General features: G+C 69.6%; 42 protein-coding genes, 3 pseudogenes and 2 riboswitches (1 of these 47 running past the window's edge). Of the genes and pseudogenes, 20 read left to right on the top strand and 25 right to left on the bottom strand.

The window, feature by feature from the left end; translation table 11 throughout:
* The 8 genes from IEY95_RS27565 to IEY95_RS27530 all read right to left on the bottom strand — a co-directional run.
* On the bottom strand, positions 1–1,083 hold the 5' portion of the coding sequence (locus IEY95_RS27565) for an ABC transporter ATP-binding protein (RefSeq protein WP_189189097.1). It extends 357 nt beyond the left edge of the window; only the first 1,083 of its 1,440 coding nucleotides appear in the window; it begins with the start codon at positions 1,081–1,083; its stop codon lies off the left edge, out of view.
* A 50-nt stretch (positions 1,084–1,133) separates the two neighbouring features.
* Complete coding sequence (locus tag IEY95_RS27560) at positions 1,134–2,231, bottom strand: ABC transporter ATP-binding protein (protein WP_189188859.1); 1,098 nt, start codon at positions 2,229–2,231, stop codon at positions 1,134–1,136.
* Complete coding sequence (locus IEY95_RS27555; protein ID WP_189188858.1) at positions 2,228–3,235, bottom strand: ABC transporter permease; 1,008 nt, start codon at positions 3,233–3,235, stop codon at positions 2,228–2,230. Before IEY95_RS27555 ends, IEY95_RS27560 begins: the two co-directional genes overlap by 4 nt.
* Positions 3,236–3,307: 72 nt before the next feature.
* Positions 3,308–5,062 carry an ABC transporter substrate-binding protein gene (locus IEY95_RS27550; protein WP_229703425.1) on the bottom strand — a complete coding sequence of 585 codons (1,755 nt, stop codon included), beginning with the start codon at positions 5,060–5,062 and terminating at the stop codon, positions 3,308–3,310.
* A 59-nt stretch (positions 5,063–5,121) separates the two neighbouring features.
* Positions 5,122–6,120 (bottom strand): ABC transporter permease, encoded by a 999-nt coding sequence (locus IEY95_RS27545; protein ID WP_189188856.1) that lies wholly within the window; start codon positions 6,118–6,120, stop codon positions 5,122–5,124.
* A gap of 466 nt (positions 6,121–6,586) precedes the next feature.
* Entirely contained in the window at positions 6,587–7,387 is an 801-nt protein-coding gene (locus tag IEY95_RS27540) for an enhanced serine sensitivity protein SseB C-terminal domain-containing protein (RefSeq protein WP_189188855.1), read from the bottom strand.
* A 160-nt stretch (positions 7,388–7,547) separates the two neighbouring features.
* A complete protein-coding gene (locus IEY95_RS27535; protein WP_189188854.1) occupies positions 7,548–8,324 on the bottom strand; it encodes an enhanced serine sensitivity protein SseB in 777 nt (258 codons plus the stop codon).
* Positions 8,325–8,453: 129 nt separating this feature from the next.
* Positions 8,454–9,122 (bottom strand): AAA family ATPase, encoded by a 669-nt coding sequence (locus IEY95_RS27530; protein ID WP_189188853.1) that lies wholly within the window; start codon positions 9,120–9,122, stop codon positions 8,454–8,456.
* Between the two features lie 174 nt (positions 9,123–9,296).
* Positions 9,297–9,389, top strand: a riboswitch (glycine riboswitch).
* Positions 9,390–9,502: riboswitch (glycine riboswitch) on the top strand.
* A gap of 34 nt (positions 9,503–9,536) precedes the next feature.
* On the opposite strand from IEY95_RS27530, the gene gcvT reads away from it, so the two are divergent.
* The 5 genes from gcvT to IEY95_RS27505 all read left to right on the top strand — a co-directional run bounded on the left by gcvT (position 9,537) and on the right by IEY95_RS27505 (position 14,687).
* A complete protein-coding gene (gene gcvT / locus IEY95_RS27525; protein ID WP_189188852.1) occupies positions 9,537–10,655 on the top strand; it encodes a glycine cleavage system aminomethyltransferase GcvT in 1,119 nt (372 codons plus the stop codon).
* A gap of 119 nt (positions 10,656–10,774) precedes the next feature.
* Positions 10,775–11,152: a glycine cleavage system protein GcvH gene (gene gcvH, locus IEY95_RS27520; protein ID WP_189188851.1), complete on the top strand. Its 378-nt coding sequence runs from the start codon at positions 10,775–10,777 to the stop codon at positions 11,150–11,152.
* A gap of 13 nt (positions 11,153–11,165) precedes the next feature.
* The gene (glyA, locus tag IEY95_RS27515) at positions 11,166–12,428 is read left to right on the top strand and encodes a serine hydroxymethyltransferase (RefSeq protein ID WP_189188850.1); all 1,263 of its coding nucleotides are present in this window, start codon (positions 11,166–11,168) and stop codon (positions 12,426–12,428) included.
* Positions 12,429–12,589: 161 nt separating this feature from the next.
* On the top strand, positions 12,590–13,957 hold the full coding sequence (locus IEY95_RS27510) for an L-serine ammonia-lyase (protein ID WP_189188849.1): 1,368 nt from the start codon (positions 12,590–12,592) through the stop codon (positions 13,955–13,957).
* A gap of 172 nt (positions 13,958–14,129) precedes the next feature.
* Positions 14,130–14,687: a glycoside hydrolase family 25 protein gene (locus tag IEY95_RS27505; protein WP_189188848.1), complete on the top strand. Its 558-nt coding sequence runs from the start codon at positions 14,130–14,132 to the stop codon at positions 14,685–14,687.
* Here the strand turns inward: IEY95_RS27505 and IEY95_RS27500 are convergent.
* From IEY95_RS27500 to IEY95_RS27490, 3 genes and pseudogenes are all read right to left on the bottom strand, one after another.
* A complete protein-coding gene (locus tag IEY95_RS27500) occupies positions 14,661–15,335 on the bottom strand; it encodes an HAD-IA family hydrolase (RefSeq protein ID WP_229703424.1) in 675 nt (224 codons plus the stop codon). The genes IEY95_RS27505 and IEY95_RS27500 overlap by 27 nt on opposite strands.
* 44 nt (positions 15,336–15,379) lie before the next feature.
* A pseudogene (locus IEY95_RS27495) lies at positions 15,380–16,063 on the bottom strand (NADPH-dependent F420 reductase); the annotation flags it as partial.
* Positions 16,064–16,141: 78 nt separating this feature from the next.
* Entirely contained in the window at positions 16,142–17,137 is a 996-nt protein-coding gene (locus tag IEY95_RS27490) for a zinc-dependent alcohol dehydrogenase family protein (protein WP_189188845.1), read from the bottom strand.
* 101 nt (positions 17,138–17,238) lie between these two features.
* Here IEY95_RS27490 and IEY95_RS27485 point away from each other — a divergent pair, with 101 nt between their 5' ends.
* The gene (locus IEY95_RS27485) at positions 17,239–18,159 is read left to right on the top strand and encodes an AraC family transcriptional regulator (protein ID WP_189188844.1); all 921 of its coding nucleotides are present in this window, start codon (positions 17,239–17,241) and stop codon (positions 18,157–18,159) included.
* A 65-nt stretch (positions 18,160–18,224) separates the two neighbouring features.
* Here IEY95_RS27485 and IEY95_RS27480 read toward each other — a convergent pair whose 3' ends face one another.
* Both IEY95_RS27480 and IEY95_RS27475 read right to left on the bottom strand, forming a co-directional pair.
* On the bottom strand, positions 18,225–18,437 hold the full coding sequence (locus IEY95_RS27480; RefSeq protein ID WP_189188843.1) for an EF-hand domain-containing protein: 213 nt from the start codon (positions 18,435–18,437) through the stop codon (positions 18,225–18,227).
* Between the two features lie 48 nt (positions 18,438–18,485).
* Entirely contained in the window at positions 18,486–19,400 is a 915-nt protein-coding gene (locus IEY95_RS27475; RefSeq protein WP_189188842.1) for a helix-turn-helix domain-containing protein, read from the bottom strand.
* Between the two features lie 82 nt (positions 19,401–19,482).
* Between IEY95_RS27475 and IEY95_RS27470 the strand changes: the two genes are divergently transcribed.
* Complete coding sequence (locus tag IEY95_RS27470; RefSeq protein WP_189188841.1) at positions 19,483–20,160, top strand: GNAT family N-acetyltransferase; 678 nt, start codon at positions 19,483–19,485, stop codon at positions 20,158–20,160.
* A gap of 22 nt (positions 20,161–20,182) precedes the next feature.
* Here IEY95_RS27470 and IEY95_RS27465 read toward each other — a convergent pair whose 3' ends face one another.
* From IEY95_RS27465 to IEY95_RS27435, 7 genes are all read right to left on the bottom strand, one after another.
* Positions 20,183–20,791 (bottom strand): ADP-ribosyltransferase, encoded by a 609-nt coding sequence (locus tag IEY95_RS27465; RefSeq protein WP_189188840.1) that lies wholly within the window; start codon positions 20,789–20,791, stop codon positions 20,183–20,185.
* A gap of 90 nt (positions 20,792–20,881) precedes the next feature.
* Positions 20,882–22,063, bottom strand: a complete 1,182-nt coding sequence (locus IEY95_RS27460; protein WP_189189096.1) for a YncE family protein — start codon at positions 22,061–22,063, stop codon at positions 20,882–20,884.
* Between the two features lie 5 nt (positions 22,064–22,068).
* Positions 22,069–22,974: a polysaccharide deacetylase family protein gene (locus tag IEY95_RS27455; RefSeq protein WP_189188839.1), complete on the bottom strand. Its 906-nt coding sequence runs from the start codon at positions 22,972–22,974 to the stop codon at positions 22,069–22,071.
* A 706-nt stretch (positions 22,975–23,680) separates the two neighbouring features.
* Entirely contained in the window at positions 23,681–24,184 is a 504-nt protein-coding gene (locus tag IEY95_RS27450; RefSeq protein ID WP_189188838.1) for an ATP-binding protein, read from the bottom strand.
* 332 nt (positions 24,185–24,516) lie between these two features.
* The gene (locus IEY95_RS27445) at positions 24,517–25,284 is read right to left on the bottom strand and encodes an enoyl-CoA hydratase/isomerase family protein (RefSeq protein ID WP_189188837.1); all 768 of its coding nucleotides are present in this window, start codon (positions 25,282–25,284) and stop codon (positions 24,517–24,519) included.
* An 80-nt stretch (positions 25,285–25,364) separates the two neighbouring features.
* Positions 25,365–26,612: a L,D-transpeptidase gene (locus IEY95_RS27440; RefSeq protein WP_189188836.1), complete on the bottom strand. Its 1,248-nt coding sequence runs from the start codon at positions 26,610–26,612 to the stop codon at positions 25,365–25,367.
* A 179-nt stretch (positions 26,613–26,791) separates the two neighbouring features.
* Positions 26,792–28,009, bottom strand: coding sequence for a L,D-transpeptidase (locus IEY95_RS27435; protein ID WP_189188835.1), 1,218 nt, complete (start codon positions 28,007–28,009; stop codon positions 26,792–26,794).
* A gap of 151 nt (positions 28,010–28,160) precedes the next feature.
* Between IEY95_RS27435 and glgX the strand changes: the two genes are divergently transcribed.
* Positions 28,161–30,428, top strand: a complete 2,268-nt coding sequence (gene glgX / locus IEY95_RS27430) for a glycogen debranching protein GlgX (RefSeq protein WP_189188834.1) — start codon at positions 28,161–28,163, stop codon at positions 30,426–30,428.
* Here glgX and IEY95_RS27425 read toward each other — a convergent pair.
* The 4 genes and pseudogenes from IEY95_RS27425 to IEY95_RS49255 all read right to left on the bottom strand — a co-directional run.
* Positions 30,382–32,877: a caspase family protein gene (locus IEY95_RS27425; RefSeq protein ID WP_189188833.1), complete on the bottom strand. Its 2,496-nt coding sequence runs from the start codon at positions 32,875–32,877 to the stop codon at positions 30,382–30,384. The two genes, glgX and IEY95_RS27425, sit on opposite strands and share 47 nt — an antisense overlap.
* Complete coding sequence (locus tag IEY95_RS27420; protein WP_189188832.1) at positions 32,874–33,224, bottom strand: effector-associated constant component EACC1; 351 nt, start codon at positions 33,222–33,224, stop codon at positions 32,874–32,876. Before IEY95_RS27420 ends, IEY95_RS27425 begins: the two co-directional genes overlap by 4 nt.
* 72 nt (positions 33,225–33,296) lie before the next feature.
* A pseudogene (locus tag IEY95_RS27415) lies at positions 33,297–33,527 on the bottom strand (response regulator transcription factor); the annotation flags it as partial.
* Between the two features lie 192 nt (positions 33,528–33,719).
* A pseudogene (locus tag IEY95_RS49255) lies at positions 33,720–33,830 on the bottom strand (ABC transporter ATP-binding protein); the annotation flags it as partial.
* A gap of 183 nt (positions 33,831–34,013) precedes the next feature.
* Between IEY95_RS49255 and IEY95_RS27410 the strand changes: the two are divergent.
* The 7 genes from IEY95_RS27410 (at position 34,014) to IEY95_RS27380 (ending at position 47,050) form a co-directional block, all read left to right on the top strand.
* Entirely contained in the window at positions 34,014–35,936 is a 1,923-nt protein-coding gene (locus IEY95_RS27410; RefSeq protein WP_189188831.1) for an ABC transporter ATP-binding protein, read from the top strand.
* A complete protein-coding gene (locus IEY95_RS27405; RefSeq protein WP_189188830.1) occupies positions 35,933–37,798 on the top strand; it encodes an ABC transporter ATP-binding protein in 1,866 nt (621 codons plus the stop codon). The genes IEY95_RS27410 and IEY95_RS27405 overlap by 4 nt, the downstream gene beginning before the upstream one ends.
* Positions 37,799–37,961: 163 nt before the next feature.
* Positions 37,962–39,713 carry an ABC transporter ATP-binding protein gene (locus IEY95_RS27400; protein ID WP_189188829.1) on the top strand — a complete coding sequence of 584 codons (1,752 nt, stop codon included), beginning with the start codon at positions 37,962–37,964 and terminating at the stop codon, positions 39,711–39,713.
* The gene (locus IEY95_RS27395; RefSeq protein ID WP_189188828.1) at positions 39,710–41,467 is read left to right on the top strand and encodes an ABC transporter ATP-binding protein; all 1,758 of its coding nucleotides are present in this window, start codon (positions 39,710–39,712) and stop codon (positions 41,465–41,467) included. Before IEY95_RS27400 ends, IEY95_RS27395 begins: the two co-directional genes overlap by 4 nt.
* 982 nt (positions 41,468–42,449) lie before the next feature.
* Positions 42,450–44,492 (top strand): M4 family metallopeptidase, encoded by a 2,043-nt coding sequence (locus IEY95_RS27390; RefSeq protein WP_189188827.1) that lies wholly within the window; start codon positions 42,450–42,452, stop codon positions 44,490–44,492.
* A gap of 300 nt (positions 44,493–44,792) precedes the next feature.
* Complete coding sequence (locus IEY95_RS27385; RefSeq protein WP_189188826.1) at positions 44,793–46,451, top strand: M4 family metallopeptidase; 1,659 nt, start codon at positions 44,793–44,795, stop codon at positions 46,449–46,451.
* A 98-nt stretch (positions 46,452–46,549) separates the two neighbouring features.
* Positions 46,550–47,050, top strand: a complete 501-nt coding sequence (locus tag IEY95_RS27380; RefSeq protein ID WP_189188825.1) for a DUF1990 domain-containing protein — start codon at positions 46,550–46,552, stop codon at positions 47,048–47,050.
* Positions 47,051–47,060: 10 nt separating this feature from the next.
* Here IEY95_RS27380 and IEY95_RS27375 read toward each other — a convergent pair whose 3' ends face one another.
* Positions 47,061–49,679: a glycosyltransferase family 1 protein gene (locus IEY95_RS27375; protein ID WP_189188824.1), complete on the bottom strand. Its 2,619-nt coding sequence runs from the start codon at positions 49,677–49,679 to the stop codon at positions 47,061–47,063.
* A 393-nt stretch (positions 49,680–50,072) separates the two neighbouring features.
* Between IEY95_RS27375 and IEY95_RS27370 the strand changes: the two genes are divergently transcribed.
* The 5 genes from IEY95_RS27370 to IEY95_RS27350 form a co-directional block, all read left to right on the top strand.
* Positions 50,073–51,275, top strand: coding sequence for a S8 family peptidase (locus tag IEY95_RS27370; protein ID WP_189188823.1), 1,203 nt, complete (start codon positions 50,073–50,075; stop codon positions 51,273–51,275).
* Between the two features lie 196 nt (positions 51,276–51,471).
* Positions 51,472–53,637 (top strand): alpha-1,4-glucan--maltose-1-phosphate maltosyltransferase, encoded by a 2,166-nt coding sequence (locus IEY95_RS27365; protein WP_189188822.1) that lies wholly within the window; start codon positions 51,472–51,474, stop codon positions 53,635–53,637.
* Entirely contained in the window at positions 53,634–55,355 is a 1,722-nt protein-coding gene (treS, locus tag IEY95_RS27360; protein ID WP_189188821.1) for a maltose alpha-D-glucosyltransferase, read from the top strand. Before IEY95_RS27365 ends, treS begins: the two co-directional genes overlap by 4 nt.
* Positions 55,356–55,411: 56 nt before the next feature.
* A complete protein-coding gene (locus IEY95_RS27355) occupies positions 55,412–56,788 on the top strand; it encodes a maltokinase N-terminal cap-like domain-containing protein (protein ID WP_189188820.1) in 1,377 nt (458 codons plus the stop codon).
* A gap of 59 nt (positions 56,789–56,847) precedes the next feature.
* A partial coding sequence (locus tag IEY95_RS27350) for a GlgB N-terminal domain-containing protein (RefSeq protein ID WP_444544768.1) occupies positions 56,848–57,671 on the top strand: 824 nt, incomplete at its 3' end.

Here is a 57,671-nt window from a genome sequence, read left to right as displayed (position 1 = left end):
CAGCTCCACCGCTTCCCTCGCCGCCGACAGCAGCACCGTGTCCTGCGGCGCCTGGTCCGCGGCGTTCTCCGGGTGGTGGCAGGCGACCTGCTGACCGGGCTTCAGCTCAAGCAGCGGAGGCTCGGTCGTCTTGCAGATCTCCGTGGCCTTCCAGCACCGCGTGTGGAAGCGGCAGCCGCTCGGCGGCGCGATCGGCGAGGGCACGTCGCCCTTGAGCAGGATCCGCTCGCTCTTGGCGCCCCGGCGCTTGGGGTCCGGCACCGGCACGGCCGACATCAGGGCCTTGGTGTACGGGTGCATCGGCGCCTCGTACAGCGAGGTGCGGTCGGCGAGTTCGACGATCTTGCCGAGGTACATCACCGCGATGCGGTCCGAGACATGGCGTACGACGGAGAGGTCGTGCGCGATGATCACGTACGTCAGACCGAGCTCGGACTGCAGGTCGTCCATCAGGTTCACGACCTGCGCCTGGATCGACACGTCCAGCGCGGAGACCGGCTCGTCCGCCACGACCAGCTTCGGCTTCAGGGCGAGCGCGCGGGCGATGCCGATGCGCTGGCGCTGACCGCCGGAGAACTCGTGCGGGTAGCGGTTGTAGTGCTCGGGGCTCAGGCCCACCAGCTCGAGCAGCCGCTGGACCTCCTTCTTCACGCCGCCCTCGGGCGCCACGCCCTGCAGCCGGAAGGGCGCCGAGACGATCGAGCCGATCGTGTGCCGGGGGTTCAGCGACCCGTACGGGTCCTGGAAGATCATCTGGATGTCCCGGCGCAGCGGGCGCATCTTCCCCACGCTGAGCGAGGTGATGTCCTGACCCTCGAACTCGATGGTGCCGCCGGTCGGGTCCTGGAGGCGGGTGATGACCCGGCCCATGGTCGACTTGCCGCAGCCGGACTCGCCGACGACGCCGAGGGTTTCGCCCTTGCGGACCTCGAAGTCGATGCCGTCGACGGCCTTGACCGCGGCGACCTGGCGCTGGAGGACGCCCTTCCGGATGGGGAAGTGCTTCTTCAGCCCCTGGACCCGCAGCAGTACCTCGCGGTCGCCCGAGCCCTTCGCGGAGTCCGCGCGGTCCTCGGGGGCCACTGCCTGCTGCGGGACCACCGCGTCGGCGGCGTCCGTTTTCTTCGTCTCACTCACAGCTTCGGCGCAATCTCTTCGGTCCAGATCCGCGTACGGTCCTCCTGCGAGAGGTGGCAGGCGGTGTAGTGCCCGCTGCCGACCAGCTGCAGTTCGGGGCGCACGGTACGGGTGACATCGCCCTTGGGCAGGTCCGCGTACGGGCAGCGCGGGTGGAAGGCGCAGCCCGAGGGGACGTTGATGAGGCTCGGCGGCTGGCCCTTGACCGGGATGAGCCGGTCGGAGGTCTCCCGGTCGATGCGGGGCATCGAGCCGAGCAGGCCCCAGGTGTACGGGTGCTGCGGCTTCTCGAAGATCTCGTCGACCGCGCCGCGCTCCACGCACCGGCCGCCGTACATCACCAGGACCTCGTCGGCGATCTCGGCGACCACACCCAGGTCATGGGTGATGAGGATGACCGCGGAGCCGAACTCCTTCTGCAGATCCCGGATGAGGTCGAGGATCTGCGCCTGGACGGTGACGTCCAGGGCGGTCGTCGGCTCGTCCGCGATGAGCAGCTCGGGGTTGTTGACCAGCGCCATCGCGATCATCGCGCGCTGACGCATACCGCCGGAGAACTCGTGCGGGTAGCTGTCGGCTCGCTTGGCGGGCTCGGGGATGCCGACTCGGTCGAGCATCTCGATGGCCCGCTTGCGCGCGGTCTTCTTGTCGACCTTGTGGTGGACGCGGTACGCCTCCACGATCTGGCTGCCGATCGTGTAGTACGGGTGCATCGCCGACAGCGGGTCCTGGAAGATCATCGCCATCTCGCGGCCGCGGAGCTTGCGCACCTCGTCCGGGTCGGCGTTCACCAGTTCCTGGCCGTCCAGCCAGATCTCGCCCGACATCTGGACGTTCTTGCCGCGCGCGCCGAGCCGGTGCAGGCCCATGATCGCCAGCGAGGTGACGGACTTGCCGGAGCCCGACTCACCCACGATGGAGAGGGTCTTGCCCTTCTCCACCGAGAAGCTGAGCCCGTCGACGGACTTGACCAGGCCGTCGTCGGTCGGGAAGTGCACCTTGAGGTCGCGCACTTCGAGGAAGGTGCTCGGCGCGTCCGACGGGGCGGAGACGGGCTCGCCGACCGCGGCGCCGGTCTTGGACAGTTCGGTCACGAGAGCCTCACCCGCGGGTCGGCGGCGGCGTACAGCAGGTCCACCAGGAGATTTGCGATGACGACGAAGAAGGCGGCGAGCAGGGTGACGCCGAGGATCGGGGGCAGGTCGTTGTCGTCGATGGCCTGCACCGCGTACTGGCCGACACCGTGCAGCGAGAACACGGTCTCGGTGATCAGGGCACCGCCGAGCAGCAGACCGAGGTCCATGCCGAAGACGGTGATGATCGGGGTGAGAGCAGCGCGCAGTCCGTGCCGGACCACCACGTTGCGCTCGCGCAGACCCTTGGCGCGGGCCGTGCGGATGAAGTCCTCGTTCATCGTCTCCAGCATGCCCGAGCGGGTGAGCCGCGCGTAGATGGCGGAGTACAGGAGTGCGAGTGAACACCACGCGGGGAAGAGCGTGTTGGCCCACTGGGCGGGGTTCTCGGTGAACGGGACGTACGTGCGGCCGAAGATCGGCCACTGGTAGGTGAAGAGCAGGATCGCCAGGTTGCCCGTGAAGAACATGGGCAGCGAGACACCGGCCAGCGCGACGCCCATGAAGGCGCGGTCGAAGAACGAGCGCGGCTTGAGCGCGGAGACCACACCGACGGCCACACCGGAGATCAGCCACATCACGGCGGCGCCCGCGGCGAGCGAGACGGTCACCGGGAGGCGGGAGGTCAGCTGCGGCCAGACCGCCTCGTGGGTCTTGAAGGAGTAGCCGAAGCACGGTGCGTTGCAGTGCGCCGTGGTGGGGCCCAGGTCATAGGTGGCGCCGGCCACGATCCCCTTGATGAAGTGCCAGTACTGGACATAAAGGGGCTGGTCCAGACCGAGGTTGTGCTTGACCGCGAGGATGTCGGCCTTCGACGGGCTCTTACCGATGTACTGCTGCGCCAACTGGTCGGCGGTCTGGCCGGCCATCCGTGGCAGCAGGAAGAAGATGGCGAAGGTGACCGCGGAGACGACCAGAAGCAGGATCACTGCCGCTGCCGTCCGACGGAGGATGTACGAGATCACGGGGATCGGCGCTGGTGCCCGCGGGCCGCGAAGCCCGCGGGCACCAATGCCTTCACCTGCCTTCCGGGGCTGCTACTTCTTCGTGGTGCCGATGTTGAGGTAGTCGTACTGACCGCTGAAGGCTGCCGTGGAAACCAGGTTGGTGGCGTTCTGCGGGCGGGCCAGCAGGACCTTGAAGTAGGTCAGCGGGACCAGGACGGCGTCGTCCATGGTCTTCTTGTCGATCTCGGTGTAGAGGCTGTTGCGCGCAGTCATGTCCTCGGTGCCGATCGCCTTCTCCAGGAGGGCGTTGACATCCTTGTTGTCGTACTGCGACAGGTTGGTGTTACCCGACTCGCCGATCGCGCTGCCGTTCAGGATCTGCTGCAGGAAGCCGTAGCCGGACGGCCAGTCGGCACCCCACTGCATCATGATCAGGCCGATGTTCTGCTTCTCGGTGAACTTCGGGACACCCGCGTAGTCGGTGAAGTACTTGCCCGACGGGTACTGCTTCAGGCTGGCGTTGATGCCGACCTTCTTCAGCGAGTTGATGATCGCGGTGGCCGCGTCGATCTCCTGCGGACGGTCGCTGCGCGCCGAGATGTTCGTGCTGATCGACGACTTGCCGCAGGCCTTCAGCTGCTCCTTGGCCTTGGCCGCGTCGCCCTTGTTGCCGGCGGACGCGTAGACGTCCGACTTCTCGTAGCCCGGGATGTCCGGCGGGAGAACGGTGGAGGCGACGTCACCGCGGATCGGGCCGCCCTCGGCGGTCTGCACCGAGACCTTGTCGATCGCGTACTGCACGGCCTTGCGGCACTCGACCTTGTCGAACGGCTTCACCTTGGTGTTGATCGCCATGTAGACGAGACGGCCACCGTAGGTGTTGTCCGTGCCCGCCTTCTTGTCGGCGGAGGCGAGCAGCTGCGCCTGGGTCGCGGCCTGGACACCCGTACCACCGAGGTCGATCGCGTCGCCGGCCAGGACGTCCTTGTCGATCGTCTCGGCGTTGACCTTCAGGTTGACGACGATCTTGTCCGGGTACTGCTTGCGCAGCGGGTCGGTCTTCGCGTCCCAGTTCTCGTTGCGCACGAGGACGGCCTGCTTGCCCTCGGAGTAGCTCTGGAACTTGTACGAGCCCGAGGACACGATGTTCTTGACGTAGTCGACGCCGGTGTCCTTCGCCTGGGGCACCGGAGCCGTCTGCGGCGCCGCGACCAGGTAGTCGAACTCCTGGAAGGCCGTCTTCAGCTTGAAGACGATGGTGGTGTCGTCGGGGGTCTCGATCGACGACAGGCCCTTGGCGCTCTTGTCCTTGTAGGGGCCCTTGTACTTGTCGCCGCCGGCCATGAACTGCTGGAAGTAGTTCGGGCCGAGGGAGAGCACGTCACGCGCGAAGTTCGAGCGCTCGACGGCGTACTTGACGTCCTTGGACGTGATCGGCGAGCCGTCCTGGTACTTCAGGCCCGAACGCAGCTTGTACGTCCAGGTCTTGCCGCCGTCGCTCGGGACGCCCTTGCTCGCGGCGAGGTCCGGGACGAGGGTGTTGCCCTTCTCGCCGGCGCCGGGCTGGAACGTCATCAGCGGGCGGGCGTACAGCCGGCTGAGGTTGTACATGTACGCGTAGTACGTGTTGCCCGGGTCGAAGGAGTCCGGGACGTCGGACAGCTCGTAAGTGACCGTGCCCCCCTTCTTCGTGGAGGCGTTGACAACATCCTTGGTCGCTGCGTTGGCCCCAGCTGCTTTGGTGTTGTTGTCGTCGTTCTTGTTGTCATCGGCCTTGCTGCAGCCTGCGACGAGCAGGCACGCGGAGCCGATGGCCGCAACTGCGGCCAGCGCTGACCTTCGCATGATGGGCGGGTTCCCCTCCATTGTCGGAAACTTGATGGGCTCTCGGTGTGCGGCCGGCCTCAGCGGCTGCGCGGGTCGAGAGCGTCGCGGAGACCGTCGCCGAGCAGGTTGAACGCCAGGACGGTCACAAAGATGGCGAGGCCAGGCACGATCATGTACTGCGGGTCGACCTCGTAGAAGGTGACCGCTTCCCTGAGCATGCCGCCCCAGGACGCCTGCGGGGGCTGGATACCGACCCCGAGGAAGCTCAGGGACGCCTCGAAGAGGATGTTGGTCGGGATGAGCAGCGTCGAGTAGACGATGATCGGGCCGACCAGGTTGGGGAGCAGCTCCCGGAAGAGGATGTACGGGCCCTTGGCGCCCATGCCCCGGGAGGCGTCCACGAATTCCCGCTCGCGCAGGGCCAGGGTCTGGCCTCGCACGATCCGGCCCAGGTAGGGCCAGTTGAAGAAGCCGATGACGAAGATCAGCACGCTCAGGTGGAGCGGAAGCCCTTCGAGGCCGAACGCGCCGCCCTGCAGGGTGGCGGAGATGGCGATCGCGAAGAGCAGGAGGGGGAAGGCGAGGAAGGTGTCCATCAGGCGGCTGATGATCGAGTCGACCCGGCCGCCGTAGTAGCCCGCGACGACGCCCATGATCGCGCCGATCACGTTCGACAGGATCGTGGCGCCGAAGGCGACCACCAGCGACACCCAGGAGCCCTCCAGGATGCGGGTGGCGATGTCGCGCCCGAACTTCGGGTCGACACCCAGCGGGTGGTCCGCGCTCATCCCGCCGAGGCCGCCCTTGGGCAGCGAGGTGTTGGGATCGATCAGCTCCTGGTGGAACGCGTTCGGGTCCAGCCCGAACATCGCCTGGATGGGCCGCGCGAGCACGGCCACCAGGATGAGCAGGACGACGATGACACCGCCGGCGACCGCCACCTTGTCGCGCTTGAAGCGCGTCCAGGCGATCTGTCCCAGGGAACGGCCCTCGATCTGCCCCTTGTCGACACCGGCAAGCACGGCCTCCGGCTGTGCTTCCGGTGCCGCCCCGGTGGTCTCGATCGGTGCGGTCACAGTGACCCGACCCCTCTGACCGGTGGTGACCGGCCTACGCCCGCCGCTGTCTGCGGCTTGGTTCACTTGCATGCCGGGAGGGACCGCAGATGGTGCGGAGTGGTTTCCCGGCTGATCCTTCGACTTGCACTCGCTCACAGGATCGATGACCCCATGTCTGACGGGGAGTCTTCAGTGCGCGCACGATCACGTGCCAGGTCTGGTGGAGAAAGTATGCGCAACCGTGATGCGGTTAAGGGGATTCCGTTATCCGAACAGTGGGTAACGCGGGCCGGACAGGGGACAGTTGTGCCGCAAGGGCTCACGAGACACCCTTTCGTCACATGTCGGCCTCAAAGTGGACATTCAGCCCTTACGGCCACTCCCGCGCAGGTCAGCCGCGAGACGCGGCCGACGCGACACCGCCACACGAGGTCATGATGGCAGCCGGGATCTGCCCTGAGCTCCCCGGGCCCGGTCCTCGCGGTCAGTAGCCGCCACGGGCCGGCGGATAGCCGTAGCCGCCCGCCACCGGTGCCTGCGCCGGAGCCGCGTGCGCCTCGCGGTCGTAGAACGGCCGGGCGTTGGCCCGCAGCCACATCGCCACCGGGTCGTACTCGTCGGACATCGCGACGGTCGAGACGGGCAGCCCGTCCGGGACCGCGCCGATGGACTGCTGCATCATCGCGCGCACCGAGTCGACGGCGGGCGGCGAAGTGTCGTACACGTCAAGGCCGATGGCCAGATAAGGCGCCCCGAGCGCGGGCTGCACCCAGGCGCGGCGCAGCGAGCGCACGGCCGAGGTGCGGTGCGCGTTCTGCGAGAGGAGGGCGTAGAACTGCGGGATCTCGATGCCCGGCTCGGAGAGCCGGAGCGGGCCCGCGGGCTGGCGCTCCAGGCCGGTGGCGATACGGCGCAGGTCCAGCCAGGGGATGCCGAGGCCGCCGCCCGGAGCATGCGGATTGAGCCAGAGGCCGAAGTGGTCGGGGTACAGGGTGCGGGCGACGTCGAGGCCGTCGACGACCTCGTACGAGCGGTTCCAGCCGCTGGCCGAGAGCTCCTGGGCGGAGGTGACACAGGGCGCGTAACCGAAGCCGTCCACCTCCATGTTTCCGTACTGGGCGTCCGGGGAGCCGGCCTGGCCGTGCCAGAGCAGCATCCAGATCTGGCCGGACGACGGGGTCGCGAGCGCGCGAAGGAGCGCCTCGTAGGCGTCATAGCGCCCGGGCGTCACCTGGCGCAGCATGTGCTCGACCTGCCCGGCCGCCGCCGTGCCGCTCGCGCTCACCCTTTACCGCCCTTCGAGAATCCTGGCCCCTGGATATGAAACCAGCTTAGGTGGCTCGGCCGACAACAACCGCCCAAGAGCCCGGGGCTTGTTGCCGACACGCGCGTGCGAGTCGTTCCTGGCTGGTCGCGCGGTTCCCCGTGCCCCTGAGGGGGCGCTCCTAGTGGGCCTGCTGATAGAAGGGCCGCACCTGGGCGCGCATCCATTCGCCCACCGGGTCCTGGGCCACGTCCAGGAGGACGAGGTTCACCGGCCACTTCACCGCGACCCGGCCCAGTGCGCGGCCCACCGCCTCCATGGGCAGCGCCCGCAGGTCGCCCTCCCACTGGGAGAGTTCGACGCCGATGAACATGACGGGGTCGGCGGTCTCGATGGCGGCCAGACAGCGGCGGGCGGTCAGCACGACGCCGGTCTCGGCGAACTCGGCGGAGGCGGCGGACAGGAAGTCCACCGGGTCCTCCTGCCAGTCGGGCTCGAACAGCCGCACCCGGCCGCCGCTCGCGGGCCCGTCCAGCGGGGTCCGACCGCCCCGGCACAGCTCGGCGACGGCGAGCGGCGGCAGCGGTACGCCGACCACGCCGTCCGGGTTGACCGCGATGCCGACCTGCGGGGGCAGTCCGCGGGCGAACTCGACGGCGGGCGCGATGGTGTAGGACATGTGGCCGCCGGTGACCTGGCGGAACTGCTCCTCGGAGCTGAAGACGGGGACGTACGCCTGGCCCTCGATCTCCAGCGTGGGCAGATCGAGCGGGCCGGACTGCGGACCGCCGCCGCTCGGGAGGGGCACCCAGACGAAGCTGCGGCCGAGGACCTCAAGGATGCGGGCGCCTGCCGAGGGCACGCCGAGGGAGGCCGACAGCACCTCCTCCAGTTCGTTGCCTGGCCATCCGCCGTGCGGATGGGGGTGCGCCTGTGCCGGGAAGTCGGGGAAGTCCATCTGTCTACCGCCTGCTGTGAACCGCTGTTCGGGTGCTCCGGTGTTCCGGCTGGCAAGGTTAGTGGGCTCGTACGCCCCTCTCGTACGCCTGTTTCCTATGACCTTTCCGTCGTCGGCTCGTACGGTCCTTCAGCCGCCGAAGTCGATCCGGCGCAGCACGTCCGCCGCGTCCCGGTCGATGAGGACCGCCGAGCCGCAGCCCTCCGGCAGGTCGCCCTTCTCGACGGAGCGCAGCAGCCGGGTGACCGCGCCGCGGTGGCGCGCGAACGCGTACCGCGAGACACCGCGGCCGCGGTCGCGCTGGCCCTCGAGGGCGGTTTTCGGCGTGACGTCGAGCAGCAGCAGGTGCAACGCGCCGCCCCGGCGCCGGGCCTCGCGGGCGAGCCAGCGGCGCACCCAGGCCTGCGTACCGCAGTCGTGCACGACGACACCGGCGTCGGAGCGCAGGGCGCGGCGCAGTCCCGCGTAGTGCGCGAGGCGGACGAGGGGGCGGTAGACCGCGTACGGCAGCCAGCGCGCCATCCGGTCGTCCCAGCGGTCGCGGGTGTCCTGGGAGTCGATGCGCGCGCCCGTGACGGCCCGGCGCATCAGCGTCGACTTGCCGCTGCCCGGCAGCCCGGTGACCACGACGAGGTCGTACGCCCCGAAGTGCAGCCCGTGCGGACTGTGTCCCGCGCGGTCCCTGAGGTCGCGGACGACGGCCGTCGGGAGCGGGCCGCACGACTCCCGGGCCCGGGCTCCGGGCTGCTTGGGCAGCGCGATGCCCGAGGTCGTCGCGTACGCCGTGGTCCTGTTCACCGTGATCGTCCTCCTCTTGGGTCTGGAGTCCCATCCCCGTCGAGTGTAAAGAGAAGGTAATGCGCGGCGCTTCCCGTTTCCGTACTCGGACTGCCACAGGCCGGTTACAGATGCGGGCTGACGTCATCGGACGGCGCGTGCAATGATGTGCGCGCCAACTGCATACCGGCCGCTTGAATCCGCGCGGGAGAGTCCCAGGTCACCCTGGGCGCCGAAGGAGCAAGTCCCTCCCTTGAATCTCTCAGGCACCGTTACCGCGCGGGCGAGGCACATCTGAAAAGCGGGCCGCTGACCAGTGGCTCCACCCAAGGTGCAAGTCAGGACCACCGATTCGCGGGGTCGTGATGAACCTCTCAGGTTCCGATGACAGATGGGGAGGAACGACCTCGCCGTCATGCCTTGGGAGCCCCACCGATGAGCAGCAACGCACCCCGTCACACCGCGCTCGATGCCCTGCATCGTTCGCTCGGCGCGACGATGACCGACTTCGCAGGCTGGGACATGCCCCTGCGCTACGGCTCCGAGCGCGACGAGCACCTCGCCGTCCGTACGAAGGCCGGTCTCTTCGACCTCTCGCACATGGGCGAGATCACCGTCACCGGCCCGCAGGCGGCCGAGCTCCTGAACCACGCCCTCGTCGGCAACATCGCCTCCGTTGGTGTCGGCCGCGCCCGCTACACCATGATCTGCCAGGCGGACGGCGGCATCCTCGACGACCTGATCGTGTACCGGCTGGCCGACACCGAGTACATGGTCGTCGCCAATGCCTCCAACGCGCAGGTCGTGCTCGACGCCCTGGTGGAGCGTGCCGCGGGCTTCGACGCGTCGGTGCGCGACGACCGTGACGCGTACGCGCTGATCGCCGTGCAGGGCCCCGAGTCCCCCGGCATCCTCACGTCACTCACCGACGCCGACCTGGACGGCCTCAAGTACTACGCGGGTCTGCCCGGCACGGTCGCGGGCGTCCCGGCGCTCATCGCGCGCACCGGCTACACCGGAGAGGACGGCTTCGAGCTGTTCGTGTCCCCTTCGGACGCCGAGAAGCTGTGGCAGGCGCTGACCGATGCGGGCGCCCCGGTCGGGCTCGTCCCCTGCGGCCTGTCCTGCCGCGACACGCTGCGCCTGGAGGCGGGCATGCCGCTGTACGGACACGAGCTGACCACGTCGCTCACCCCGTTCGACGCGGGACTCGGGCGGGTCGTGAAGTTCGAGAAGGAGGGCGACTTCGTGGGGCGTACCGCCCTGGAGGCCGCCGCCGAGCGCGCCGCCGAGAACCCGCCGCGGGTGCTCGTCGGCCTGATCGCCGAGGGCCGCCGCGTCCCGCGCGCCGGGTACCAGGTCGTCGCCGAGGGCAAGGTGATCGGCGAGATCACCTCCGGCGCCCCCTCCCCCACACTGGGCAAGCCGATCGCGATGGCGTACGTCGACGCCGCGCACGCCGCTCCGGGCACAGCCGGAGTCGGTGTGGACATCCGGGGCAGCCACGAGCCGTACGAGGTCGTGGCGCTGCCGTTCTACAAGCGTCAGAAGTAGAGACTGAGCGCGGTCCAGAAGTAGCCGACAGCGACACCGCGCGCCGCTTCCCTGCCCACCGGCAGGTCCAGCAGTCCCCCATTCATCAGCACTCCCCCGCGTACAGGAGAATTCAGGCCATGAGCAACCCCCAGCAGCTGCGCTACAGCAAGGAGCACGAGTGGCTGTCGGTCGCCGAGGACGGCGTCTCGACGGTCGGCATCACCGAGTTCGCGGCCAACGCGCTCGGCGATGTCGTCTACGCCCAGCTTCCGGAGGTCGGTTCCACGGTGGCCGCGGGTGAGTCCTGCGGCGAGCTGGAGTCGACGAAGTCGGTCAGCGACCTGTACTCCCCGGTCAACGGCGAGATCACCGAGATCAACGAAGACGTGGTCAACGACCCGTCGCTGGTGAACTCCGCGCCCTTCGAGGGCGGCTGGCTGTTCAAGGTGCGCGTCGCGGAGGAGCCGGCCGACCTGCTCTCCGCCGACGAGTACACCGCCTTTTCCGCCGGCTGAGAGGTCGTAGAACATGTCGCTTCTGAACACGCCCCTGCACGAGCTGGACCCCGACGTCGCCGCCGCCGTCGACGCCGAGCTGCACCGCCAGCAGTCCACCCTGGAGATGATCGCCTCGGAGAACTTCGCTCCGGTCGCGGTCATGGAGGCCCAGGGCTCGGTCCTCACCAACAAGTACGCCGAGGGCTACCCGGGCCGCCGCTACTACGGCGGCTGCGAGCACGTCGACGTGGTCGAGCAGATCGCCATCGACCGCATCAAGGCGCTCTTCGGCGCCGAGCACGCCAACGTGCAGCCGCACTCCGGTGCCCAGGCCAACGCCGCCGCGATGTTCGCGCTGCTCAAGCCGGGCGACACCATCATGGGTCTGAACCTCGCGCACGGCGGGCACCTGACCCACGGCATGAAGATCAACTTCTCCGGCAAGCTCTACAACGTGGTCGCGTACCACGTGAACGAGGAGACCGGTCAGGTCGACATGGCCGAGGTCGAGCGCCTCGCCAAGGAGTCCAGGCCGAAGCTGATCGTGGCGGGCTGGTCGGCCTACCCGCGCCAGCTGGACTTCGCGGAGTTCCGCCGCATCGCGGACGAGGTCGGCGCGTACCTCATGGTCGACATGGCGCACTTCGCCGGCCTGGTGGCGGCGGGCCTGCACCCGAACCCGGTGCCGCACGCCCACGTCGTCACGACCACCACCCACAAGACGCTGGGCGGCCCGCGCGGTGGCGTGATCCTTTCGACGGCCGAGCTGGCCAAGAAGATCAACTCCGCGGTCTTCCCGGGTCAGCAGGGCGGTCCGCTGGAGCATGTGATCGCCGCCAAGGCCGTCTCGTTCAAGGTCGCCGCCTCGGACGACTTCAAGGAGCGCCAGCAGCGCACCCTCGACGGCGCCCGGATCCTGGCGGAGCGCCTGGTCCAGGACGACGTGAAGGCCGTGGGCGTGGACGTCCTGTCGGGCGGCACGGACGTGCACCTGGTCCTGGTCGACCTGCGCAACTCCGAGCTGGACGGGCAGCAGGCCGAGGACCGCCTCCACGAGGTCGGCATCACGGTCAACCGCAACGCCATCCCGAACGACCCGCGCCCGCCGATGGTCACCTCCGGTCTGCGCATCGGCACGCCGGCCCTCGCCACCCGCGGCTTCACGACCCAGGACTTCACCGAGGTCGCGGACATCATCGCCGAGGCGCTGAAGCCGTCCTACGACGCGGCGGCCCTCAAGGCCCGGGTGTCCGCTCTGGCCGACAAGCACCCGCTCTACCCCGGCCTGAAGTAGTTCCGTACGGTTTTTGCCGTACAAGCCTTTCGTGCGAGCATCGTGTTTCGCGCGAAACGTCCGGGGCGCCGCGCACACTGGGAGGTGAGCGCGGTGCCCCGCCCCAAGCACCACCTCCTCCGGACAACGGCGTCCGGCGAAATCCAGCTAGGAGTCCCACCGTGGCCATCTCGGTCTTCGACCTGTTCTCGATCGGCATCGGCCCGTCCAGCTCCCACACGGTGGGTCCGATGCGTGCGGCACGCATGTTCGTCCGGCGACTGCGCAATGAGGATCTGCTGGCCCCGGTGACCTCCATACGCGCCGAGCTCTACGGCTCCCTGGGCGCGACCGGGCACGGGCACGGCACCCCCAAGGCGGTGCTGCTCGGCCTGGAGGGCGCGTCACCGCGGACGGTCGACGTGGAAGGGGCCGACGAGCGGGTCGAGCAGATCAAGTCCTCGGGGCGGATCAACCTGCTCGGCGAGCACGAGATCGACTTCTCCTTCGATGACGACCTGATCCTGCACCGCCGCAAGGCGCTGCCGTACCACGCGAACGGCATGACGATCTTCGCGTACGACGCCTCCGGCGAGCTCGTGCTGGAGAAGACGTACTACTCCGTGGGCGGCGGCTTCGTGGTCGACGAGGACGCGGTCGGCGAGGACCGCATCAAGCTGGACGACACGGTCCTGAAGTACCCCTTCCGCACGGGCGACGAGCTGCTGCGGTTGACCCGCGAGACGGGCCTGTCGATCTCGGCCCTGATGCTGGAGAACGAGCGGGCCTGGCGCACCGAGGAGGAGATCCGCGAGGGGCTCCTCGGCATCTGGCGCGTGATGCAGGCGTGCGTGTCGCGCGGCATGTCCCGTGAGGGCATTCTGCCCGGCGGCCTCAAGGTCCGCCGCCGCGCCGCCGTCTCGGCCCGCCAGCTCCGCGCCGAGGGCGACCCGCTGGCCCACGCGATGGAGTGGATCACGCTCTACGCCATGGCCGTGAACGAGGAGAACGCGGCGGGCGGCCGCGTGGTCACCGCCCCCACCAACGGCGCCGCGGGCATCATCCCGGCGGTCCTGCACTACTACATCAACTTCGTGCCCGGCGCCGACGAGGACGGCGTGGTCCGCTTCCTGCTCGCCGCCGGCGCCATCGGCATGCTCTTCAAGGAGAACGCGTCCATCTCCGGCGCCGAGGTCGGCTGCCAGGGCGAGGTCGGCTCCGCCTGCTCGATGGCCGCCGGCGCCCTCGCCGAGGTCCTGGGCGGCAGCCCCGAACAGGTCGAGAACGCCGCCGAGATCGGCATGGAGCACAACCTCGGCCTCACCTGCGACCCGGTCGGCGGCCTCGTCCAGATCCCCTGCATCGAACGCAACGGCATGGCGTCCGTGAAGGCCGTGACCGCCGCCAAAATGGCCATGCGCGGCGACGGCTCCCACAAGGTCTCCCTCGACAAGGTCATCAAGACCATGAAGGAAACCGGCGCCGACATGAGCGTCAAGTACAAGGAGACGGCGCGGGGCGGGTTGGCCGTCAACATCATCGAGTGCTGAACTTCGTACGAGCGTGATCACCTCGGACCGGTCGGCGAAGTCGGCCTCGGTGCCGGGATCGATGGCCACCCGAGGCTGAGGTTCCCGCCGCGGGCGGGGATCACACGTGCCAGGGCGGGGCAGGAATCAACCACAACTCCTGTTCCCCCCACCGGCACTTCAGGGAGTCGCCATGCTGCGCGGCATCGACGTGAGCGCGTACCAATCCTCTTCGTACGACACCGACGGCCTCTCCTTCGTCTTCATCAAGGCGACGGAGGGCCGCTCGTACGTCAACCCGAAGCTGACCGCCCAGGTGAAGACGGCCCGCGACGCCGACTGCGTGGTCGGCTTCTACCACTTCCTGTGGCCCGGCAACATCACGGCCCAGGCCGAGTACTTCCTCAGCAAGGCCCCGGAGAAGGCGGGCGACCTGCTCGCCGTCGACTGGGAGACGACCGGCGACGGCACCCACGCGAGCAACGCGGAGAAGGACCGCTTCATCCGCAAGGTGAAGGAACTCCGCCCCGATCACCGGGTCGTGCTCTACACCAACCGCAACTACTGGCTGAACGTCGACACGACGTCGTACGCGGGCGACGGCCTGTGGATCGCCGACTACGTGACCGCGGGCAAGCCCCGCATCCAGGCGAAGTGGCGCTTCCACCAGTACACCGACGAACCCCTGGACAAGGACGTCGCCGACTTCGCGAACAAGGCGGCGCTAGTCGACTGGGCGGACGGCGGCTGAGCGCTCTCCGACCGCGAAGGCCAGGATCTCGGGTACCGCCTCGCTCAGGCTCCCGAAGTGGCGGTGGACGCCGTCCACTTCGGGAGCGTTGACTCCCCACACCGTCATTCCGGCACGCAGCCCGGCCTCCACGCCCGACGGCGCGTCCTCCACCACGAGACAGTCCGCCGGCTCGGCGCCGAGGAGCTTCGCCGCCAGCAGGTAGGGCACCGGCGACGGCTTGCCCTCCTCGACGGCGGCGGCGTCGACGAGCACCTCCGGAACGGGCAGGCCGGTCCGGGCGAACCGGCCACGCACCCGGTGCTCGTAGTTCGACGTGACCAGCGCCCAGCGCCGGGCCGGCAGCGCGGCCAGCAGCTCCGCGGCACCCTCGAAGGCGCCGTAGACGCCGGAACGTACGTCCTCGTCCTCCAACTCGTGCAGGGCGGCCAGGCACTCCCGCGGGTCGCGATCCGGGGCGACGGTCGCGAAGGTCTCCATGGGGCGGGTGCGCAGCGCCACGCGGTGGACCTGCCGGGGGTCCACCTCGTAGCGCGTCGCCCACGCTTCCCAGACACGGCGCTGATTGTCCACCGCGTCAATCAGCGTTCCGTCGACGTCGAACAGGACGTACTTTCCGGCAGGGGGCCTTACGATTTCGCTGGTCACGGACGTGATCATGCCATTGGCCGGGCGGGGAGCGGGAGTCGGGATCAGGCGCGGAAGTCCGCCGAGCGCTCCCGGGGTGCCTCGGCGAGCGCCTTCGTCACCGAGTCGAGGCCCTCCTGCAGGCCGTAGACCGGGGTGCCGGGCTGCTGGCGCCAGGAGTCGCCGAGGCCGCCGGCGTCGACGGTGTCGAAGCCGAGGTCGTCGATCAGGGCGCGGACCACGCGCTTGGCGTCCTCGTCGTCGCCTGCGACCGGGAGGGCCATGCGGTCGGGGGCGCCGGCCGGGCGCGGGCGGTCCAGGATGTCCTGGGCGTAGGTGCCGTTGAAGGCCTTGATGACGGTGTGGCCGATCTGCTGGGCCGTCCAGCTGCTCTCGGTGAGGCCGTTGTCCTCGATCGCGGCGATCCTGCCGTCGCGCTGCTGGGGGTAGTAGTTGCCGGTGTCGATGACGGCGACACCGTCCGCCGCCTCGTCGAGCAGCCCGGACGGCAGGTCCGGGACCGCCTTCACCGGGACCGTGATCACGACGAGCTCGGCGCCGCGTGCCGCGTCCTCGACCTTGACGGGTGTCGCCCCGGTCTCCTCGGCGAGCGCTGTGAGTGTGTGGGGACCGCGGGAATTGGCGACGGAGACGTCGTGGCCGAGGGTGGTGAGCCGCCGGGTGAGGTTGCCGCCGATGTTGCCCGCGCCGATGATGCCGATCTTCATGAGTGCCAGGCCCTTCCGGGGTTGGTGGTCCTGATGAGGGTCACCAACCCCGGCGGCGGACGCGCTATTCCGGGATGTGCGGCATCCGGGTGACCGCCCTCAGGGTTTCACCACGATCTTGCCGAAGTGCGTGTTGCTCTCCATCAGACGGTGGGCGTCCGCGATGCGGTCGAGCCCCTCGAAGACCTCGGCGACCGGTGGCCGGAAGCCGCCGTCGCGCAGGCCCGCGTTCAGGAAGGCCGTGGACCGGCGGCGGCCTGCCGCCGTCGAGGTCAGGGCGAAATTGGCGTACGTGTGGACGGTGAGCGGCCAGTTCCAGGGAAGCTCGGCCGGTCGCTGATCGAGCCAGCCGTAGACGAGCATCGCACCGCCCTCCGTGAGCGCCTCGCCCAGCGTGCGGAAGCCGGGACCGCCGATCGCGTCGAAGACCACCTCGGCCCCGCGACCGCCGGTGAGCCGCCGGGCCTCCTTCGGCACGTCCTCGTCGTCGGAGACGATCACGTGCTCCGCCCCGAGATCGAGAAGCCGTCGCCTCTTCGCCTCGGACCGGGTGGTGGCCAGCGGAATCGCGCCGATGCGGCGGGCGACCTGGATCGCGGCGGTGCCGACACCGCTGGACGCGCCGGTGATCAGGACATGGTCGCCGGGCTTCAGCCCCGCGGTCTCCAGGAGCGCGCCGTAAGCCGTCGTGTAGGTCAGCCACGCCGCGGCGCCGGTGACCGCGTCCACCGTCTCCGGGCGTGGCACGACCGCGGTGTCGGGCAGCACGACGCGTTCCGCGTACACGCCCTGGGCGCTCATCTCGATGCCGGGTCCGGTCATCACGGGGTCGCCCACGGCGAAGTCGGTGACGCCCTCGCCGACCGCCTCGACGGTGCCGGACGCCTCGTAGCCGAGCCGCGAGGCGGGCAGGGTGGGCTGGTAGTAGTACGTCCCCGCGCGGAACAGGGCCTCGGCGCGGTTGAGGCCCAACGCCTCGACGCGTACGAGGACTTCGCCGGGGCCGGGGGCGGGCACCTCGACGTCCTCGATCTTCAGGACGTCCGGGCCCCCCAGTTCGTGAAAGAGCACAGTGCGTGAAGTGGTTGATGACATACCCGTCACGCTAAGAGTGCAGCGCGAGACGATCCATGCCCTCTGATCTCGCTTTCATGTCCGTTCGTCTCGCTTCCGGGCCAACGAGCTACCGTATGGGCATGGACGTACTCAGCGACGCCATCACCACGATGCGCACCGGGCGCCCGCACTCCTCGCGCCGGGACGCATACGCGCCCTGGGGGATGCGCTTCGAGTCCTCGGACGGGGCCGGGTTCCATGTGGTGCTGCAGGGTTCGGCGTGGCTGCTCCCCGCGGAGGGGGAGCCGGTGGCGCTCGGCCCCGGCGACGTGGTGTTCCTCGCACACGGCCACGGTCACGCGCTGGCCAGCGGCGTGGACGTACCGCTGGAGGACGTACGGCTGCGGCCTGACGGCACGTGGCCGGAGCCTCCGCCGCCACGACCGTCGACAGACCCGTCGACCGTTCTGCTCTGCGGGGCCTACCAGTTGGACCGGGCTCGCGCCCATCCGCTCCTGTCCGAGCTGCCCGAGGTGGTCCATCTCCCTGCCCGCGTCGGCGCCCACCGCTCGCTGCGGGCCGCGGTCGAACTCCTCGGCATCGAGCTGGAGGAGCGCCGGCCGGGCTCCGACACGATCGTCACCTCGCTCCTCGACACACTCCTGCTGTACATCCTGCGCGCCTGGTGGCAGCGCGAGCGGCACGGCTCCGGGCATCCCACCGGCTGGTCGGCCGCCCTCGCCGACCCGGCGGTCGCGGCGGCCCTGCGCGCCGTCCACGGCGCCCCGTCCCACCCCTGGACGGTCGAGGAACTCGGCGCCCTCGGCGGCCTCTCCCGCGCGGCATTCGCCCGACGGTTCACCGCGCTGGTGGGCGAGCCCCCGCTCACATACCTCACCTGGTGGCGTATGACGACCGCGGGCCGCCTGCTCCGCGCCGGCGACATCCCCCTGCGCCAGGTGGCCCAACGCACCGGCTACGCCTCGGAGTTCGCCTTCGCCAAGGCGTTCAAGCGGGAGTACGGGGTGGCGCCCGGTCAGTACCGCAGGCACGCCTCCTGAGCACCGCCCCCACGGCATGACGAAAGGGCGCCCACCGGATCACCGGGGGCGCCCCTTCGCGGGTGTCACTTGCTCAGGTGGGTCCAGAACTCGTCGAACGAGAGGACCTTGTCGCCGTTGAGGTCGCGGCTGGCGATGATGGCCTCCGCCACCGACTCGGTGACGTTCCAGTCGCCGCCCTGGGCGAGGGCGGTCTTGAACTCGGCAGCGGTGATGAAACCGTCACCGTCCGTGTCGATCCGCTCGAACTGCTTCCGTGCTTCCTCGATGTCCGCCACCGATCCGCCCCTTCGTAGTGCATTACTGCCACGTGTACGGAGGTCAGATTAACGGGCGAGCCGAGCGCGCAGTGCGGCGACCACCCAGGCGAACTCCTCGCGGTGCGCGGACAGCGGCTCCATGCCGCGGACCAGTGCGTTCAGCTCCCGGAAGCGGGCCATCTCGACATGCGCCGCGGACTCCAGGCGTTCCAGTACGGCCGCCCGGTCGGCGTTGCCGAGCAACGGGCCCAGCACCTCCTCGGCCCCGGGCGACTCGGGGTCGACGCCCTGCTCCAGCGCCTCTCCCGCGAGTTGCACCAGTCGGCTCATGAACCACAGGGATGTGCCGGCCGGCACATCCGGCCCCCGGTCCGCCGCGTTGAACTCGATCATCTTCCGCATGCGCGCGCGGAAGCCCTTGTCCTGCAACAGCTCGGCCAGCTCCACCCAGGCGTCCACCTGCTCGGGCGTGGGGTCCTCGGGCAGATCAGCGAGGCTGAACTGGATCCGGGTGCGGATGTCGGGGTCCGCGGTGTCGAGGCCCCCGAAGGTCTCCTCCATGAAGTCGTCGATGATCCGCTTCCGTTCCGCGGCCGACAGCCGCGCCAGCTTGTTCATGAGTGTCATCTCCTCCGCGGTGGAACCGCGTCGCGCCACGGTCGACAGCACCGCCCGGGTCACCTTCAAGGACCGGATCTGCGCGTCCAGCGCCACCACGTGCGCGGCCGCCACTTCCGCGATCGTCGTCTCGCCCGCCAGCACCTTGCGAACGTCGTCCAGGCCCAGGCCCAGTTCGCGCAGGGTGCGGATCAGCTCCAGGCGTGCGACGGACGCGGCGTCGTACAGGCGGTAGCCGCCCGAGGAGCGGGCCACCGGGGGCAGGGCGCCCTCGTCCGACCAGTAACGGATGGTGCGGACGGACAGGCCGGTGCTCCGGGACAGCTCTCCGATGGTGAAAAGTCCGGTGCCGTCGTCGATCATGTCTGGGAGTGTGGGCCTTCCAGTGGGTGGAGACTCAAGGCGAGCACTCAAACGTGGGGACTCGAGGTGCGGGGGCGCGGTCGTGACGGACACTCTGCGGGACATTCTGGATGCGGCGGCTCGTGGTGTCTTTCCGCCTCCTGACGGCTCCGTGACCGTCGTACGCCAGCATTCCCACCGGGACGCGGGGGTCATCGCCTTCACCGCACATAACGTCGTCTTCGCCGACGAGGATCCCCGGTGGGTGCGCGAGGCGCTGGGCTCCGTCGACTGCGACGCGCTCGCCGCGCCGATGAACGCGCGGTTCCTCGCGGCGCTGATGGAGCGCACGAGGCGGGCGAGCGACACCATCGACCTGCTCACGGTCGGCTCCCCGCTCCCGGGCGAGCCGCCGCTCGAGCTGAAGGAGATCCACGACCCCGACCATCCGCGGGTCGTCAGTTCCCGCAGGCGCCGCGACGACGTGCGGGTGTGGGCCACCGAGGGCGGCGTGCTCGTGATGGGGCGCGGGGTCGCGGGCCGACTGGAGGTCGCGGTCGAGGTCGACGAGCAGGTACGCCAGCGGGGGCTGGGGCGTGCGCTCGTCTCGGCGGCCCGACAGCTGAGCGAGGGCGAACCGGTGTGGGCCCAGATCTCGCCGGGGAACGCCCGCAGTCTGCGGGCGTTCCAGGCGGCCGGTTACCGTCCGGTGGGGTCGGAGGCGCTGCTCCTCACCCGCCAGGGCCTGTCCGCCGGATCAGGCCCCGTTTCTCCGGCGTGATCCGCCGGACAGGTCCTGGACATCAGTGCCAGGGCTCGTAGTTCGGGTTGCTCTCGCAGTCGTTCATGATCTCGGTCTTGGCCTTCTTGTCGACCGGGCAGACGCCGATGATGTATTGGCGCGCGATGCCGCCCGGGAAGGCGACCTCGACCTGGTCGGCCCACTTGTGGGTGTCGCCGATGGTCTTGTTGACGTCCACACCGCCGGGCGCGTCGATGTAGTAGTTGTAGCCGGACTTGTACCAGGTCTTGTACAGGTCGTGGTCGTACGTCGTCGACACGTACGGCGAGGGCTGGTTGACGAGCACATACTGCTCGATGTCGTACTGCCCGTTGACGACGTCCTTCGGGTAGAAGCCTTGCTCGAAGACGGTCGCCGGGCCGCGGCTGTCGCTGCGGTAGAGCGTGCCGCAGGTCTTGCGCCAGACCGGGGCGGGGGTGATGCGTTCGACGTCCACGCGGCGGTCGGCGGCCGCCTTGATCGGGTCGGCGAACTGGGGACAGGCGGGCGCGGCCGCCTTGGTGGCCGGGGCCGGGGCGGGGGCGGCGGGGGTCGCGGCGGACGTCGCGAAGACGGCCCCGAGGGAGAGGACGACGGCAGCGGCCCGCCGCCGCAGGCGAGTTGTGATCATGGGGAGCACGATCTCGGTTCCGCGGCGACGGGGTGGGGATCGTCACCCGGACGGCGGCGTGTCATCCGCCGGACGTCAACTGCGCTCCGATCAGCGGAAGATGCCCGTATGGCCGAGCGAGTAGCGGCCCGGCTGCGGGTACACCGCGAGGCCGTGCGGGCCGCTGCCGACCGGGATACGGTCGAGCAGGACGCCGGTACGGGTGTCGATGGCGTACACCTCGGAGTCGTAACGACCGGAGAGCCACAGCACCTTGCCGTCGGCGGACACGCCGCCCATGTCGGGGCTGCCACCTTGGGGGAGGCGCCACTTCTTGGTGAGCCTGTTCTTCGTGAAGTCGAAGATGGAGATGCTGCCTTCACCCCGGTTGGAGATGTACATCTCGCGCGAGTCACGGCTGACGTACAGGCCGTGGGTGCCCTTGCCGGTCGGCAGGAGGGTCGGCTTGGTGAACTTGTCGCCGTCCAGGACCCATACGCCGTTGGCCTTCATGTCGGCGATGTAGAACCTCTTGCCGTTCGGCGAGATCTTCACGTCCTGCGGCATGGAGCCGTGGAGCGGCAGTTTCTGCTGCGCGACCACCTTCATCTTCTGTGTGTCGACCTTCAGCAGTTCGCCGCTGAACTCGCACGACGCGATGAAGTAGCGGCCGTCGACGGAGAAGTCGGCGTGGTTGACGCCGTAGCAGCTCACCGGCTCGGTCTTCAGACGCTTCATGGTGTGCGGGTCACGGAAGACCAGTTCGCGGTCGAGGGAGGCCATCACGATGGCGTACTTGCCATTGGGCGTGAAGTAGAGGTTGTACGGGTCGTGCACGCTGACCGGCTTGCCGGCCTTGCCGGTCTTCGGGTCGATGGGTGTAAGGCTGTTTCCCTTGTCGTTGTTGACCCACAGGGTCTTCATGTCCCATGAGGGAACCACGTGTTGGGGCTGGGTGCCGACCGGGATCGTCCCGATGACCCGGTACGTCTTCGGGTCGATGACCGTGACGGTGTTGGACAGGGTGTTGGGGACGTAGACGCGGGCGGGGAAATCCTTGACCACCGGGGAGAGCCTGTTCGGGCGGTCGGCGGCGTAGACGTCCTTCGGGTCCAGCACGGGGGGCATGCCGAGCAGTCCTTGGGCCGCCTTCTTCGTCGGCGGGGCGGGCTGGACGGCGGGCTTGGTGCCGAGGGCCTCGTTCGCGTGTTCCTTCGGCTCACTGCCACAGCCCGCGAGCACGGCGAGGACGGCACCGGCGATCAGTACACGCTTGATGGTGGTGTGGTGCATCTGCATCAGCTCAGCAGCTCCGTGGTGGTGACCGCGTGCAGGCCGCGGCGGTGGAGTTCTTCGAGGACGGCGGGGAGTGCGGCGACCGTGTCCGCGTACCCGAAGTGCAGGCTCACGATCGATCCGGCGCGGACTGCGCCCATGACGTTGCGGGTGACGGCGGGCGCTCCCGGCGACGTGAAGTCGAGCGAGTCGACGTCGTAGGAGAGCGTGTGCGGGTAGCCCGCGGTGCGGGCGAGCCGTTCTACGAGGGGTGAGGCGCGGGGGGCGCGGGACGGTCGGAACCAGGTGCCGATCGAGCCGGTGAGCCGCGCCAGGCGCTCCGCGCAGCCGCGGATCTCCGCGTTCGCGTCCGTCTCCGACATCGCGTTGATGTCCAGGTGGCGCAGGGTGTGGTTGCCGAGGTCGTGGCCGCCGTCGAGGATGCGGCGGGCGATGTCGGGGTGCTCGTCCAGCCAGGTGCCGACGGCGAGCACGGTGACGCGGGCGCCGGCCTTCTCGACTTCGCCGAGGAGCGACTTGGCGATGGTGGGGTCGCCCTGGCCGTGGAAGGTGAGGGCTACTTGGGGGCGGGTGCGGGGGCCGTGGGTGATCTGCTCGGGCTGGTTCGGGAAGCGGCGGGGGGTGGGGGTGGGGGGCCGGGACGGGGCGGGGGTGGCCGGGGGTGCGGTGTCGGTCGCCGGAGGTGTGGCGTGGGCTGGGGGTGCGCTGTGGGTCGGGGGTGGCGCTACGGCGCCTGCTGTGGAGCAGCCGGCGGCGAGTGTTCCGGCGGCGAGTGCGACGCCCGTGCGCAGCGCCGTACGTCGGTCCGGGGTGGGGCGGGTGACGTTGTCGTCCTCGCTGGACGGGTGAGGGGGGTGCGCGGGGTGTGCGGGGTGCGCGGGGTGCGCGGGCGTGGTCACTCGCACCATTTAAGGGGGAGTTGGCCCTAAAAGCAGCGATTGGGCCGCTCGGGGAGCTGCGCGGGTCGCGGGTCGCCGGTGGGTGGTTGCGCGTTTCCGCCGGTGGGTGAGGCGCGGTCCGCCGGTGGGTGGGTCGGGGCCGTGCCGGTACATCCGCCCCGTCGCCGGCGGCAGATCGGTTGGCCTTCACAGCTCTGCCTGTTGGCAACCACGTAAGCGACGGGGCATGTGATGTACCGGCACGGCCCCTTCCGTGGTCTGGCGGCTGCGGGGTCGTGGGGACTGCGGCCTCTTTCGGCCGGGGGGCGGGTGGGGGCGTGCGTCGCGGCCACCGGCACCTGCGGCCTCTTCCGGCCAGGGCGCGCGCGGAGCCCGTCCGGCGTTTGAAGACGAGGCCGTCAAGGCCGATGCGGGGGGCCGGGGGCGGCAGCCCCCGGGTAGGGGACGGGTAGGGGCGGAGGGGGCGAAGGAACTGCGGACGTGGAGGGAGGTGTTCGGGCACAGGGTGCGCAAAGTTCCCGTACAGACACGTGGTTCGGCAGGCGGTGCTTTTGGATCAATCGACGGCGTCTGGGATAGTCAGCGGTGCGACCTCCACCCATTGACCCGGGCCATGGTTGTCGCCGGTGCCGCGGTTCACACCCCAATTCGTTCCGCGGTGCCCCAGGAGCCCCGGCTGCTCAGCGGCCGGGGTTTCCCCGTGTCCGGGGGGAGTTCAGCGGTCGGCCACGCGCATTTCGAACCAGGTGGTCTTGCCGCGGGGCAGAAGATCGACGCCCCAGCGGTCGGAGAGTTTGTCGACGAGGAAGAGTCCTCGGCCGCTCACGTCCAGTTCCTGGACCGGCATCAGGCAGGGCAGACCACGGGAGGGATCGCGGACCTCGATGCGGATCCAGCCCCGGCGGCGGCGCATCCGGAGCCCGAAGACGCGGGCACCGGTGTGGCGTACGGCGTTGCCGACGAGCTCGGAGACGAGGAGGACCGCGTCCTCCGTCATCTTCGGCGACAGGCCCCAGTGGCGCAGGACCACGACCTGCGTGAGCCGCCGCGCGGTGGCCGCGGACTCCGGGCGGGACGGCAGCGGCACCTCCGCCTCTGTCGGATTGCCGAACAACTCCAGTGCCCTGAGCGCCCGTTCGTCCTCGACCGCAGGCGTCCAGCGCGCCGCGGTCGCACTCCCGTGCCGCCGCGGCTGTTCGATACCCTCCAGCCCCGCCATGCCCCCCATCATGGCCGTCCAGAGCCCCCTTCGGGGCCGTTCCGAAGGAATACACTCCCCGGAATGCATCATTCCGCACCATCCGATCGGCATATGCCACGGGCAGTTCAAGGGGTATCGGAGCCTGCCTGACCTGCCATTACCGACCACTTGAGGGCAATCGCCGACGTCCCCCGGCAAGGCAGACTTAAGGTTGCCTTAAGGCTCGCATAAACCGCCCCTTCGGGGGACAGCGGGTAAGACATCGCGTCAACTGCAAGTGGATCAGCGGAACTTGGAGAGTGATTTTCGCCGTATCGGCGAGTGCCTCCGGTCCGCCGGGCGCCGGACGCTCAGAGGAACTTCGCCTTGCCCGGGCCCTCCTCCACGAAGCTCCGCATCCCGCGCTCACGGTCCTCCGTCGCGAACAGGCCCGCGAACCAGTTCCGCTCGATCGCGAGTCCGGTCTCGATGTCCGTCTCCAGGCCCGCGTCGATCGACTCCTTGGCGGCACGCAGCGCGATCGCCGGGCCCTGCGCGAGCTTCGCGGCCCAGGCGTGCGCGGCAGCGTACACCTCGTCGGCCGGGACGACCCGGTCCACCAGGCCGAGCGACAGTGCTTCGTCGGCCTTGACCATGCGGCCGGTGAAGATGAGGTCCTTGGCCTTGGAGGGGCCGATCAGGCGGGACAGGCGCTGGGTGCCGCCGGCACCGGGGATCAGGCCGAGCAGGATCTCCGGCTGGCCCAGCTTCGCGTTGTCCGCGGCGATGCGGTAGTCGGCGCACAGCGCCAACTCGCAGCCCCCGCCGAGCGCGTACCCGGTGACGGCGGCGACGACGGGCTTGGGGATGCGGGCGACGGCGGTGAAGGAGTCCTGCAGGGCCCGGGACCGCACGACCATCGCGGCGTGGTCCATCGCCTGCATCTCCTTGATGTCCGCGCCCGCCGCGAACACCTTCTCCCCGCCGTACAGCACCACGGCGCGGACGTCCGACCGGCCCGTGGCCTCCTCGGCGAGCTCCTTGAGCCGATCCTGGGTGGCGACGTCCAGCGCGTTCATCGGCGGGCGGTCCAGGCGGATGGTGCCCACGCCTTCGGCTACTTCGAGATGCACAGTCATGGGAGCAGGTTAGTGGGCGTTAACGACGACGGGCCGGGTGTGCTGGGTCACAGCACACCCGGCCCGTGCCGGTGCAGCTCCTACTTGGTCCAGTCGGACCAGGACATGTTCCAGCCGTTGAGGCCGTTGTCCGGGGCGACCGTCTTGTCGTGGGAGTGCTTCACGATCACCACGTCGCCGATGATCGAGTTGTCGTAGAACCAGGCCGCGGGCACCTTGCCGTCGTAGCCGCCGCGCACATCGCGTACGCCGATGCAGCCGTGACTGGCGTTGTAGTTGCCGAAGGCGCCACCGCCCCAGTAGTTGCCGTGGATGAAGGTGCCCGAGTTGGTCAGGCGCTGGGCGTGCGGCACGTCCTTGATGTCGTATTCGCCGCCATAGCCGACCGTTTCGCCGTTCATGCGGGTCACCTTGAGACGCTCGCTGATGACCATCTGGCCGTTCCAGGTGTCGTAGCCCGGCTTGCCCGTGGTGATCGGGATGGTCTTGAGGACCTTGCCGTCGCGCTTGACGACCATCTTGTGGGTCTTGGCGTCGACGGTGGTGACCTGGCTGCGTCCGATCGTGAACTTCACGGTCTTGGTCTGCTTGCCGTAGACGCCCGGCCGGCCCTCGACGCCGTCGAGGTTGAGGGTGACGCTGACCTTCGTACCGGCCTTCCAGTACTGCTCGGGACGGAAGTCGAGGCGGTCGTTGCCGAACCAGTGGCCCTCGACGTCGACCGCCGGCTCGGTCTTGATCTTGATGGCCTTCTCGACGTCGTCGGGGTGCGTGATGCCCCGCGTGAAGTGGATCGAGAAGGGCATCCCGACGCCGACCTTGGAGCCGTCGTCGGGCGTGTAGATGCCGACGAAGGTGTTCTTCGGGGTGAGCGTGGTGAAGGCGGAATCCTCGGCGGCCTCACGGCCGTCGGAGTCCTTGGCCACCGCGTGCACCTTGTACTTGGTGGCCGAGGCGAGATGGGTCGACGGCGTCCAGGTCGCTCCCCCGCCGGTTATCTCGCCGTCGACCGCGTTGCCCTTGGTGTCCTCGACCTTGACCTCGGTCAACTTGCCCTTGGCAGCGGTCACCTTGAGGGCGCCGCTGGTCTTCACATCGTCGGCGCCGTCCTTGGGGGCGATGGTCACGACGGCCTGTGAGGCCTTGGTGTCCGCCGTACTGGAGCCCTTGCCCTTGCCGTCACCCGAGCTGGTCCCCGAGTCCTTGTCCCCTCCGCCGCCGCAGGCGGTCACGGCGAGCAGCAGGGCGGCGAGGAGCAACGCCAGCACTCCCTGCTTCCCGTGTGTCCGCGCGCCAACCGACGCCCCCGATATCGGTCGCCCGTTCAAAGTCGTTCTCCCCTCGCACGGCCTGATCAGGCCCGCACTCCAGCGCGTCCCACGCGCGTATCGCGCTAATTAATCACACGACCTGAGGCGATGGCTCCCCGGGAATGTCACTGTTCAGTCCCAACTTCCGCCGAACGGGGCGCCGCTGGAGTGCGTCGTGCGCGTACCCCCAAATCGGGTTACTTCACCGCGCCCCCCGCTTTCCACGCCTTCCATGCCATGTTCCACCCTCCGAGCCCGTTGTCGGGAGCGACCGTTTTGTCCTCGCTGTTGACGACCTCGATGACGTCCCCGACGAGGCTGCGGTCGAAGAACCAGCCCGCCGGGGTGTCCGAACCGCCGCCCTTCACGTCCTCCAGGCCCACGCAGCCGTGGCTGACATTGGCGTTGCCGAAGACGTCGGGCGCCCAGTAGTTGCCGTGCAGGAAGGTCCCGGAGTCGGTCAGGCGCATCGCGTGGGGGACGTCCGCGATGTTGTACTCGCCGCCGAAACCGACCGTCTGGCTGTTCATCCGCGTCACCTCCAGCATCTCCATGACGACCATTTTTCCGTTGTACGTAGCCTTCTTGGGGGCCCCCGCCGTGATCGGCACGGTGGCGAGGAGGTCACCGTCGCGGCGTACCTCCATGGTGTGCGTGGCGGCGTCGACGAGGGAGACCTGGCTGCGTCCGATGGTGAACGAGAAGGTCTTGTACTGGAGTCCGTAGACGCCGGGTGCTCCCTCGACGTCCCGCAGATGCAGCCCGACCGTGACCTTCGTACCCGGCTTCCAGTACTGCCGGGGGCGGAAGTCGACGCGGCTCTTGCCGAACCAGTGCGGGCGGATCTCGACGGCGGGTTCGGCGTTCACCTGAATGGCCCGCTCCACGGCGGCCCGGTTCTCGACCTCCCGGTTGAAGGAGAGCGAGACGATCATTCCGGTGCCGACGGTGGATCGGTTCTCCGGGGTGACGTAGGCGATGAACCGCTCGTCGGGGACAGCCGTCGTGAACGTCGTGTGCCGCGCCGAGCGCCGCCCACGTTCGTCGAGGGCCACCACGTCGACGGTGTACTTGGCCGCCAGCGCGACCCGCGCGTCATCGGGCTTCCAGGTCAGGCCGTCCTCGGTGATGTGCCCCGGCACCGGGGACTCCTGCGCGTCCTGGGACTTGACGACCTTCACGGATTCCAGGCGCCCGTCGGGCACCCATACCTTGATCGCCTCTTTTGGGCGTACGCCCTTGCTGTTGTCGGCCGGCGAGACGCGGATGACGTCCTCGGGCGACTGCGGTTTGCCGAACACCCTGTCGATCCCGTCCGCGGTGCAGCCGGAGGCTCCGGCCAGCAGGCCGGCCCAGGTCAGTACGGCGGCCAGCGCGGCCCCTGCGCGCCGCGCGCGCGTCTGTACGTGCTTCACAGGGGGCCCAACGACTGTGCCCCTCTGGGGAAACGTGAGTGCGAGCCACGCTCTGGGCAGAACAGTGGGGAGGACGACGCGAAGGGGAGCCGCGGCCGGGACGCCGCACGCTCCTTTTCGGGTCGTTCCACGAGCCGCGGGAGGGTGACCGGTGTCGAGCGCACCCGAGCAGGAGGCAGTCCAGGAGGGACGTGCCGCGGACGGCGGGCTGCCCGCACAGCCGGTCCCCGCGCTGAACGGCGCCCGGCACACGCCGACGCCCGCCGTGTCCGTGTGGCCCGGCGCCCCGACCCCGCTCGGGGCGCGTTTCCGCGTCGGCCCCGACGGCGCCACGGGCACCAACTTCGCCCTGTGGGCGGGCGGCGCGGAGGCCGTGGACCTGTGCCTCTTCGACGAGCGGGACGGTGAGATCCACGAAACCCGGGTCCCGCTCACCGAACTCACCCACGAGATCTGGCACGGCTTCGTCCCCGGCGTGCTGCCCGGCCGCCGCTACGGCTATCGCGTGCACGGCCGCTGGGACCCGTGGACCGGCGCCCGCTGGAACCCGGCGAAGCTGCTCCTCGACCCGTACGCCCGTGCCGTCGACGGCGACTTCAGCCTGCCGCCCGAGGTGTACGGGCACGTCCGGGACTGGCCTCAGCAGCAGGTCGCCGACACGGTGCGCGACGACCGCGACTCGGCGCCGTACGTCCCCAAGGGTGTCGTGGTCCATGACGACGACGACTGGTCGGACGACCACCGCCCGAAGACGCCGTGGGCGGACTCGGTCATCTACGAACTGCATGTGCGGGGGTTCACCCGACTGCACCCCGGGATTCCGGAGGAACTGCGCGGCACGTACGCGGGACTGGCGCACCCGGCCGCCGTCGAGCATCTCGTGAAGCTCGGGGTGACCGCCGTGGAGCTGCTGCCGGTGCACCAGTTCGCGCACGAGGACCATTTGCTGCGCAAGAGCATGCGCAATTACTGGGGCTACAACTCGATCGGCTATTTCGCGCCGCACGCGGGGTATGCCGCCTCCGGGACGACCGGGCAGCAGGTCGGCGAATTCAAACGGATGGTACGGGCGCTGCACACCGCTGGCATCGAGGTCATCCTCGACGTGGTCTACAACCACACGGCGGAGGCGGGCGAGCTGGGCCCGATGCTGTCGCTGCGCGGCATCGACAACCGGGGGTATTACCGGCTGCAGTCGGACGCCCGTCGGTATGCGGACTACACGGGATGCGGGAACACACTGCATGTGGTGCAGCCGCATGTGCTGCGGCTGATCACCGATTCGCTTCGGTACTGGGTGACGGAGATGGGGGTGGATGGCTTTCGGTTCGATCTGGCTGCCGCGCTGGCGCGGTCGATGCACGACGTCGACATGCTGTCACCGTTCCTCGCCGTCATCGCCCAGGACCCCGTGCTGCGGCGGGTGAAGCTGATCGCGGAGCCCTGGGACGTGGGCTCCGGTGGATATCAGGTGGGCTCCTTCCCGCCCCTGTGGACGGAGTGGAACGACCGGTATCGGAACGCCGTGCGGGATTTCTGGCGCGGGGCGCTGCCCGACGTGCGGGATCTGGGCTATCGGCTGTCCGGGTCGAGTGACCTTTACGCGTGGGGTGGGCGGCGGCCGTACGCCTCGGTGAATTTCGTGACCGCCCATGACGGGTTCACGCTGCGTGATCTCGTGTCGTACGAGCGCAAGCACAACGAGGCGAACGGGGAAGGAAATCGGGACGGTTCCGACGACAATCGATCATGGAACTGCGGGGCGGAGGGGGAGACGGAGGACGAGCGCGTACGGGCCCTGCGGCGGCGGCAGTTGAGGAATCTGCTGACGACGCTGTTGCTGTCGACCGGGGTGCCGATGCTGGTCGCCGGGGACGAGTTCGGGCGGACTCAGCGCGGCAACAACAACGCGTACTGCCAGGACAACGAGATCAGTTGGGTCGACTGGTCGTATCTCGACGATCCCGGATGGGGGGCGCTGTTCGAGCTGACGTCCCGGCTGATCGCCCTGCGACACGAGCATCCCGTGCTGCGGCGGCGGGCGTTCTTCTCCGGGCGGGCCCATTCCGCGGACGGATTGCGGGACCTGGCGTGGTTCACCGCGCGGGGGACGGAGATGACGGAGCGCGACTGGTACGCGCCCGCCGCGACGCTCGGGATGTATCTGTCCGGGCGGGACATTCCCGGGCGGGACGCCCGAGGGGCACCCGTTGTCGACGACAGTTTCCTGGCGGTGCTGCATGCGGGCGATCGGCCGGTGGGGTTCGTGCTGCCCGGGGCGCCGTGGGCCTCGCGGTACGAGGTGGTCGTGGATACGTCCCGGGAGGAGCAGGGGGATGCGCCGGGGGTGGTTCATCGGGCGGGGGCGGGGATCACGATGCCGGCTCGGGCGGTACTGTTGCTGCGGGTGGTGGGGTGAGGGGGGAGCTGTCGCCCCGCCGGCCCCGGGTGAGGAGGGAGTTGTCGCCCCGCCCGCCCCGGGTGAGGAGGGAGTTGTCGCCCCGCCCGCCCCGTACGAGTTCAAGTACGACGGCGTGCAGGACCGCCGCCTTGGCCGCGCCGGGAACCCGGTTGGCGACACGCCGGGCGCGGTCCGGATCGGTCACGGCCAGGGCCCTGGCGACACGGGCCAATACCTTCACGACTGAGGACTCGTCACCGATCCTGCCCGCGATGCGCTCCGCCCGGTCGGGCGCCGTGGAGGCCATCGTGGTGGCCATGGCCGTCAGTGCGGCCACTCGCGTGTCCGGGCTGGTGATCGTGTTCGCGATGGACTCGGCAAGGTCGGGGTCGTCGGCAGCCACCGTCTCGGCCACAGCGGCCGACACCCGCTCTCTGGTGGACCTGCGGACGATCGCACTGGCGATGCGCTCGGCTCGGTCGGGGCGACTGGCGGCCACCGCTTTGGCCAGAACGGCCAAGGACTCGGCCTTGTACATCTTGTCCGGGCTCGCGATCTGCTCCGCCTCGTCGATCAGGCGCTCGGCGCGTTCGGGGTCACGGTCGGCCAGTACGGCAGCCACCGCGCTCAGCACCGCCACTCGCGAGTACAGGTCGCTGATGGTGATCGCGATGGACTCGGCTCGGTCGGGGTCACGCTCGGCCACCTCTTTGGCCAGAGCCGTCAACACCTGTTCTCTGGTGGGGCTGTGGGCTATCCCCCTGGCGATGCGCTCGGCTCGGTCGGGGTCACCGGCGGCCACCGCCTTCGTCACCACGACGAGCTCTGTGGCCACGGCGGTTGCCGTCGCCGGGTCCAGCGCGAGGAGCGTTGGTCTGCTGTTGTATTTGCGGGTGATCGTGTTCGCGATGGACTCGGCTCGGCCGGGGTCGTCGGCGGCCACCGACCTGGCGACAGCGCTGAGCGCCGGCCACCTGCTGTATTTGTCGGTGATCGTGTGGGCGATGGACTCGGCCCGGTCGGGATCGTCGGCGGCCACCGCCTTCGCCACGTCACTGAGCGCCCTCATCCTGCGGTACTTGTCGGTGATCGTGTTCGCGATGAGCTCGGCCCGGTCAGGGTCGCCTGCGGCCATCGCCGGAGCCACGACGCCAAGTGCCAGCCACCTGTCGTACTTGTCGGTGATCGTGTTCGCAAGGGACTCGGCCCGGTCGGGATCGTCGACGGCCACCGCCTTCGCCAAGGCGGCCAACACGCGGTCTCTGGTGGGCTTGTGGGCTATCGCGTTGGCTATGCCTTCGACTCGGTCGGGGGCACTCGCGGCTGCCGCGGTCACCACGAAGACCAGCGCCTCGGCTTTGAGCTGCCTGGCCATGTGCGCGATGCGTTCCGCCTGGTCGATCAGGCGCCCCGCGCGTTCGGGATCGCCGACGGCCACCGCGTCGGCCACGGCGCACAGTGCGCGGGCCCGGGCGTAGCTGTCGGCGATCGTGTCCGCGTCACGTTCTGCCTGGTCGATCAGATGCGTCACACGGTCGGCTGGGTAGACGGTCGCCGCCGCGAGGGCGACCTGCGCCAACGCCCGGACTTTCCACAGCCTGTCGCCGATCGTGTTCGCGATGCGTTCTGCGTGGGTGAGGCGAACGGTCAGGTCCGAGCGGCGCACCGGTTGCGGGTCGTTGCCTTCACCCGCCGCTGATTCGACACCTGGCGCGTGGGCGGCCCGGGCGTTGCGCACCAGTCCGAGCAGGTCCGCGGTGCCGGTGCCGCGTTGCTGTGGCACCGGCAGGCCTTCGGCGCGCAGCCGGGTCTGCAGATGCCGGTAGATGTCTCCGAGACTGATCAACGACCCGGCCGTCGGACTGCCGGAGCGCAGCACGGCGAGCAGCCGCTCCGTGAACGCGGTGTGCTGTTCTCCCGGCAGGATCAGTGCCGTTCGATTCGCCGGGGCCGAGGTCAGCGTGTAGGTGCCGGCGACCTCGAGCTCGCCGAGCACCGCCTCGTCGACACCGGCCAGCGTCTCTCCGATCGCCCGCCCGCTGAAGCAACTGTCAAGGATCACCACCCGGCTGGTGGCCCTGCTGTCCAGGCACGCATCGCGCACCGCCTCGAACGGCAGTGCGGTGAAGGCGAGTTGATGGGGCCGGGTCGCGGCCAGGCTCAGATACAACTCCCGGCGCCGCGGGCCGAGCAGCCCGTGTCCGCTGTAGTAGAACAGCAGCAGGTCCTCCGCCTCTTCAGCGGCACGCACCAGCGCGTCGCCGACCTGCGCCACGCCGGCCGCCGAGGGAACCGCGATGCAGTGGAAGGGGTTGAAGCCGCCGAGTTTCTCATCGGTGAGCACCTGAGCGAGATCGCTGATGTTGTTGGCGATCACCGGTACGTCCGGCAGCAACGGGTCTTCGTAGAAAGGGGTCCCGACCAGTACGATCCTCGACCGGGTGGGATCGACCGCCCGCTCGATCATTCGTCCCGTCCGAGTGCCTCTCGCACCAGCGCCTCGACGTCGCTCACGCGCTTGGCGTCGATCTCCACGGTGCGCCCGTCGGGCGTGCCGCCGACCTTGATCCGTACGTCGGAGCGGCGCGGTAGGGCCAGGAACGCCTTGAGCGACGCGGCCAGCACACTCACCGCACCGCCACTGCCCACGGCGACCACCAGCGCATCGGGGAACGACCCCAGTTCGCCGGCCCCCGGCGTGGCGCTCTGACTGATCAGACCCCGGAGCTCCGGCTCCTGGCCCAGCCAGTCAGACAGCTCCGCAAGCCCTTCGACCGGGTCATCACATCCGACCGACAACCACACGCGAGGCATGAAGCCCTCCAGCAACATTTGACGTGTGATCAGTATGGCGTCGCCAGTGGCTCTGCACCGGTCAATGACCAACTAGCCCAGGATTCCCCGGTCGTACGCCACCGCCACGGCTGCGGCCCGGTCGTTGACGCCCAACTTGCCGTACAGGTGGGTGAGATGGGTCTTCACCGTGGCCTCGCTGATGAAGAGGATGCGGGCGATCTCGCGGTTCGACGTGCCTTTGGCGACCAGCGCGAGGACCTCGCGTTCGCGGGCGGAGAGGGGATCGTTGCCTGGGGTGCGGACCGCGGAGACGAGGCGGGAGTTGCCGGCGCCGTTCGGGCCTAGGTCCTGTCGTCAAATTCCCGTCGTCCGCCCGGAGGGCGGGCCCTGCGGCGTCAAGTGCGTGCTCTCGGCGTGCCGGGCACAGGCCCTCGTACTGGATGTACTTGGGTCTGTGCCCGGTGCGGCGAGAGTGCGTGCATGGCGTCGCGGGGCAGACGGGAATTTGACGACAGGGCCTAGGATCCCGAAGATCTCGCCCTCCTCGACGGCGAAGGAGACACCGTCGGCGACGGTCCTGCCGCCATAGGACTTGCGTAGTCCGCCGACTTCGATGACTGACATGGCCCGAGGGTCCCGGCAAGGCGCCGGGAGGCACATCGCCCATCGCGCTCGATGCGGCATCAACCGATCGGTTGATGCCGCGGTACGACCCCTCGAACGGCCCGGTCCCGGGGCCGTCGAACGATTCAGGTCCGGCCAAAACTCGGTGGGCGCTGTCAGTGCCGAACCGTAGGCTCGCCGGTGATGCCCACAACCGATGCAATGACCAAGGACCGTGCCGACGACGAGGACGAGGACGGCCGTACGGGGACCGAGGACCGTGCCGGCCGTTCGACCGTACGCAGTCTGCTGCGCCTGTGGCCGTATGTGCGGCCGGTGCGGGTGCGGCTGTTCAGCGCGGCGTTCGTCGCGGTGGTCGCCTCCTGTACGGGGCTGGTGTTCCCGCTCGTCCTGAAGTGGATGGTGGACGGTCCGGTGGCCGGTCACGATCCCGCGGGCGTCTGGCTGGGTGCGCTGTATCTGCTGCTGCTCGGGTTCGCCGAGGCGGGACTGTTCGGGCTGCGGCGGTGGCTGGTGGCGCGACCGCTGGCGGGGGTCGAGGCGGCGATGCGGGCGGATCTGTACCGGCATCTGCAGCGCCTCCCGGTCGCCTTCCACGACCGCTGGGCCTCCGGTCAGCTGCTGTCCCGGGGCACCACGGACCTCATGCTGCTGCGCATGTTCCTGGCGTTCCCGCTGACGTTCCTTCTGGTCAACGGCGTGACGATCCTGGTGGGCGTGGCCATCATGCTGGCCCAGGAGTGGACGCTCGGGCTGGTGCTGCTGGCTCCCGCCGGTCCCGTCGTGATCGTCTGCTGGATCTTCGAGCGGCGCTACTCGGAGGTGGCCCGGCGCTCGCAGGACCAGGTCGGCGATCTGACGACGGTCGTCGAGGAGAGTGTGCTCGGCATCCGCATCATCAAGGGCTTCGGCCGCCATCGCAGCCAGGCCCGCGCCTTCCGCGAGCTGTCCCGCACTCTGCGCGGCACGGAACTCGCCAAGGCCCGCCTCCTCGCCTCCATCTGGGCCGTCATCGTCACCCTCCCCGAACTCGCCATCGGCGCCGCCCTCGTCCTCGGCACCGTCCAGGTCGCCGACAGCCACCTGTCCGCCGGCACGCTGGTGGCCTTCCTGTCGACCGCCCTCGCGCTGCGCTGGCCCATCGACTCCATCGGCTTCCTCCTCGCGATGAGCCAGGAGGCGGCGACGGCCACGGAACGGTACTTCGAGGTGATGGACGCGGCTCCTGAGGAACCGCGGGGCTCCGGTGACTCGGCGCAGGTGCCGGCCGGCGGAAGACCCCGCGGCTCGGCGGTACGAGATGCCGCTCTCCTCGGGACGGGCGCCGCCGCAGCGGCACGACCGTCCGCGGCCGGGAGGGATGCCGGGCTTCGGTTCCACGACGTCCAGTTCCGTTATCCGGACGCCTCCGCGGACACGAACCCCGTGCTGGAGCACATCGACCTCCACATCCGCCCAGGCGAGAGCATGGCCCTCGTCGGCGCCACCGGCACCGGCAAGACCACCCTCACCGCCCTTGTCCCCCGCCTCCACGAGGTGACGTCCGGCCGCATCACCCTGGACGGCCGGGACATCACCGCGATGCCCCGCGAGGAACTCCGCGAACTCGTCGCCGTCGCCTTCGAAGAGCCCACCCTCTTCTCGGCCACCGTCGGCGAGAACGTACTCATGGGCGGAAACGACGACGCGGGCCGGCCCGAGCTGGACCGCGCGCTCGCCGTGGCCCAGGCCGACTTCGCGCACGCTCTCCCTCAGGGCACCGCCACCCAGGTCGGCGAGCAGGGCCTGAGCCTCTCGGGCGGCCAGCGCCAACGGCTCGCCCTGGCACGGGCGGTGGTCGGCCGCCCCCGCTTCCTGGTGCTCGACGACCCCCTGTCCGCGCTGGACGTCCACACGGAGGCCGCGGTCGAGGCCGCCCTGCGCCGCGTCCTGGCGGAGACGACCGCCCTGATCGTGGCGCACCGCCCTTCCACGGTCCTGCTCGCCGACCGCGTGGCCCTGCTGTCCGGCGGCCGTATAGCCGCGGTCGGCACCCACCAGGAACTGCTGCGCACGAACGCCGAGTACGCCCATCTGATGTCAGGCGACGAGGAGGCCCACCGATGACGGCGCCCACAACGACCGCGCCGGACAAGGACAGGGACAAGGACGGACCGGTGCAGGACCCCTCGGAGTACAAGGACCCCTTCGACCGCGACGTCCTCCCCACTCCCCCGGGCGCGACCGCCGCTCTCCTGCGCTCCCTCCTCACCCCGCTCAGGGCCCGCGTGGTCGTGACCACCGTCCTGCTGCTGCTCCAGCAGGCCGCGGTGCAGGCGGGCCCGCTGCTCGTCGCGTACGCCCTCGACCGCGCGGTACCTGCGTTCCGGCACGACGACCACGGCCCGCTCATCGCGGTGGGCGTCGTGTACCTGCTGTGTTCGCTGGCCTCCGGCGGACTGCAGTACGCCTTCATCATCGCCTCGGCCCGCGTCAACCAGGACGTGCTGCTCGACCTGCGCGGCCGGATCTTCCGCCATGCGCAGGCGCTCAGCATCGACTTCCACGAGCGCTACACCTCGGGCCGGCTGATCTCCCGCTCCACGACGGACGTCGAGTCACTGCGCGAGCTGCTCAGCGAGGGCCTGCAGGAGCTCGTCACGGTCATCCTGTCCTTCGTCTACATCTCGGCGATGCTGCTCTGGCTGGACCTCGGCCTCGGCGCGGTGGCGGTGGCGTCCTTCGTACCGCTGTATCTGCTCATCCGCCTCTACCAGCACCGCGCGGGCCGTATCTTCGCCCTGCGGTCGACCGCGATCGCCGCCGTCATCGTGAAGTTCGCGGAGACGATGAACGGCATCCGCCCGGTACGCGCGTTCCGCCGCGAGGCCGCCAACGACGCGGACTTCCGGGTGCTCAACCAGCGCCACGAGAAGACGAACGGCGACTCCCTGCTGGAGATGACGCGCTATGTCGTCGGCTCCCGCCTGGTCGCCAACACGGCGGTCGCCGGGATCGTGCTGTGGGGCGCGTACCGGGTGGCCTCGGGTTCGCTGGCACTGGGTGTGCTGGCCGCCGCGGTGCTCTATCTGCGCCGCCTGTACGACCCGATCGACCGGCTCGGCATGTTCCTCAACTCCTACCAGTCCGCGGCGGCTTCGCTGGAGAAGATCGCGGGCCTGCTGGCCCAGACGCCGTCCGTGCCGGAGCCGTCGTCCCCCAAGCAACTGCCCGCTCTCGCCTCCGAACACCCCGGCCGCGAGGTCGTCTTCGACGACGTCCGCTTCGCGTACCGGACCGGCGGCGAGGTCCTGCCCTCCTTCTCCCTCACGCTGCCCGCCGGGCAGACGGTGGCCGTCGTCGGCTCGACGGGCGCGGGCAAGTCGACACTGGCCAAACTCCTGGCCCGCTTCTACGACGCCTCGGAAGGCCGGGTCCTTCTCGACGGCGTCGATCTGCGCGACCTCTCCGTGCCCGAACTGCGGCGCGGTGTGGTGATGGTGACCCAGGAGGCGTTCCTGTTCTCCGGCACGGTCGCCGAGAACATCGCGATCGGTCGCCCCGACGCGTCCCGCGAGGAGATCGAGCGGGCCGCGAAGGCGATCGGCGCCCACGACTTCATCAGCGCGCTGCCCGACGGCTACGACACGGACGTACGCAAGCGGGGTGGCCGTATCTCGGCCGGCCAGCGCCAACTGGTCGCCTTCGCACGGGCGTTGCTCGCAGACCCTGCGGTCCTCATCCTCGACGAGGCGACCAGCTCACTGGACATCCCCGGCGAACGGGCCGTCCAGCGCGCCATGTCGACGGTGCTGCGCGGCCGTACGGCCGTGGTCATCGCGCACCGTCTGTCGACGGTGGAGATCGCGGACCGGGTGCTGGTGATGGAGCACGGCCGGATCGTGGAGGACGGCGGCCCGGCCGAACTGATCGCGGGGACGGGACGGTTCGCGGATCTGCACCGGGCTTGGCGGGACAGTCTGGCCTGAGAGTTCTTCCGCCCCCTCCGCCCCAGCCCGTCCCGCCGAACGGGCCGAGAGGTGCCGGCGCGGGCAGAAGTCGGCCCCTCCGGTGTCGAGGCGCGGGGTCCTGGGCGCGGAGCCCCAGGTACGGGACGGGGGGCGCAGGGGGCGTGAAGAGAAGGGGGAGGGGATGATCGACGCGTACGAGGATCCCGGGACACCGGACTGTCGTGGCGGCTGGCGGTATCTGTGGTGGCTGGTCACCCGGCAGGCGGGGCGGTCCGCCACCGGCGCGCTGATCGCCAGCGTGTGGATGGCGCTCCTGGCGCTGACGCCGTATCTGCTGTCCCGCGCGATCGACGACGGTCTGGAGCCGGGCGACCAGTCCGCGCTGGTCGGCTGGACCGCCGCCGTGCTGGGCATCGGGGTGTTCAACGCCTGGCTGGGCGTCATGCGGCACCGCACCATGACCAAGCTCCGGATGGACGCCAACTTCCGCACGGTCAAGGTCGTGGTCGAGCAGTCGACCCGGCTGGGAGCCGCGCTGTCGCGCCAGGTCGGGGCCGGAGAGGTGGTCACGATCGGCGTCGGCGACGTGCAGACGATCAGTGTGTCGCTGACGGTCGTCGGCCCGGGTCTGGCCGCGCTCTTCACCTACGGCGTGGTGGCGGCGCTGCTGCTGTCGGTCTCGCTCCAGCTGGCCGTGGTGATCCTGCTCGGCGTGCCGCTGATCGCCGTGCTCATCGGACCACTGATGAGGCGGTTGCAGGGCACGGAGACGGAGTACCGCGAGCGGCAGGGCGTGCTGACCGCCCGGATCGGCGACCTCGCCGGCGGCCTGCGTGTCCTCAACGGCCTCGGCGGCAAGGGGCTGTTCGCCGACGCCTTCCGCCGTGACTCGCAGGCGCTGCGGGCGCAGGGATACCGGGTCGGTTCGGCGACGAGCTGGCTCCAGGCGCTGGGCACGGGGCTGCCGACGCTGTTCCTCTCCGTGGTGACGTGGCTCGCGGCCCGGCTGGCCGCCCAAGGGGAGATCACCATCGGCGAGTTGGTGTCGGTGTACGGCTATGTCGCGGTCCTGGTGATGCCGGTGGCCTTCGTCATCGAGTGCGGCTACCAGCTCAGCCGGGGCGTGGTCGCCGCCCGCCGCGTCGCACGGTTCCTGGCCCTCCAGCCCGCCGCCGACCGCGCGGACGCGTTGGACGGGCCCTCGTCGCCCGCGCTGCTGCACGATCCGGAGTCCGGCGTCCGGGTGGTGCCGGGGCGGCTGACCGCGCTGGCCGGTGCCCGCCCCGCGGAGTCCGCGGCCGTGGTCGACCGCCTCGGCCGGTATGCGGAATCGGCGGTGACCTGGGGCGGCGTACGGCTCGACGAGATCGCCCTGCCGCAGGTCCGCGAGCGGATCCTGGTCGCGGACAACGAGGCCGACCTGTTCGCGGGCACCCTGCGCGACCTGGTCTCGGGCAGCCGGGAGCACGACGACGAAGCCGTGACACGGGCCGTGCACGCGGCCGTGGCGGACGACATCGTCCTCGGTCTGCCGGACGGTCTCGACTCGCCCGTCGACGCGCAGGGCCGCAATCTCTCCGGCGGACAGCGGCAGCGGGTACGTCTCGTGCGGGCGCTCCTCGCCGATCCCGAGGTGCTGCTCGCGGTCGAACCCACCTCTGCGCTCGACGCGCACACCGAGGCGGCCGTCGCGGCCCGGCTCCGCACCGCGCGCTCCGGCCGCACGACCCTCGTCACCAGCACTTCGCCGCTGCTCCTCGACCAGGTGGACACCGTGTGTTTCCTGGTCGACGGCAAGGTCGCGGCCGTGGGAACCCATCGCGAGCTCCTCGACGGGGAGCCGGGTTACCGCGCGCTGGTGGCCCGCGAGGCGGACCTGGAGGCGGACGCGGACCCGCGGTCGGCCGTCGACGCCGAGGAGGCCGTGCGATGAGCGCACACCTGCCGATCGCCGAGTCCGCCGATGTGCGCCGGGCGTCGGTGCGGCTGATCCGGGCGGACGGGCGGGCCTTCGTCGCCGTGCTCGGCCTCAACGTACTGGCCGCCGTGGCCGGTCTGGTCGGCCCCTGGCTGCTCGGGCGGATCATCGACGACGTACGGGCCGGGGACGGTGTGGGCGCCGTGGACCGGCTGGCGTTCGTCATCCTGGTGTGCTCGCTGGCGCAGCTGCTGCTGGCGCGGTGGGCCAGGTACGTGGGGCACCGCTTCGGGGAGCGGACGCTGGCGCGGGTGCGGGAGGAGTTCGTCGATCGGGCGCTGACGCTGCCGGCCTCGGTCGTGGAGCGGGCGGGCACGGGCGACCTGACCGCGCGCGGCACCGCCGACGTCACCGTGGTGGGCAACACGCTGCGTGACGCGGGGCCCGAGCTGCTCATCGCCTCCGCCCAGGCGCTGTTCATCCTCGGCGCGGTCTTCGTCATCGACCCGCTGCTCGGCGCCTGCGGGGTGCTCGGCCTGGTCGGCATCCGGTTCGCGCTGCGCTGGTATCTGCGCCGGGCCCGCGCCGGCTATCTCGCCGAGGGCGCCGCGACGTCGGAGATCGCCGAGATCCTCGCGGCGACCGCTTCCGGCGCCCGCACGGTCGAGGCGTTCGGGCTGCAGGAGCGCCGGATCGCCGCGAGCCGGGACGCGCTGGAGATTGCCCGCCGGAAGCGGATGTGGACGCTGTTCCTGCGCAGCGTGTTCTTCCCGGCCGTGGAGATCTCGTACGTCATTCCCGTGGTCGGAGTGCTGCTGGTGGGCGGCATGCTGCACGCGCGGGGTGCGATGAGCCTGGGTGTCGTGGTCTCCGCGGCCCTGTACATGCGCCAGCTGGGCGAGCCGCTGGACCAGATCCTGAACCGGGTGGAACAACTGCAGAGCAGCAGCGCCTCCTTCGCCCGTGTGGAGGGCCTCGCCCGGGCTCCGCAGGCCGTCCCGTCCAGCTCCCCCACCCCGGTGGACGACCGGATCGACGTGACCGGTGTGCGCTACTCCTACGACCGTGGGGGCGAGGTGCTGCGCGGGGTCGATCTGACCGTGCGGCCCGGGGAACGGCTGGCCGTGGTCGGCCCCTCCGGCGCCGGGAAGACCACCCTGAGCAGACTGCTGGCGGGCGTGGACGCGCCGGGCACCGGCACAGTGACGGTCGGCGGGGTGCCGATCGTCGCGCTCGACCCCGAGCAGCTGCGCCGGCAGGTCGTCCTGGTCACCCAGGAGCACCATGTGTTCCTCGGCACGGTCCGCGACAACCTGCTGATCGCCGAACCCGCCGCAAATGACCCCGAGTTGTGGGCGGCTCTCGCCGCGGTCGGCGCCGAGGACTGGGCCGAGGAGCTGCCGGCGGGCCTCGACACCCGGCTGGGCCCCGAGGACCACCCGGTGGACGGCTCACGGGCTCAGCAACTCGCCCTGGCCCGCGTCGTGTTGGCCGACCCACACACGCTGATCCTCGACGAGGCCACGGCACTCCTGGACCCGACGACCGCCCGCCATACGGAACGTGCCCTGGCCGCCGTACTCGAAGGACGCACCGTCATCGCCATCGCGCACCGCCTGCACACCGCGCACGACGCCGACCGGGTGGCCGTGATGGAGGACGGCCGCCTGACCGAACTCGGCACGCACGAGCAGCTGGTGGCCGCCGAGGGGGCGTACGCGGCGCTGTGGCATTCGTGGCACGGGGAGCGACGGCCTTCGGACGACTGACATACGGCTGGGTCCGTCGAAGCGTCTTTCGCCGCCAGTGTGATCCCGGCCCCGGAGCCAGGGCCGCGCATGCGGCACCGCCGCGACGGGCCCGCCGTGCGTACGGGTACGCCGTGCGAGCCAGGTACGCCATGCGAGCCGAGTACGCCATGCGAGCCAGGTACGCCATGCGGGCCGAGTACGCCATGCGGGCCGAGTACGCCGGATACGCCTCCTCGTGCACCGCGACGCCGCCGCCCTCCAGGACCTCGTCCCGCGTTCGCGAATTCACGAACAGGCCATTCGCGCGCCGTTGAAACGGCGAGCAGGGGGAGGTTGTCGGGGACGCCGTGCCCGCGGTCGCGGGCCGGCCGTGGGCCGATCACGGCGGCCGCCACAAAGCCCGAAGTACCGGCGGCGAGAGGGATGACGTACCCGCCGGAGTGGTCCAGCGCGCCCTGCCCGCCCACCAGTCGCCGCCGGAGGAGGAAGGCGCTGACGGTGTGGACGAGCGTCGGCCACCGGGGACGAAGAGCAGCCACGCTCGGATGCTCACTCGGCCGACCCCGCCGCCCCTGAAGAGCAGCGGGGCGCCATCAACTCCCCTCGCGGGACCGGCAGTCCGGCGGACCGCCGGTTGCTCGGCGGGATCGTGCCGGATCTGTTGCGCGTCGGTTCCCGGGGCATGTCGCCGGAGCGAATTCCTCCGCACACGCCGGGGAAGATCCGCACACCATCCAACCAAGGGTTCGTATACCGAACATGACCTCCCGGACAACGAACCATTTCCGGCCAAGTTCTTGATGCGCTCCTGACAGAAGGCGTGATCCCCTGCCACTCTTCCCACGGCTACTTCACAGCAACCCCATAGCTGTGCCGCTGTGAGATGCCGTACGACCCCCATGCACCTGGTTCCGCGTACCGCCTGTTCTGCCCGGACGGGTCACCCATCGTCCGGTCTCCCCTGGCCGCGCGACCCGCGGCCACGCAGAAGGAGTCAGTGTTGAGTAGCAGTTCTCCCCACAGACGCACCTCCCACATCACCAAGCGCCGTGTCGCCGGCGTCGCCCTCGTCGGCGTCTCCGCCCTGTTGGCCGCGGCCGTCCAGTCGGGCGCCGCGAGCGCCGCCCCGGAGAAGGCACCTCGGTCGGGCAAGATCAACCCGGGCGCAGTCGCCATGAAGCTGACCGCTTCGCAGCGCGCCGAGCTCATACGCGACGCCAACGCCGCCAAGGCGACCACCGCCAAGGACCTGGGCCTCGGGTCCAAGGAGAGCCTGGTGGCCCGCGATGTCGTCAAGGACCACGACGGCACCGTCCACACCCGCTACGAGCGGACGTACGCCGGACTCCCGGTCCTCGGCGGCGACCTGGTGGTCGACACCGCCAAGTCCGGCAAGACCGAGCACGTCTACAAGGCGATGAAGGCCACCCTCAAGGTCGCCACCCTCAAGCCTGCGGTCGCCGCCTCCAAGGCGGAGCGGCAGGCACTGTCCGCCGCCAAGGCCGCGGGCTCGAAGAAGACCGACGCGGACCGCGCGCCCCGCATGGTGATCTGGGCGGCGAGCGGCAAGCCGGTCCTGGCGTACGAGACGGTCGTCGGCGGCCTCCAGGACGACGGCACCCCGAACCAGCTGCACGTCATCACCGACGCGGCCACCGGCAAGAAGCTCTACGAGTACCAGGGCATCAAGAACGGCATCGGCAACACCCAGTACAGCGGCCAGGTGACCCTGACGACCACCCAGTCGGGCTCCAACTTCACGCTGAACGACGGTGCGCGCGGCGGCCACAAGACGTACAACCTGAACCACGGCACGTCCGGCACCGGCACGCTGTTCTCCCAGACGAACGACACCTGGGGCAACGGCACCACGTCGAACGCCGCGACCGCCGGTGCCGACGCGCACTACGGCGCCGCGGAGACCTGGGACTTCTACAAGAACACGTTCGGCCGCAGCGGCATCAAGAACAACGGTGTGGGAGCGTACTCGCGCGTCCACTACGGCAACGCGTACGTCAACGCCTTCTGGGACGACGGCTGCTTCTGCATGACGTACGGCGACGGGTCCGGCAACGCCGACCCGCTGACCTCGCTGGACGTCGCGGGCCACGAGATGAGCCACGGTGTCACGTCCAACACCGCGGGCCTCAACTACTCCGGTGAGTCCGGCGGTCTGAACGAGGCGACGTCCGACATCTTCGGCACCGGCGTCGAGTTCTACGCCAACAACACCTCCGATGTCGGCGACTACCTCATCGGCGAGAAGATCGACATCAACGGCGACGGCACCCCGCTGCGCTACATGGACAAGCCCAGCAAGGACGGCGGCTCCGCCGACTCCTGGTACTCGGGTGTCGGCAACCTCGACGTGCACTACTCGTCGGGTGTCGCCAACCACTTCTTCTACCTGCTGAGCGAGGGCAGCGGCGCCAAGGTCATCAACGGCGTGAGCTACAACTCGCCGACCTCGGACGGCCTTCCGGTCACCGGCATCGGCCGCGACAAGGCGCTGCAGATCTGGTACCGGGCGCTCACCACCAAGTTCGTCTCCACCACGAACTACGCGGCGGCCCGCACCGGCACGCTCGCGGCGGCGGGTGAGCTGTACGGCACCACGAGCGCCGAGTACACGGCCGTGCAGAACGCCTGGGCGGCCGTGAACGTCGGTTCACGGCCCGGCGGCGGTGGCGGCGGTACGTCGTTCGAGAACACCACCGACGTATCGATTCCGGACAACGGAGCGGCGGTCACCTCGTCGATCACCGTCACCGGTCGCACCGGCAACGCGCCGTCGAACCTCGCGGTCTCGGTCGACATCGTGCACACCTGGCGCGGTGACCTGGTCATCGATCTGGTGGCCCCGGACGGCTCGACCTACCGCCTGAAGAACTTCAGCTCGTCCGACTCGGCGGACAACGTGAACGCGACCTACACGGTCAACGCGTCCTCCGAAGTCGCCAATGGCACCTGGAAGTTGAAGGTCCAGGACCAGGCGGCACAGGACATCGGCTACATCAACAGCTGGAAGCTGACGTTCCCGTAGACCGCCGGCGAAGCCGCGGCAAGGACAGGGTGCCGTCCCGGAGGTTCAACTCCCCGGGGCGGCACCCCCTTTGCCAGGTCCTGGCCCGGGTTTTGCTGCCGCTTGACGAAGATCGGTCTTGGGCGCAGAGCACCCCACTGTTCACCCGGAGGACGATTTTCGGCCAAGGTCTTTAAGGGCTCCTGACATGTACGCGCCCCAGATGGCACGCTTCCACCGCACGGCTCACCCGCACCGCAACTTCACACTTCCGTTCGGCTACCCCACGCCGTTCGGTCGCCCCCACAAGAAGGAGCTTGCGTGACCCCCCTCTACGCGCGTCACAAGCGCACCACTCTGGCCATAGCCACCGCTGTCGCGGCCGGAGCCCTGCTCACCACCGGTATGACCACCGGTGCATCCGCCCAGACCGAGGCGACCTCCGAGGGCCGGACGACCCTCGCCGGCGCCCCGGTCCAGCTGTCCTCGGCGGCGCGTACGACCCTCATCCAGAAGGCCCAGGCCGCCAGTACCGAGACGGCCCAGGAGATAGGCCTCGGCGCCAAGGAGAAGCTGGTCGTCCGCGATGTCGTCAAGGACGCCGACGGCACCGTCCACACCCGCTACGAGCGCACGTACAACGGCCTTCCGGTCCTCGGCGGCGACCTGGTCGTCCACCAGCAGCCCGGCAAGACCCAGAGCGTGACCAAGGCGACGAAGGCCACCATCAAGGTCACCTCCCTCAAGCCGCAGATCGCCGCCGCCAAGGCCGAGAAGCAGGCGCTGACCGCCGCGCAGTCCGCGGGCTCGGACAAGACCACCGCCGACAAGGCGCCCCGCAAGGTCATCTGGGCGGGCAGCGGCAAGCCGGTCCTCGCCTACGAGACCGTCGTCGGCGGCCTCCAGGACGACGGCACCCCGAACGAGCTGCACGTCATCACCGACGCCGCGACCGGCAAGAAGCTCTACGCGTACCAGGGCATCGAGACCGGTACCGGCAAGAGCCTCTACTCGGGCACCGTCAGCCTCAACACCACCCTGTCGGGCTCGACGTACCAGCTGTACGACACCACGCGCGGCGGCCACAAGACGTACAACAAGTCGCACGGGACCAGCTCGTCGGCCGGCACCCTGTTCACCGACGCGGACGACACCTGGGGCACCGGCACGGCCTCCAGCTCCACCACCGACCAGACCGCGGCCGTCGACGCCGCGTACGGTGCGCAGGAGACGTGGGACTTCTACAAGAACACGTTCGGCCGCAGCGGCATCAAGAACAACGGCGTCGCCGCCTACTCCCGCGTGCACTACGGCAACGCGTACGTCAACGCCTTCTGGGACGACAGCTGCTTCTGCATGACGTACGGCGACGGGTCCGGCAACACCCACCCGCTGACGTCCCTGGACGTGGCCGGCCACGAGATGAGCCACGGCGTCACGTCCAACACCGCGGGCCTGAACTACAGCGGTGAGTCCGGCGGTCTGAACGAGGCGACGTCCGACATCTTCGGCACCGGCGTCGAGTTCTACGCGGCGAACTCCAAGGACGTCGGTGACTACCTCATCGGCGAGAAGATCGACATCAACGGCGACGGCACCCCGCTGCGCTACATGGACAAGCCCAGCAAGGACGGCGGCTCCGCCGACTCCTGGTCCTCCGGCGTCGGCAACCTGGACGTGCACTACTCGTCCGGCGTAGCGAACCACTTCTTCTACCTCCTCTCCGAGGGCAGCGGCGCCAAGACGATCAACGGGGTCAGCTACAACTCCCCGACGTCCAACGGCTCCACGGTCACCGGCATCGGCCGCGCCAAGGCACTGCAGATCTGGTACAAGGCGCTGACGACGTACTTCACGTCGACGACGAACTACAAGTCCGCCCGCACGGGCACGCTCTCCGCGGCGTCGGCCCTGTACGGCTCGACCAGCACGGAGTACAAGGCGGTGGCGGCGGCCTGGTCCGCGGTCAACGTGAGCTAGTCCTCGCGTCAACGTGAGCTGAACTGCTCCTGGCGTAGTGGAACAACGGCGGTACCCGGAGAGACGGCGACTCCGGGTGCCGCCTTACGCTGTCCCCCATGCCCTACACGTACGAGGACGTGGGCGCGACCCGCGAGGACCGCTGCCCGCCGGGCTTCCACCGACTGCACGTCCGCTCCCGGATCGGCGAGGGCGAGGCCGTCTTCCGCCGCGCCTCCGAGGCCCTCATGACCTGGGAAATGCATCGCGCCCTGGGCGTCGGCATCACCGCCGACGCGGACAAGGCGGCCCCTGGAGTCGACGTCACGGTCGGTCTCGGCCCGATCAAGGCCCCCTGCCGCGTGGTCTGGACGGCAGAGGAACCCCGCCGCACCGCCTGGGCCTATGGCACGCTTTCCGGCCATCCCGAGTGCGGCGAGGAGTCCTTCGTCATCACCCGCACGGGCGACGGCACCGTCTGGCTCACCATCACCGCCTTCAGCCGCGCGGCGAAGTGGTACGCCCGCGCGGGCGGAGCCGCCACGAGGGGGCTCCAGCACGCGTACGCCCAGAGGTGCGGGAAGGTACTGCGCCGGTTGTGCGCGGGCCTGGACAGCTGACGGGCTCGCCTCACCGCATGAGAACCCCCGCCCCCTCCCCCATCTCCTGCGACGGCACCGCCACCAGCCCCACCTCCGCGCTCGACGCGAGCAGGCGGTGTGCGGGCAGGATGCGGACCGTGTAGCCGAAGGGGCCGGTGCGGTCCAGGGAGAGCGGTCCCTCGTACGCCCAGCGCCCCTCCAGGTCCGGGCCGCCCGCCGGTTTCAGTGGTACGCACACCGCGTCCGCGATGCGGTCGTCGGAGTCGACGCGGCCTGCGACGGCCTGCACCTCGACGTCGTCGGGGACGAGGTCGCCGAGGCCGACGCGCACGCGCAGGGACAGGGTGGTGCCGAGTTCGGCGGTGGTCGTGACGGAGGAGGCCTCGACGTGGTCGACGGTGACCTGCGGCCAGGCGGAGCGGACGCGGGACTTCCAGGCGGCCAGTTCGCGGGCCGTGTCCGCGGTGAGGGAGCGGTGGGCGCGGGCCGCCGGGGTGTACAGGCGCTCCACGTATTCGCGAACCATCCGGCCCGCGAGCACCTTCGGGCCCAGATGGGTCAGCGTCTGGCGGACCATCTCGATCCAGCGGTCGGGCAGGCCGCCCTGGCCACGCTCGTAGAAGCGCGGGGCCACGCGCTGTTCGAGCAGGTCGTACAGCGCCGCCGCCTCCAGGTCGTCGCGGCGGTCGTCGTCGGTCGCCGTACCGTCCGCCGTCGGGATCGCCCAACCGAAGTCGGGCTGGAACCACTCGTCCCACCAGCCGTCCAGGACCGACAGGTTGAGGCAGCCGTTGAGCGCCGCCTTCATGCCACTCGTCCCGCAGGCCTCCAGGGGGCGGAGGGGATTGTTCAGCCAGATGTCGCACCCCGGGTACAGCTTCTGCGCCATCGCCATCCCGTAGTCCGGCAGGAACACGATCCGGTGGCGCACGCGTGGGTCGTCCGCGAACCGGACCAGCTCCTGGACCAGACGTTTCCCGCCGTCGTCCGCGGGATGGGCCTTGCCCGCGACCACGATCTGGACCGGGCGTTCGGCGTGCAGGAGGAGATCCATCAGGCGGTCGCGGTCGCGCAGCATCAGGGTCAGCCGTTTGTACGAGGGCACTCGGCGCGCGAAGCCGATGGTCAGGACGTCCGGATCCAACACCCCGTCGATCCAGCCCAGCTCGGCCGTACCCGCGCCGCGCTGGCGCCAGGACGCGTACAGGCGCTCCCTCACCTCCCACACCAGCTGCTCGCGCAGCACCCGCCGCAGATCCCAGATCTCCTGGTCCGCGATGTCGGCCACCGCGTCCCAGCGGTCCGAGCCACCGACCGTCAAGGCGTCCTCGGTGCGCTGCGCGCCGATCTGCCGGGCGCCGAGCCGGAAGACTTCCGGAGCCACCCAGGTCGGCGCGTGCACCCCGTTGGTCACCGAGGTGATCGGGACCTCCTCCGGGTCGAATCCCGGCCACAGCCCCGAGAACATCTCCCGGCTGACATGACCGTGGAGCAGCGAGACCCCGTTCGCCCGCTGGCCGAGGCGCAACCCCATCACCGCCATGTTGAAGAGGTTCGGCTCGCCTCCGGGGTAGGTCTCCATGCCGAGGCCCAGGATCCGTTCCACGTCGATGCGCGGGAGCTCGGCGTCGGTACCGAAGTGGCGGGCCACCAGCTCCCGGTCGAAGCGGTCGATTCCGGCGGGTACGGGGGTGTGGGTGGTGAAGACCGTGCCGGCCCTGACCGCCTCCAGGCAGGAATCGAAGTCCAGCCCCTCGTCGGCGAGTTCGGCGATCCGCTCCAGGCCGAGGAAGCCCGCGTGACCCTCGTTCGTGTGGAACACCTCGGGCTGCGGGTGTCCGGTGAGCCGGCAGTACGTCCGGACCGCGCGCACCCCTCCTATGCCGAGGAGCATCTCCTGCAGCAGCCGGTGTTCGCTGCCGCCGCCGTACAGCCGGTCGGTCACCCCGCGTTCGCCGAAGTCGTTCTCCTCCACGTCGGAGTCGAGCATGAGGAGCGGGACGCGGCCCACCTGCGCCAGCCAGATCCGGGCCCGCAACGCACGGCCGCCGGGGAGGGCCAGCGACACCTGGGCGTCGGTGCCGTCGGGCTCGCGCAGGGGCGTCAGAGGCAGCTCGTTCGGGTCCAGGACCGGATAGTGCTCCTGCTGCCAGCCGTCGCGCGACAGGGTCTGCCGGAAGTAGCCGTGCCGGTAGAGCAGACCCACGCCGATCAGCGGAACGCCCAGGTCACTGGCGGCCTTCAGATGATCGCCCGCGAGGATGCCGAGGCCGCCGGAGTACTGCGGCAGCGCGGCCGTGATGCCGAACTCGGGCGAGAAGTAGGCGATGGCTGCGGGCAGTTCGGAGGACTGGGACTGGTACCAGCGGTCGCCGGTCACATAGTCCCGCAGATCGTCGGCGACCGCGGCAAGGCGGCGCAGGAAACGGCGGTCCTCGGTGAGCTCCGCGAGCCGCCCTGTCGACACACTGCCGAGCAGGCGGACGGGGTCGCCGTCCGAGGTGGCCCAGCGCTCCGGGTCGACGGACTGGAAGAGATCACGGGTCTCGGCATGCCAGGACCAGCGGAGATTGCGCGCCAGGTCACTGAGCGGGTGAAGGGCTTCGGGGAGTACGGGTCGAACGGTGAATCTGCGGATTGCCTTCACGAGTTCCACCTTCACGGGGGACGTAACGGAGGACGTAGGCGGCAGGAGGGCGCACGTGGCTGGGCGTGCGCCGAAGAGGGACACACGCCCTTGTGCGTCCTTCGTCACCCACGACGGTAGCGGCGAGGGTGCCTTCGCAACACGGCGCATCGAGGTCCGGACGGTCGATCGGGCCGACTGGGTGACATCGGCGGAGGGCTGTGCGACTTCGGCGGGAACTCGCCGCAACCTTCACGTGTACGTCACGGACGATATGGCCGATTCCGCCCTCCTGGGCGGCCTTGTGAGGCTTCGCACCGCACGAGAGGCTCGCCAGGTGGCGTACGGCCGGACTCGGCCCACACCGGTCTGCTCCGATGGCCGTACGCCGAGTTGAGGAGGGGAACTCAAGTCATGGCACAGACGAGAGAGAGGCGTCTGCGCTGGGCGGGAGGCCTCACCGCGGTCACGACGGCCGCGGTGCTTTCGGCCATCACCCTGCCCGCGCACGCCGCCCCGGAGGGGCAGATACTCGGCGCCGGCGATCCCGGTTCCGTCAGCGGGAGTTACATCGTGACACTCAAGGGGGGAACACAGGCTCCGTCGTCGGCGGGAAAGAGCATCGCCGAGAAGTACGGGGCGAGAATCAGCCACACCTACGGAACGGCCCTCAATGGCTACGCCGTGAAGGTCAACGAGAAGCAGGCCCGGCGGCTCGCGGCGGACTCCCGTGTGGCCTCGGTCGTGCAGGACACCCGGGTGGCGCTCGACCACTTCCAGAAGAACCCGCCCTCATGGGGCCTCGACCGGATCGACCAGCCGAACCTGCCGCTGGACAAGGGCTACACCTGGCCCGAGTCGGCGGGCGCCGGCGTGACCACGTACGTCATCGACACCGGCATCCGCATCACGCACAAGGACTTCGGCGGCCGGGCGAGCTACGGCTGGGACTTCGTCGACAACGACAGGACGGCCAAGGACGGCAACGGGCACGGCACGCATGTCGCCGGGACCATCGTGGGCAGCAAGTACGGCGTGGCCAAGAAGGCCAAGGTGGTCGCCGTCCGCGTCCTCGACAACGACGGCTCCGGCACCACCGCGCAGGTCATCGCGGGCATCGACTGGGTGACCAGGCACGCGAAGAAACCGGCCGTGGCGAACATGAGCCTGGGCGGGTACGCCAACACCCAATTGGACGCCGCGGTACGCAACTCCATCGCCTCCGGGGTGACCTACGCGGTGGCGGCGGGCAACGACGGGCTTCCGGCCGGTCTCTACTCACCGGCCCGGGTCTCGCAGGCCCTCACGGTCGGCGCGAGCGACAGGGCGGACGCGCGCGCGAGCTTCTCCAACACCGGTTCGGCGCTCGACCTGTTCGCTCCCGGCGTGGCGATCACCTCGGCGTCGTACGCGAGTGACACGGGGAAGGCGACCTTCTCCGGTACGTCGATGGCGAGCCCGCACGTGGCGGGCGCGGCCGCGCTCTATCTGGCCGACCATTCCCGGGCCACGCCCGCCCAAGTGGCCAAGGCGCTGGTGAAACGGGCTGTATCGGGAAAGATTTCGGGCGCGGGTCTCGGCTCACCGAACAGGCTCCTGCAGGTCAACAACCCCTAGCGGGCTTCGGGGACACCGACCGGCCTCGACCTCACAGGACGAGGCCGGTCTTGTGTGTGGACATACGCGTGAGTAGTTAACAAAGTGCCGGATTGCCCACCCGAATAGGGTGGGAAGGCTCCTCCGGTACGCCCCGCAGGCCCCACCTCCCCACACCCTCATCCGCCCACCCGAGTTGACGCGGACAGGAGCGGTCATGCCCGCAACGCACCACACGTCGCCACCCCCGACGACCACCCCCGACGCACCGCCGATTCACACGACCGACACCGATTGCCGCACCACGGAGAAACCCTCCGCCGAGACCGGAGCCGAGACCCGCGCCGGCACCACCGGCCCCACCGACACCATCAGCGCCCCTGGCACGACCGTTGGACGCATCCCCGTCGTCGACGTCCGCCCGATCGTCCTCGGCGGCCGCCGGCCCGCGAAGGCGGTGGTCGGCGAGTCCTTCGAGATCTCGGCCACGGTCTTCCGCGAGGGCCATGACGCGGTCGCCGCGAACGCCGTCCTGTGTGATCCGGACGGTCGCACCGGCCCCTGGATCCCGATGCGCGAACTGGCCCCCGGAACCGACCGCTGGGGCGCCACGGTCTCCGCGGAGAAGGAAGGCCGCTGGACGTACACGGTGGAGGCGTGGGGCGATCCGATCACCACCTGGCGGCACCACGCGGGCATCAAGATCCCGGCCGGGTTGGACACGGAACTGGTCCTGGAGGAGGGCGCCCGGCTGTACGAGCGGGCGGCCACCGGAGTGCCGAAGGGCAAGGGCCGACGGGACACGATCCTGCGGGCCGCCGACGCGCTGCGCGACCTCGGCCGCCCCGCCTCGGCCCGGCTCGCCGCCGCCCTCACCCCCGACGTCGACAAGATCCTCGCCCGCCATCCACTGCGCGAACTCGTCACGTCCTCACAGCCGTTGACACTGCAGGTGGAACGGGAGCGGGCGCTGTACGGCTCCTGGTACGAGTTCTTCCCGCGCTCGGAGGGCACCCCGGAGCGGCCTCACGGCACGTTCCGTTCGGCCGCCGAACGCCTGCCCGGGATCGCGGAGATGGGCTTCGACGTCGTCTACCTGCCCCCGATCCATCCCATCGGCACGACCTTCCGCAAGGGCCCCAACAACACGCTGTCCGCGGGTCAGGGCGACGTCGGTGTGCCCTGGGCGATCGGTTCCCCGGAGGGCGGTCACGACGCGGTCCACCCGGACCTGGGGACGATCGACGACTTCGACGCGTTCGTACGCCGGGCCGCGGGCGTCGGCCTGGAGGTCGCCCTCGACTTCGCGCTCCAGTGCTCCCCCGACCACCCGTGGGTGGAGAAGCACCCCGAGTGGTTCCACCACCGTACGGACGGCACCATCGCGTATGCCGAGAACCCGCCCAAGAAGTACCAGGACATCTATCCGATCGCCTTCGACAAGGACATGCCGGGCCTGGTCCAGGAGACGCTGCGCGTACTGCGGCACTGGATGAGCCATGGCGTACGGATCTTCCGCGTCGACAATCCGCACACAAAACCGGTGGTGTTCTGGGAGCAGGTGATCGCGGACATCAACCGCACCGACCCCGATGTGATCTTCCTGGCGGAGGCCTTCACCCGCCCGGCGATGATGCACACGCTCGCGGCCATCGGCTTCCAGCAGTCGTACACCTATTTCACCTGGCGCAACACCAAGGAGGAGCTGACCGACTACCTCACCGAACTGTCGGGCGAGGCGGCCGCGTACATGCGGCCCAACTTCTTCGTCAACACCCCCGACATCCTGCACGAGTTCCTGCAGCGCGGCGGCAGGCCGGCCTTCGAGGTGCGGGCGGTCCTCGCCGCGACGCTGTCGCCGACCTGGGGGATCTACAGCGGGTATGAACTCTGCGAGAACACCCCGCTGCGTGACGGCAGCGAGGAGTATCTGAACTCCGAGAAGTACCAACTGCGGCCGCGCGACTGGGAGTCGTCGGAGCGTGACGGACGTAGCATCGCGCCATTGATGGGCACGCTCAACGCGATCAGGCGGCGCAGCCCCGCGCTGCGTCAGCTGCGCGACCTCCATTTCCATCACACGGACAAGGAGGCGGTGATCGCCTACTCGAAGTCTGTAGCGGACGCACGCGGTTCGAACACGGTTGTGGTGGTGGCCAACCTCGACCCCCACCACACCCAGGAGGCCACGGTCTCGTTGGACATGCCGCAACTCGGCCTGGACTGGCACGAGTCCGTGCCGGTGCGCGACGAGCTCACCGGCGAGACCTACAACTGGGGCAGGGCCAACTATGTGCGTCTCGAGCCAGGGCATAGGCCCGCGCACATCCTCACCGTCCTGCGACCGTCCTCACCGCAGATCGGAGGGTCACCCACAACATGATCGTCAACGAGCCCGTCCCGGATACGTTCGAGGACACACCGGCCAGGGACCGAGATCCCGATTGGTTCAAACGCGCCGTCTTCTACGAGGTCCTGGTCCGCTCCTTCCAGGACAGCAACGGCGACGGCGTCGGCGACCTCAAGGGCCTGACCGCGAAGCTGGACTACCTCCAGTGGCTGGGCATCGACTGCCTGTGGCTGCCCCCGTTCTTCAAGTCCCCCCTCAGGGACGGCGGGTACGACGTCTCCGACTACACGGCCGTACTGCCCGAATTCGGTGACCTCGCCGACTTCGTCGAGTTCGTCGACGCCGCCCACCAGCGCGGCATGCGCGTCATCATCGACTTCGTCATGAACCACACCAGCGACCAGCACCCGTGGTTCCAGGAGTCGCGCACCAACCCCGACGGCCCCTACGGCGACTACTACGTCTGGGCCGACGACGACAAGCAGTACCAGGACGCCCGCATCATCTTCGTCGACACCGAGGCCTCCAACTGGACCTTCGACCCCGTCCGCAAGCAGTACTTCTGGCACCGCTTCTTCTCCCACCAACCGGACCTCAACTACGAGAATCCGGCCGTGCAGGAGGAGATGATCTCCGCGCTGCGGTTCTGGCTGGACCTCGGGATCGACGGCTTCCGCCTCGACGCGGTGCCGTACCTCTACCAGGTCGAGGGAACCAACTGCGAAAACCTTCCGGCGACCCACGAATTCCTCAAGCACGTGCGCAAGGAGATCGACACGCACTATCCGGACACGGTGTTACTGGCGGAGGCGAACCAGTGGCCGGAGGACGTGGTCGACTACTTCGGCGACTTCCCCTCCGGCGGCGACGAGTGCCACATGGCATTCCACTTCCCCGTCATGCCACGCATCTTCATGGCCGTACGCCGCGAGTCCCGCTACCCGGTGTCGGAAATCCTCGCCAAGACCCCCGCCATCCCCTCCGGCTGCCAATGGGGCATCTTCCTGCGCAACCACGACGAGCTGACCCTGGAAATGGTCACCGACGAGGAACGCGACTACATGTACGCGGAGTACGCCAAAGACCCGCGCATGCGCGCCAACATCGGCATCCGCCGCCGCCTCGCCCCCCTGCTCGACAACGACCGCAACCAGATCGAACTCTTCACCGCCCTGCTGCTGTCCCTGCCCGGCTCACCGATCCTCTACTACGGCGACGAGATCGGCATGGGCGACAACATCTGGCTCGGCGACCGCGACGCCGTACGCACCCCCATGCAGTGGACCCCCGACCGCAACGCCGGCTTCTCCTCCAGCGACCCCGGCCGCCTCTTCCTCCCCACGATCATGGACCCGGTCTACGGATACCAGGTCACCAACGTCGAGGCGTCCATGTCCTCACCCTCGTCGCTGCTGCACTGGACCCGCCGCATGATCGAGATCCGCAAGCAGAACAAGGCGTTCGGCCTCGGCTCCTACACCGAACTCCAGTCGTCCAACCCCGCCGTCATCGCATTCCTGCGCGAATACAAGGACGACCTGGTCCTGTGCGTCCACAACTTCTCCCGCTTCGCCCAGCCCACCGAACTGGACCTGCGGGCATTCAGCGGAAGGCACCCGGTCGAACTGATCGGCGGGGTGCGATTCCCGGCCATCGGTGAGCTGCCCTACTTGCTCACCCTCGCAGGCCACGGCTTCTACTGGTTTCGACTGCGTCGCGCAGTCGCGCCGAGCGCCACCAGGCGTTCTTGACCGGATGCCTGCGTGTGCTCCCACAAGCCCGCCTGCCTCTGAAGGGACGTGTCGCCATGGCGAAGACCGCACTGCACCGTCCGAGCGGCCTCGGCCCCGCTCCGCTGCTGACCTCGCTCGCAGAACTGCTGCGCGCGTGGCTGCCGCGGCAGCGCTGGTTCGCTGGCAAGGGCAGGCCCGTCACGGATGTGACCCTGGTGTCGACGACCGAACTGTACCCAGGGTGCCTGCACCTGCTGGTCCGCACCGAGCACCTCGACCCGCCTGCCCACGGAAGCCCGGGCACTCCCCCACCCGACGACTGCTATCAACTGCTCCTCGGCGTACGGAAAGTCCTGCCGCCACGTCTCGCCCATGCCGCCATCGGCCGGGCGAACGCCGGCCCGCTGGCGGACCTGATCGTCTACGACGCCTTCCACGACCCCAGGGCGGCGGGACTGCTCCTGGAGCGCCTGCGCCGGCCGGGCACGGCGGGTCCGCTGCGTTTCGAGCGCGACATACGGGTGACGGTGCCCACCGGTCTGGCTCCGCGTCTTCTCGACGCCGAGCAGTCCAACTCCTCGCTGGTGTACGGGAATTCGTTCATCCTGAAGGTCTTCCGCCGTATCCAGCCCGGCATCAACCCGGACCTGGAGGTGCCCCGGGCGCTGGCCCGCCAGGGCTGCACCCGCGTACCCGCTCCCGCCGCGTGGTTTCGGACCTCACGGCCGCAGGAAGCGACGCTCGGAGTTCTTCAGCCGTTCCTGCGTGAGGCCACCGACGGCTGGACACTGGCGCTCGAATCCCTCGCCTTGGGGCTGGAGTTCACCGACGAGGCGTACGAACTGGGCCGGGCGACCGCTGAGGTGCATCTGGCACTGGCCTCGGCGTTCCCCATAGACGTGACAAGTCCGCCTCAGAACAGGCCGCTTGCCACCGCGATGAGCGAGCGACTCGACGCCGCGGTCCGTTCCGTACCCGAACTCGGTCCGCACGCGGATGGGCTGCGGTCCGCCTTCGACGCACTCGGCGTCCTCGGCACGGCGGCCCGTCCCGCCCAGCGCATTCACGGCGATCTCCACCTCGGTCAGGTCCTGCGGGCCGGACAGCAGTGGTCCGTCATCGACTTCGAGGGCGAGCCCGCCCGACCGCTCACCGAACGCCGACGCGTCCAGTCCCCCGTACGCGATGTCGCGGGCATGCTGCGCTCGTTCGACTACGCGGCCCGCTCCCGTCACCCCTGGCGTCCCGAGTGGGCACAACGCTGCCGCGAGGCCTACTGCGCGGGCTATGCCGCCGAGGCGGAGTGGGACCCGCGCGAGGAACCAGAGCTGCTGCGCGCGTACGAGACGGACCGAGCCGTGTACGAAGTGCTGTACGAGGCGCGACACCGTCCTGACTGGCTGCCCGTGCCGATGGCGGCGGTCAGACGTCTCGCCGCCGAACGCCAGTGAAGGCCCTTCGACTGCGACACCCCGCACACTCCCTTTCCCCTCTAGAGGAGGCTGAAGCCGTGACAGTCCGCACCGCACCGGTCAGCGTACGGCCGGCCACTCCCGCTTCGCTGGACCCGACGGACCGGGGGCGCCTGCTGTCGGGGGCGCATCACGATCCTCACGCGCTGCTCGGCGCGCACCCGGTGCCGGGCGGCATCGTGTTCCGCGCGCTGCGTCCGTACGCCCAGGCGGTGGCCGTGGTGGTGGACGGGTTGTCCACGAAGCTGGACGACGAGGGCGACGGCCTCTTCTCCGGCGTACTGCGGCTCGACGCGATCCCCGAGTACACGCTGTCGGTGACGTACGACGGCACCGAGTTCGCAGTGCAGGACCCCTACCGTTTCCTGCCCGCGCTGGGAGAACTCGACCTGCACCTGATCGGCGAAGGCCGGCACGAGGAGCTGTGGCGGGCGTTGGGTGCCCACCCCATGACCCACGAGGGCGTCCTCGGCACCCGCTTCACGGTGTGGGCCCCGAACGCGCGGGGCGTCAGGGTCTGCGGAGACTTCTGCCACTGGGACGGCAGCACGGGATTTCCCATGCGGTCGCTGGGCTCCTCCGGGGTGTGGGAGCTGTTCCTTCCGGGAATCGGTGAGGGCACCCTCTACAAGTTCGACATCACCCGCCCCGACGGGACGCGCACGCTGCGCGCCGACCCGATGGCCCGCCGCACCGAGGTGCCACCGGCGACGGCGTCGATCGTGACGGAGTCGTCCTATACGTGGGAAGACGCCGCCTGGATGACGGGGCGGGCTGAGCGTCCGGTGCACGAGGTCCCGTTCTCCGTCTACGAGGTGCATCTGCCGTCCTGGCGGCCGGGGTTGACCTACCGCCAGTTGGC

It is taken from the genome of Streptomyces albiflavescens (assembly GCF_014645835.1).
GTDB lineage: Bacteria > Actinomycetota > Actinomycetes > Streptomycetales > Streptomycetaceae > Streptomyces > Streptomyces albiflavescens.
This window is presented reverse-complemented; position numbering and strand designations above follow the sequence as displayed.

Excerpts from the sequence above, each read along its gene's own strand:
- IEY95_RS27460 (WP_189189096.1), bottom strand. The coding sequence starts at position 22,063 with ATGCACCACACCACCATCAAGCGTGTACTGATCGCCGGTGCCGTCCTC.
- IEY95_RS27475 (WP_189188842.1), bottom strand. The coding sequence starts at position 19,400 with ATGATCGACGACGGCACCGGACTTTTCACCATCGGAGAGCTGTCCCGG.
- IEY95_RS27455 (WP_189188839.1), bottom strand. The coding sequence starts at position 22,974 with ATGGTGCGAGTGACCACGCCCGCGCACCCCGCGCACCCCGCACACCCC.
- glyA (WP_189188850.1), top strand. The coding sequence starts at position 11,166 with ATGTCGCTTCTGAACACGCCCCTGCACGAGCTGGACCCCGACGTCGCC.
- IEY95_RS27550 (WP_229703425.1), bottom strand. The coding sequence starts at position 5,062 with ATGCGAAGGTCAGCGCTGGCCGCAGTTGCGGCCATCGGCTCCGCGTGC.
- IEY95_RS27505 (WP_189188848.1), top strand. The coding sequence starts at position 14,130 with ATGCTGCGCGGCATCGACGTGAGCGCGTACCAATCCTCTTCGTACGAC.
- IEY95_RS27450 (WP_189188838.1), bottom strand. The coding sequence starts at position 24,184 with ATGGCGGGGCTGGAGGGTATCGAACAGCCGCGGCGGCACGGGAGTGCG.
- IEY95_RS27465 (WP_189188840.1), bottom strand. The coding sequence starts at position 20,791 with ATGATCACAACTCGCCTGCGGCGGCGGGCCGCTGCCGTCGTCCTCTCC.
- IEY95_RS27445 (WP_189188837.1), bottom strand. The coding sequence starts at position 25,284 with ATGACTGTGCATCTCGAAGTAGCCGAAGGCGTGGGCACCATCCGCCTG.
- IEY95_RS27355 (WP_189188820.1), top strand. The coding sequence starts at position 55,412 with ATGGCGAAGACCGCACTGCACCGTCCGAGCGGCCTCGGCCCCGCTCCG.
- IEY95_RS27410 (WP_189188831.1), top strand. The coding sequence starts at position 34,014 with ATGCCCACAACCGATGCAATGACCAAGGACCGTGCCGACGACGAGGAC.
- IEY95_RS27370 (WP_189188823.1), top strand. The coding sequence starts at position 50,073 with ATGGCACAGACGAGAGAGAGGCGTCTGCGCTGGGCGGGAGGCCTCACC.
- IEY95_RS27490 (WP_189188845.1), bottom strand. The coding sequence starts at position 17,137 with ATGTCATCAACCACTTCACGCACTGTGCTCTTTCACGAACTGGGGGGC.
- IEY95_RS27420 (WP_189188832.1), bottom strand. The coding sequence starts at position 33,224 with ATGCCTCGCGTGTGGTTGTCGGTCGGATGTGATGACCCGGTCGAAGGG.
- IEY95_RS27400 (WP_189188829.1), top strand. The coding sequence starts at position 37,962 with ATGATCGACGCGTACGAGGATCCCGGGACACCGGACTGTCGTGGCGGC.
- gcvT (WP_189188852.1), top strand. The coding sequence starts at position 9,537 with ATGAGCAGCAACGCACCCCGTCACACCGCGCTCGATGCCCTGCATCGT.
- IEY95_RS27535 (WP_189188854.1), bottom strand. The coding sequence starts at position 8,324 with ATGGACTTCCCCGACTTCCCGGCACAGGCGCACCCCCATCCGCACGGC.
- IEY95_RS27365 (WP_189188822.1), top strand. The coding sequence starts at position 51,472 with ATGCCCGCAACGCACCACACGTCGCCACCCCCGACGACCACCCCCGAC.
- treS (WP_189188821.1), top strand. The coding sequence starts at position 53,634 with ATGATCGTCAACGAGCCCGTCCCGGATACGTTCGAGGACACACCGGCC.
- IEY95_RS27380 (WP_189188825.1), top strand. The coding sequence starts at position 46,550 with ATGCCCTACACGTACGAGGACGTGGGCGCGACCCGCGAGGACCGCTGC.
- gcvH (WP_189188851.1), top strand. The coding sequence starts at position 10,775 with ATGAGCAACCCCCAGCAGCTGCGCTACAGCAAGGAGCACGAGTGGCTG.
- IEY95_RS27405 (WP_189188830.1), top strand. The coding sequence starts at position 35,933 with ATGACGGCGCCCACAACGACCGCGCCGGACAAGGACAGGGACAAGGAC.
- IEY95_RS27485 (WP_189188844.1), top strand. The coding sequence starts at position 17,239 with ATGGACGTACTCAGCGACGCCATCACCACGATGCGCACCGGGCGCCCG.
- IEY95_RS27395 (WP_189188828.1), top strand. The coding sequence starts at position 39,710 with ATGAGCGCACACCTGCCGATCGCCGAGTCCGCCGATGTGCGCCGGGCG.
- IEY95_RS27425 (WP_189188833.1), bottom strand. The coding sequence starts at position 32,877 with ATGATCGAGCGGGCGGTCGATCCCACCCGGTCGAGGATCGTACTGGTC.